Below are 57,671 nucleotides of genomic sequence, written 5' to 3' on the forward strand. Positions count from 1 at the left end.
CACAAGGTTTAGTGTCATTGAGAGATATTTGGATCAACATTCATTACGGGAGATGAACCGCCCATTGCGGACCCGCATGATGGGTGGTGTGGGGGCTGGAGGTTAGAGACCTCCGGCTACCCGATTATACCCACTCTTTCTCCAGCTCCTTGGGATAATCCAATAGAAGATACTGGTCTTTTACCTCTTTTGCCGTCAATGGAACTGTCTTAAGGTCACCACTATCTGTTGGGTAATCAACGACTATTGCGAATGTCTTTTTTTGAGCAATACTAAAAGCCAAAAGTCCTCTAAGTTTATGCTGAGCCAAACCATACACTTTAAAGTATTGCTTATCAGGCAATGATCGATGCACTGCTTCTGCATGTTTTTTGGATATAAATAAAGGTAAGTCTATAGGGCTACCTTTTGGAAAAGCATATAGAGTCCCAGTTGGCTGTCCATTTGGCTCCTTTAACTCAGCGATATACCAAAATGGTTCACCAGTACAGTGATCTTCAGGAATAAAGCTTGTCGTAATATGCCTTGATAGAACGTCGAATATAGTAGGCACATCATCTGCAGTAAGAGTGAGAATTCCATGCCTCTTAGCGACTTTTATTGCTCCAGATTGATAGCCGGTTCTTGAAACAAATACACCAACAATGTCCTCACCAATGTTCTTGATTTTTTGATGAAACTCTAACACTTTCCCCTGATCTACAGGGTTTTTCCAATCTTTACATTCGATAGCAACACGATGTTTCACACCTACATTTTCGAATTCATAAAAAATATCAATTTCATATGACTCATCGGGCGGCACTTGAAAAGTAGTTCTTTTGGAAACCCGTATTTTTTCGCCTCTTAGATTTAGTAGAGTGCTATATACGAAATGAATATAATCCTCAAACTCCGTACCTTTCTTCATTAAATACCTTCTTAAATTCTTGAGTGGATATAACGAGCCTGTAGAATAACTCGTTTTTAATTTATTTTTATTGATGGATTAACCATAGCCGAGTTCCTATTTTGATTCAATTAGTTACTTCGATTTTACGTCAAATATAAAAAGAGGATTTGCTGTTGCTTTAATTGGCTTTTTGCAAGGTATTACAGATGTTTGAGTGGCTTATTTGGAGAGGTTGTAGCTTACCTTTATTAATGCAAAGTGTTTTCACGTATCAATATTAGCCTTCAAGATAATCCTCATTTACTTCTCTTTGTGCAAAAGGTTTAGTGAATTATTCACAAAGAGGCTCAGAGACGCTGGCTTTAGAGTAAAATAAACAAATGCAGCGCTCATAATATAAGCTACTTGCTTAACAGCCGCATCGACAGACGAAGTAAACGAATTTGCTTATTGAATTAGAGTTGATTTTGAATGGACCGTCACTTTATTAAAACGGTCAAAAAAAATACTAGTGCCTATTGATAGAGTTAAGGCTCATATGTGTTATATCACGGCAACACCAAGCTAAATCTTTGATCTTATTCACCACTTAAATCTAAATATTTGACACTAATCGTTTCACTATTATCTTCATTTAGTTCAAATGCAGAATCAGTAAAGTCTAACTCTGAAACTTCTGCATTTGCTCTAATACCATCCATATAATCAATATTTACATAGGCTGAAAACACTTCAGTGTGCTTTTTAACAATATCGTTATGCAGGACAAACATATAGACTTTATCTTCCGGATCTCATGGGGAACGATCGTAATCAGCAATTGAATAGTGAGCTTTTAGGACTACTTCAAAATCAACTTCATACTCAACATGTTCATCTGAGACTGAAATTATATTTTTGTGGTTTATACGAACAGACTCAATATCTATTTGGTAAATTTCATCATCGAACTCATTCGCCTCATCTGAATAAAATTCTGATGAGCTAATTATCTCTCTGGCACTTTCAATTAAATTATCTTCTAGCTGCTCAAGAATACTATCTGCAAATTTTACTGGCTCTTTTAATTCTTCTTCTTTTCTAACAACCAAATCTAATAGGTCATCAACTCTCTTTAAATGAATCAAGTTATCTAAAGTGTCAACATATTTTTCCATATCGCCATCATCACTAATGACATATAAAGTATGCCCCCGATCTTTGCTTACTTTGGCTACCGCTTCAAGTACAAATGCGTCAGGAAATTCAGATTTTTTATTTGCTCCACCAAATGGAGGTTCTGACTTAAAGTACTTATCGAAAACAATTGATGCATCTACATTTTTTATATCTACAATTTCGGCTGAACTCTTATCAAGAAACTCTTCAAATTTTTCCAAAGCAATTTTATTAATATCCTCAGCTTTTACTTTTTCAAAAATGCCGTGGCAAGCAAGCTCCGGAGTATTTCTTAAGAACATAGCGTCTTTTTGTATTTTCTTTATAGCTCTAGCCGATTCTTCTGCTTTTGATAATAAATGAGCTTTTATTTCATTGATCGTAATTTGTGTAATAAGAAGGTGAAGTCTTTCAGATTCAAGAAAGTCACAAAGCTTACCCAGGGCATGCTCATTAAATTGATAGTTTTTACTTTCATATGCTGAAGTATCAACAAATACCAATCTACTTTCTAGTTCAGTGCTCATGAGTTTCCTTAGTGATATAACGCCCGCAGCACGCGCGGCTTTGTAGTGAAGGCGCAGCCGCAACGAAAAAGCCGTCGCCGTGACTGCGATTGTTAAGGGCTACTTACCTGATTTTTCTAGCATACCCCTTTTTGACTACTCTACCGATATAGCTATTTAAGCCTTGCCCAGCTCTTGCTAGCCTATGCATTTCGTTGATGCTGGCTACACCTGCACTTTGATTCGTGTATAGATAGACTGAGCCATCTCCGAACTGAACGGTGATTTCGCCTGCTCCAATTTCGTATGCAACCACATTCGAGTTACCCCCCAAGTTTTTATAACGTTCCATCATTACTTCCTCTTTAGTTGATACTACTTTGATTTGGAGCTAAAGCCCCTTAACATTTTAGTATTTATGCGGCACGCATCTTTCTGCCGATGTCACGCCCATGTATATAATAAATCTATTATTAACAAATAACTTAATGCATTGCCAACTATAATTTTTTATTGGTATTAAAGATATTCAGAAAAGAGAAAAAGCGCTCGTCGCTCATTTTTATATAAGCACATAATTAAAAATGAGCTGTCGTTAAACTTAAATTTTGCTCGCAGTAAAAAACAAGCAAAACTGCCAGTCGTGATGACCCCAGAAGAAGTCAAAATATTAATGGCTCATTTAAATAAACGCTATTATCTTATTGCAGGCCTTATGTATGGTAGTGGTTTAAGAGTAATGGAAGCGGTGCAATTAAGAGTGAAAGATATTGGTTTTGATTAAAAAATGATGCCATTACAATTTTGATGAGGATTCAGCAAAAAGCGCATTGTGAGAACATAGTATTGGTGATTTTTAGATAATTAAAAAGGGAAATTTACAACACCCAATGTTGTTTGAAGTAACTTATAAATTTATAGTGGAAAGTGTACTAAATTCATAATAGTAATGTAAAACAATAATATACGGTAGTAAAATATTAGTAGTGAGGGCGTTCAGAATTCAGTGTTAGTTTACCTTTCAGGCTTGTACTAACCAGCTATTTTGCGCCCTTTAAATTACAACTCTACAGATTTTGGTTAGCAATTTTTCCAGTAAAGCCAGAGACTAAAGCCAATGACTTTTTATTTTGGCTGGCATGCCTATACATACAAGCAGAACGCCCAAAGCCTAACGAAGGCTCCTTCTCTTCATGAGGAAAAAATGCACTAGAGTTATATTCAAATAAAATGCCAGCTACATTGCGACCTGCATTTTTGGTGGATACATGTTCCTGCTCTTTAGCGAAATCCGTAATTGCTCTTTGTATTTCCATATCATATAAATGCACATTACTAGTTGCGGCTACTGTACCTTCAGGCAAAAGTACATCAGTCACGTCCAATGCTATCAAACCATACTTGTTTTTTCGATTCGCACCAATGCGTGTATCAATCTGACTTGATGCTTTTTTAATACGAGAGGCTAATTTCTTTATGGACTTGATACGTTTACACTCTACGTACAACTTATCTTTACCTATATTGACAACAACATCACAGTCATCTGTTAAATCAACTTCATATCCCCCTTGAGAAACCTAGAGGCAATATTCAGTTCAAACGCGAAGTCTCGTGCAGGGTCATCATTTTCCCCCTTTGCATTCTTCTTGATTGCTTCGGCCCGCAAGCTCTTACCTGACATAACATGCTTGATACGATCTTTTAAACCCTCGTGCTTACCATCTTTAAAAGTGTTCCATAAACGGATAATCTGACATGCCTCGGTCGCAGCTTGCATAAAATGATAAAAATCATCAATTAAGTCCTGTTCCGTTGGTACTTTAGCTCCAGGGTTAACAAAAGTTTTTAGCAAACGTTCATAGTCTCCCATTCGAGTACTTTTATACGGAAAACCCAGCTCTTCGGATAGCCATTTACACGATTCTGAAAATTCTATTCGACGATCCTTAAACTCTCCTTCATACATTGCCGTTTTACTTATTTCCAACATTGAAATGCTCATATATCTCCGAACTCAAGTAATTGTTAATGTCGGAATAAACGGCGAGGAATTGTAGACTACGATAAATGACGAAGGAGCGTAAGCCTACAGTTTTTGCATCCACAGTTTTATAAATGCTAAATGCACTTAGGTCGATAGGTGACCAGCAGCGTAGCCGACCCCAGTAGCCCAAGTTGTTTCGAACATTGAACTGAAAAGAATACGAGCACGAGCTTTTAATGTTTTTGCCATAGACACCTCCTTAAATTTGCCTGCCGTGGTTGATAGGACCATTTGGATACTTGCATATCGAATAAGCACAAAAATAAGGGCTACGGAGCCAACAAACGCCCAAGGAATCGAACCTTGGCCTACCTCCCCCATCAGCCTAAGTACACTCTTTTAAGAGCTATTTAAAAACACATATCTAAATAAATTAAGACTTTACTTTATTTTCCATATTCTGCAACCTATTCACTATCCACCTATAGCTGCATGGCTTTAGCTCAACTAAATCAGCCTCACGTCTTTCTGCATTAAGCGTATCAAGCTGTTCAAGAAACTGGTCATACACCTTCTGGTACCTCATCACGGTATGCGTGCGCAGGTATTCGTTTATCACTTCATCAATGAGATCATGGACTTCTTGAGGCAGTTGCTTGGTTCGGTTGCCTTTGGCCTTATGTTTGGGCATCAGTGCGTGTTTATCCCAGCCGCTTTCCACAAAGGCTTTGTTCCAATAGGCTAGCGTGCGCCATGACGGTGGGCCACTGTCGTTTATCTCCGCCGCCTTTTGCGCAATATACGGGGTTAACCATTTCTCGGTATAGGCTGGAACGCTTTGTTCAATTGCGCCTTGCACATACCTATAACGTCGCTGCATTTCTTTTTTTGATGCAACATCTTCCGCAGTTTCTGCTTTAGGCTTTTTAACGGTACTGAGTGGTTTAAAGCTTAGCTTGGTTGGTAGCTCACGCCGCGCAATGGTTCTAAGCTGACCGTTTGAAACCAGTTGTTCAAGTTTTGGCTTTGCAAAATTAAACCGCCCACCGCTTTCAATATCCGTCAACACCACATCACTACCCGCAATGCTTTCAACCGCAAAGTAGGAGCATGAATGCTCCGATAGGCGTTTAACTAAAATCAGGTCGGGGTTTTGCAAGTCCATTATGGTGGCATTTCCTAAAACGACGGTAAAGCACAAGTTCAAATAGCGTATACCCTAATTGAACATCACCAAAACAGGCTAAAAGTGTTCATTTAGGGTGGTTTAAAGCGTTAGTACGCACTATGTTTATTTAGTCTAGATGCTAAATGAACAATTGCCATGAGTAAGATTGGATATGCGCGAGTTTCGACCACAGATCAGTCTTTAGATCTACAAGTAGCCAAACTTGAGGAAACTGGTTGTGACAGGGTGTTTACCGACATGGCATCAGCATCGAATACCAAACGTGATGGGTTTCAAGCCCTACTTGACTACCTTCGTGCCGGTGATACCTTAATCGTGACTCGAGTCGACCGTATCGCTCGTTCCGTACTCGACTTACAAACCTTAGTGTACCACCTAAAATCCAATGAGATTCAGCTACAAGCGCTAGAGCAACCCATCTCAACCGACTCTGCTTCAGGAAAAGCTTTTCTAGATATGCTCGCCGTGTTCGCAGAGTTTGAACTCAATATTAGAAAAGAGCGCCAACTCGAAGGCATCGAAGCCGCTAAAAAAGCGGGTAAATACAAAGGCAGAAAACCAATATCAGACAACACCAAACAAAGCATTTTATCGCTACGCGCAAAAGCTACACCGGTCAGCCAAATAGCAAGCACAGTAAACGTTTCAAGAAACACAGTTTATAAAGTTATCAATCAAGATATTAACAAATGAATTAACTAGGTATAACATACTTAGCTTTGCTATCTGCTTGTGAAAAAGGAATAACAGTGGAAATATTGATACCATTTGCTAAAGATAAAAATGGCTCGCTCGCATTTGTCGATGAAGTAGAAAGCGGTTTAGAATGCAATTGTTTTTGCATCAGCTGCGATATGCCTCTTTCCGCGCACAAGTATAAAACGAACATAAGACGCGATCACTTCAAACATGCACCGAAAGTAAACTCCGAAGATAAGCCATGTGAGATAAGTTATAAACGCGCTATTTTTTGGTTGTGCCGTAATATACTTGCTACCAATTCTAGCATTCACCTCCCTCGATATGTTGGTTTTCCAAACAGTGATAAATCCGATGAAGGTGTGTTGCTCACTGAAGAGAAGGTATACGAATATCAATCTCAAATAACATTAAACCCAGCTATTGAAAGCGCGCAAAACGAAATTGCGATCCTACACACTAATGACTTCGACATCACCCTTGTTTTAACGCTAGAGAGCTCTTCTTACCAATTTAGCTCTACATACAACCAAAAGTCCGCCATTGTAGTTGTCGACGTGAAGGATTTTAGAAAGTACGTTGAAGGCAAAGTAAATGGCTACAGAGAGCAAGTTGAATCTGAATTACTTGAGAAGCAAAGCATCAAGCATTGGCATTACTACCCACAGCAAACACAAAGGTTTACAGAGTTTTATCGTAGTAAAAATCAAAAAATACAACTCGCTAAAAAGGAACAAGCACAACTTAAGTGGGAGGAACAACAGCAACTGGCAGAAGAGATCGAGCCGGTATATGACCCAGTTTATGGATTTCAGCAAAACCCCCGCTATAAAAGAAAACCGACACGTGCTTTTAGGGAAATTATTGATCTAAATCCCGCACCAAAACAATACGAAAAGAGATGGTTTAGATGTGGCTACTGTACGAATATTTGGCAACGCTCAAGTACAGATGTTCCTTACTCTGTTGATGAAACGCCATGCCCATCTTGCGATCACCTTATTATAATTGGTTAAGGCAAACGATATGATTAGCGACAAATCAAAAAACCTTCTTGAAAAAATGAGAATTGACTCTGATGAATACTTTAAAAGCTTACATAAAAAGTTTGGTGATGATTACAGAGTTTTCGCAGACGTTTTAGATAGCTTTGATTGCGAGTCAAAAACAGAGCCAAAATTCGCTTTTAGAGATTTTTGGCAGCAAAAGTACGCATCTTACTCCATAGAATCAGAACTGTGTAATTGGGCTTTTGAGCTTTTTAACAATTTAAAAAGGTTTTATTCCGGAGGCGTATTTGAACTGTTCAAAAGCAAGCAAGCTGAGTGGGGGGCACCCCCCGTCAGAATTAAACGCGAAGACGTACCGACTACGTCAGATATTGAAATGCTTGAAGAAGAAGTAACGATATATCGTGGTTTATCACCAGATGAGTTTGCAAGTAAAAACTTTGCACAGTCTTGGACCATAGATCGACAAATAGCTAAAAAGTTTGCCCACGAAGTATATAAAGATAAGATTCAAGGTATAGTTGTTAAAGGTGTTGTTTCAAGAGACAAAATTATCTATTTTGATGCTTCAGACAAAGAGCAAGAAGTGATCATTGAATATGGAGCGGAGATATTTGCTCAAACAAAAACTATCAAGGCCGTTAGTTGAACCACTAGTAATCTGGTAATGGCCAGATTTCTCCTTTAGTAAAACTTGAGCTACTAATGAGCTTCTCTCTATGAAGTTTATCTAATTCATAAGGCACAGCCGCTAAAAAGCCCTGCTTAAACCTCCTGGCTATATGCCTTTTTAAGTGGTGCTTATGTACAATAGTCGAAGGGCAGTTTATCCATACATTAGGGAGAAATAAGATAGGCAACAGTACAAAGTTTCTGTCAAACTTCACACTTTCGCAGCTAACTTGTAATGTGAGGCTATGGGAGTATATAGCTTCTAGATTAAGCCTCTGATCTTTATATTGTATTGCGAAAGTGCTTAATAAAAATATTGTACAAAAAAGAAAATCTCGGAAGTTACCATCATTTTTATCTATAGAGCCCGACCTGATATTAGCTTGGTCGAAAATAAGTTTAATATCCTCAATAATGATATCGCTTTCCAGACTTTTGAACCTTGGCCTCTCTTCAAAGCTTCTCTCAATTCCTGCCCTATAATCCTCTACTTCAGCCTCAAAAAGTGGCATCACATCAGTGATACTCCTTAAAACAATACCACGATCTTTTTTATCTGGATGAGCTAAAAAGTCACCTATTTCACGAATCACACTGTTTTTCCTCGCATAGTCTCTAGACATCACATAGAAATTCGCAATGTCTTTTTGATCAAATGAACGCTCTAGAAAAGACCGGTAAAACTCTTGTATTTGGTGTTTATAATATTGGTTCATACTTACCATCTTCGACTCTAAAATAGTCACTTATTAAAAGTAATTTCTCTTGCTTGCCAGAATACTAAACTTTCAAGTTTATTTAAAACTTCATCGCAACAGCTTCCTCACCCCGTGAACATACCCACGCTTATAGATTTCATTTCCATCAGCATCTTTGACTTGGCCAGTAGGCATAACTTCCCAGCCTTGTTTATTGAAAAGTTCATCAGAAATTGCCGCTTTAATGGCTTCAACTTCCAGCGGTACCAGTTGTTTGTTTTCAAGTGTGGTGTTGGTTTTATCGCCTTTAGTTCTGTCTATAAACAAGTCAGAGTTGGCTTTTAATGTATTGAGCTGGTCACGGTATTTGTTACGTTCAGCAATTAATGACCCTACTACGGCTCTAATCACTGGGTCGTCGATGGCATCCAAAATATGTTGGTCATTGCTGTTCAATAACTGTTTTTGGCGTACTGAGAGCGGCTTTTTACACGTTGTGCCTGCATAAGCTGCCCAAGCCTCAATTAATTGCTGAAAATGCTTTCCTGTGCGATTACGGATGGTTTGTGTTGATGGGCCGCCTTGCTCTTTTGACAACCGCCCGATCGTTGCCATGGAAAAGTCGAGAGGCGTTATTTTACTTTGTTGCTCAAGCACAGCATTCAATACCGTTAAAGCATTGGCAGTTCTTGTGGTGGCGCTTGCGCATAGCTCTTGCAGCACTAGGGTTGGGTCGACTGGATTAGCCATTTTTCTTTACTCCTAAAGTGGCTGTTGCCATGTTTGCCAATGTTCTGATGCTAATGCCTGTATTACTTTCAATCGCTTGTACACCTTGCTCGAGCAGGCCTGCGTCTTTTAAGTAAGCTTCAGTATCAAGGTAAGTTGAAAGCATTGTCATGGCTTTACTTTTATCTGGTTCTTTCGTGGCATTTAGCATGGCATTGACCATCACATTGCCAAGCTTAAGCTGTGCTTCGTCGTCAAGCTGCATCAAGATTGGTTGGTAGCCCATGCGCATCAGCATAGTGTTTAGTATGTTTGATCTGTGATTAATGGCCGTGGTTTTCTTTAAGTCATCTTTTAAGTCTGCAAATACTTCTGCGTCATCGCAGATTTGGATCAGCTGCCTAAACTCAGATTTCGTGTCTAAAAAGCTAAAGAATGGTGATATGTCTTCTGCCGAGCCAAGCGCAATCACTTTGTCTTTGCGGTCGTGTTCTTCCCGATTTTGCTCGATACTTAGTACCTTACGGATCACCTGAAAACACGCTACTAAGTCTTTGCAGTATTCATCGGCTTCGGTTTTGTGTCGCTCAATACGCCTGTCTATACTGTTTAGCTGGTCGCGCTTGCTAAATGGAGTGCTGTTTACTTCGCAAAAGTATTCTTCATCCAACAAACTCGCTTGCTCGCCCTCAAGCTCCGCAGCAATTTTGGCCGCTTCTGTGGCGTGATAACTTAGGTTATTAAAATGAGCCGTAAGCGATTGAATATAGCGGATGCTGGTAATAAACCAGCGGCAGCGAATACAGTTTTCAATGCCATGGGGTACTGGCGCGTGAAGATCGGCTTGGTTTCGATTCGCTTTTTTTAGTTTATCGCCGCCATTCCAGCACCCAGCAATAGAGGCATGTTCAACCAAGGGCGAGGTGTTGCCTCCTGCTAAACAAATGCCTATCGACTTTTCTTGCCACCCAGCTGGGTTGCGCACTCTCAATGCAGTTTGTAGCGATTCAATGTCTTTAAACGCGGCTTGCAAGCCGATTTCTTCAATGGATTTATTGGCTAGGAATGACTGTAGACTATCGTCTTCTTTGTCGATTATTTTGCCTTCGGCCTCGCGCATTTTCTTGGCCATCATCACAGGCGTGAGCTTGGTGTAGTGCAAAGTCATGATCAAACGACTGTGGCCAACCAACAGCTTTGACAATATCGGTGTGGGTATTTCCCCCTCAATGGCGTAGCAAGTGATCAAAGAAACGCGTAATGCATGCAAAGGAAATAGCGGCCTTCTGGCATTTTTAGGGTCAACAAAATGCACTTTGGCACCATCTCTTAAAGTATGCTCTTTTTTCGCCACATCGTGCTCGAGTTGAGCAAGCAAAGCCACCCAAAGTGCGTTAACATAACCGTCAGTAATTGGCATACAACGTTCGCGCTTACGATACGCAGCAGCATTGCGAAACAAAAAGCAAATATCACCAATTTCACTGCGCTGAATTTTGGTTTTAGTGCTACCAAAGTGCTTGTAATCCAAGTCATAAATTGACGTAGGCTTGTTGATTGGGTTGTACTTTTCTTGCCAGTTTCTTAGCTTTTCTAACCAATACAACACCTCTTCGTGTTGCCACGGGATCATGTATCCCCGAGTTATTTCATCTTTGTTTCTATCAGCGGTTTTATTGGTGTTTATGTACATACCCGTCATCACATCACCAATATCTGGCGTAATAATGCGGTGGAATACCCCTTTTTGCCATGGGCGCTTATCGCTGCCTTCAGCAAAATGATGTTGCTCATTCATTTGCCACTCGCCATTGCTGTAACGCCATGTATCAGCCTCACCCGAGTCCAGCATTCGTACTTGAAAGGTTCGTAAAGGTAGCTGCAATTTAAGATACAAAGCCATGGCACGAACAGGTGACCAAATTAAGTAAATGCTGTCACCCTTTTCTAGGGTTCTTAGTGCACCATCTATTCTTATCTGACGCTGTTTATCTAGCGTGTGTTTTTGCCAAACACAATCGGGGTCTGCTTTGTCTATCACCGATTCATCAACCAAAATCCAGTCTTTTAAAAAGCGAGCGTTGGTGAAGAAGAGCTCACTGTAGTCGATGGCCCACTGCCATTGCTTAAAGTGACCCCGAGGCGCGGGGCATAATATGCTGCGCAGTTGCTTAATATAGGCGTAGGGTAAAGCGTTGTAGACAGTCTCCTGTCTTCTTACAGGGCTTTGTTCTTTATCAAAGGGGTTTTGAAATAGCGGCACAAGATCGCCATTATCATCTGGCTCTGAGTAGTAGGTATCAATTATCCAATCAATAAAGCGGCATACATCGTTGTTTTGCCTAACACGGTAGCCTTCGTTCAGCTCAAACGACATAAGAAATTTGTTGTAGTCTTGATCTGCCAGTGTAAATAGCTCAATGGGATCGGTAATAAATCGCGGTACCAGGTATTCATCTAAAAAGCGAGCGATTGCGGCGCGTGAATGATCAATGCCGTATTGCTTTTGTTCAAGCCAAGTTGAGGCCAGTTCCCGCCAAGTCTCCCAGCCAGAACCGTTTTTCTTGATAAACCAATTGAACTCATAATCCTGTGTTTTCATGGTTTATATCTCCTTAATTTAGGGTACTTACCGCTAAATAGCCCATCTGGGTCAATATCTTCAAAGCCTGATTCCGTCACGTTTTGCCAGCTCACGCTGACGTCTTCTTTAAACTCGGCATAGTGTTGGCCATCAAGGTTTTTTGACGCTCTTTCACATGCCAACGTCACATCTCTAATACTCGGTTGGGTATATACTGCTTGTGATAAAAACGAAGCGTGGTGGAGTGCCTTTTTGATCAGCCTTGGATCAATGCCCGCACTCGACATACGTCTGCCATAAGCATGACGATGGGCATGTGGGGTTCGTCCTTCAGGTTTTGATACAACAAGGTTGATACGAGCCATGGCCGCTTTATAACTTTGGTTAAACGCATTTAGGGTGAGCGATTGACCTTCGTGTGTTTGTGAAAACGATACAAATGCGTAAGGGTGCATTCTTGGCAACGGTAATAGGTAAAGTAAGTATTGCTGCCACAACTTGGCAAATAGCTCACCGTAAAAGGCTGGAAACCAGTGCAGTTGAATGTAGTTTTCGTCATCATCAACCACTTTGGTTTTCCAGCCAACTCGAGCGGTACCCGTCATGCGGTTACGAGGAATTAAGTTATAGTTCTCAGACAAATACGCTGCGCGTGTTTTTTGTCGTTTGCGGCCAGTCCAGTTATTTGGTGCTCTGCCATCTTCGGGGTGGTACAAACGTACTATCACACCACTGGGGTTTTCTGGGTCGTAAAACACATCATCCACCCAAAGGTGTAAAGCATCACTTTCTCGTACACCGGTGCCATGCATCAGCAACACAATAAGCTGATCACGCAGTGCCACGCGCTTATCTCTGGCTTTGCCTAAACCTTCAATAAAAAAGAGTTTAAAGAGCTTTTCTGGAAATGAAATGGCATCACCGTCAACCTTTAGCACATCCTTTTTACCACGTACCTTGCGTACGGTTTTAAGCACACTGGGTAAAGGGTTACTTTTGATATGGCCTAAAAAGTTGTACTGATTGCGTTTGTACCATGCAGCATAGTTAAGGCGTTCTTGATGAGAGCTGGCTTGTTCAAATGGGTTTAAGCTGGTTGTATTTCTGTTATTGGCGAGCCAATCCGTTAAGCCATTTAGCGCAGATAAAAGTTGATTTACATTTGCTGTAGAGCGAGGTAACCAATATAAACCCGATGGATCATTCCCCTTAGGGCTAATGGAACCCAACGATAAACGCATTACAAATGATTGAAATAACTTGCTGGCGTCTGAAAATAATCCTGTATTGGCTTCCATGTACTCGAGCAAAAGCTGGCAAGCAAACGTAATGCGATTCATCCATGGCAAACTTTTAATGTGCGACTGACTTATAATGTAATCAAGTAAGGGATCGAATACACCATATTCGCTAAGCAACACAGGTACTTCAATCAATAAGCCTGAATTATCTGTTTTAACTTGCGCAAGAACTTTGACTAACACGGTACCTAAACCAATTAGTGCTGAGGAGTTTTAGTAGATTAGTATAAGAAGTACTATTGATCTAATGAACTGAGATTTATTTTTTAATTGGATCTAAAAAGGAATTAGTATGTTTTAGTATACTTTTGGAAGCTATTAATAAAACTTATACTTCAAACAACACCAAATGAGGAATTTGGGTGGCAGTCTTACCAGCCACATCTCGGCACACACGTCACAAACTGTGGCTGCTCCCTTCCGGGCCTGACCAGGTTCGCCTGCTAGTGTTGCGAGAGGACCAATAAGACTACCATTGAGGGCCTTGGTTGGCGCGGGAAGGATTATCTCTACTTTTGTGGTGTTATTCAAGGGTAAACACAAAAAGAAAGTGCGATTGCATGTTAAACATACAATCACACTGTTTTTTAAACGATTTTATTGTTTCTCTAACTCTGCTTTTACGCTACGCAGTACTGCTTTTACTTTTTTCATGTTTTCTGGGCCCATACGCAGCAGTTGCTTTTGAGCGGCTGGTAGACGTTCCCATTCTGAGTAAGCATATTGATAAGTTACTGAATCACGTAGCAACGGCATATCCCCTTTTGGCTCTGGAGTATCCAGTAATAGGTCTATCGCTTCTTCAAGTGTTTGATTAAACGCATCACCTTGATAGCCAATTTCTGCATACGCATCATTAATAAGCGGTTTGTACTCATCGTATAAACGCACGATTTGTGCTGCGCTCATGCTGGTGAATATTTTTACATAAGGGGTATAACGCTCATAGCTGTTTGGATCTATGGTAAGAATATCACCTTCGATCACGCTAAAGCTTTCTTCAGGGCGTTCCACCGGTGCATGCTTTGCAACAACTTTACCTTTGGCTAAGTTATCAATAAATACCACACCACGGCGAATAACATCGTCTGTTATTAGTAAGCTCATTGCTTGATCACTTAAGTAATCATCAATGCTGGCTACAACTACGGTGTCACTTTCGTTAAGTGTTGGTAAGGGTGCAACTTCAGGCTCTGGTTCAACCTGTCTTTGCTCTGGACGCGTCACGACTTCTGGCTCAGGTAGCGTTTCAGGCTCTGTAACCTCGGGCTCTGGAGCTTGATATTCTGTCATAACTGGCTCGTCAATTGTTTGCTCAACAATTGGCTGTGGCTGTTCTTTTGGGCTGAGTAAAACATACCCTGCTACGCACGCGATGATAACTAACACCCCGATTGCAAACAGCAAATTATTATTTGATGGACGTTTTTCGGTATCTGGCTGTGGTGATTGATCTGACATACGAACTCCATAAAAAATTTAAATGCACAACACTTAGAGTCAACTAAGTTACTATAATTCATTGCTTAGCGATAATTTTATTCTCAGAGCTAAGGTATCCTTTGATTCTTCTAGCTTAAAGACTTACAGTTAATAAATAAAGTAAAGACGCTCAACGGTTTAATTGCAACTATGAAAATCAAGCAGGTCAATCAAGATAAACCTAAAGTCGCGCTACTATTAACAGGTGGTGGCGCGCGTGCAGCCTATCAAGTTGGGGTGCTTAAAGCCCTAGCGCACAGTATGCCGCGCACAGCTCCCTTACCATTTACTATTATTAATGGCACATCTGCAGGAGCAATTAACTCTGCCGCGTTGGCTTGTTATGCCTCTTGTGCGCACTTAGCGGTACGAAAGCTGGAGTCTGTTTGGAAAAATTTTTCGACTTCAATGGTTTATAAAAGTGACTTTATCAGTGTGTTTGGTCATTTAACCCGTAATATATTAACCAGCTTTCAATCTGAGCATATTAACCATCCCCCCGCTAGTTTATTGAATAATCAACCTTTGCGGGTGTTGCTGAATGAGATTTTAGATTTATCTCGCATTGAGCGTAATTTGCATCGTAATTATTTAGATGCATTGTCAATCACCGCGTCAAGTTATACCACCGGTGATTCTGTGGCATTTTTTCAATCCAATACACAATCGCCGTGGCAGCGCGCTAAACGTGAAGGCCAAGCAACCCGTATTAATGTTGAACACTTAATGGCATCCAGTGCTATTCCTATGGTGTTCCCGAGTGTCAATGTGCATAACCACTACTTTGGCGATGGCTCTGTTCACCAATTGTCACCTCTGAGCCCGAGTGTGCATTTGGGTGCTGAAAAAATATTTATCATTGGTGTTGAGCAACCTAAAGAAGCGCATCCACCAGGCTATTTACCTCATTTTCCGGGGTTATCGTCTATTGCAGGTCACTTGCTCGATAGTGTATTTACCGACACCTTACAATCTGATCTAGAGCGCTTAGAGCGTATCAATCGCACTTTGGGGTTGCTGCCAGCGCGTGACAAACACCAAGAACTAAAACAAATACACAGTTTTGTGGTCAATCCATCTGAAAACTTTAATGCCATTGCCGCGCAATATTATGATGATATGCCGCTGGCAATTAAAGTGTTGCTGCGCATGATCGGGGTTAAGAAACGTTCACAATCGAGTTTAACCAGTTACTTATTGTTCGAAAAACGCTACACCCAGCATTTGATCGATATAGGTTATAAAGATGGTCTTGAGAAATTACCGCAAATACGTGAGTTTTTAGGATTAGGTTAAACGTTTGCTATTCGTTGCCATCGAGTAAATAACGCTCTACTCGCTCTACGCGTCGAGGTTTACCTTGTAGCACCAGAATATCACCGGCCAGTAATACAATGTTCATTGATGGACTCTCAATTTCGCGGTCTTGGCGACGTAATGCCCGTACTGATACGCGGCGTTTTTCAAGCCCTAATTCGCCGATATTTTTTGCGACAGCAAAAGCATGATCAGGCAATGCGATTACGTGCAAATATTCCAATCGCTCGGCGTTACTTTCTTCGCTATCAAATTGATCTCCGGCAAAAAAGCCATGTAAAAATTGATAGCGGTTACGCCGCTCTTTGCTTACTCGCCTAACAATACGCGACATCGGCACGCCCGACATAGACAACACATGCGATACCAGCATTAAGCTCGCTTCGAGTGTTTCTGGCACTACTTCGGTTACACCTAGTTCTTTAAGCGCCTCTAACTGACTGTCATCGCGCATTCGCACTAAAATTTTTACTTGCGGGGCTATTTGTTTGATGGCATCAATAACAATTTGCGCATGCTCAAAGTCAGTAAATGTAATGATCACTAATCGCGCTCGTTCAACCCCTGCTGATTTTAAAATATCTTTTTGTTTTACGTGGCCAAAAATAATCGGCTCACCAGCTGCTTTAGCTTCTTGTACAAGAATCGGATTACTTTCAACAGCGACATATTCGATTGCTTCGGGTTTTAAAAAACGCGCTATCGTTTGTCCAACTCGAGAGAAGCCACAGATCACCACATGGTTTTCATACAAGGTGCTACTGTTGGGTTGCTGCATCCATTCACTGTGGGGAGTTTTTAACAGGCCAAACTGTTTTAATAACCAAGGCGTGCGCTCAATTAAATAAGGGGTCAACCCCATCGACATAACGGCAATGGCAATTAAAAATGAAGCATGATCTGAAGCCAATAACTGATGCTTAGTGGCAAGGGCAATTAATACAAAACCAAACTCCCCCATTTGCCACAGCATAATTCCGGCCGCAACGGCATCTTGTTTGCGCTCGCCCATTAACTGCGCTAAAAAAGTAATTACGCCAATTTTTAGCGCCAACATTAACGCCAATGCCGCGACAATCCAATACCATACACCCAATACAAATAAAACATCGAGCTGCATGCCTACGGTGACAAAAAACAACCCCATTAAAATATCGCGAAATGGCCGAATATCGGCTTCTAATTGGTGCCTATACTGGCTTTCGCCTAGCATCATCCCCGCTAAAAAAGCCCCTAATGCCATTGATAAACCAAATAAATAAGTTAGCCCTGCGGCAAATAAAGCAACCAATAAGGTGGTTAACACAAATAATTCTTCAGTGCGCATCAACGCCACTTCACTAAACACTTTGGGTAGCACCCATTTGCCAATAGCCCAAAGCAATAGGCAAACAAACGCCCCTTTGGTTAGCGCAAAAGCCAATGCCCAGGCAATGCCTTCTGAACCACTGCTTTGTGCAAGTAGCGGCAAGGTAATGAGTAAAGGAACAACGGCAATATCTTGAAATAACAACATACCAATGGCGAGTTGACCGCGCCGCTGTTTAAGCTCGCCAGATTCTTTTAATAATTTAACCACCACCGCTGTGGATGACAGCGCCATTAGCGTGGCAATAGTAAAACTACTTAATACAGATAAACCCATGAGCAATAAAATCAGCATAAACACAACTGTAGTGATCACCACTTGCAGCGTGCCTAAACCAAATACAATATTACGCATTGCCATTAAACGAGCAAAAGAAAACTCAAGCCCTAGGCTAAACAATAAAAAAACGATGCCCAGCTCGGCAACAAAATGCATTTCATAACTTTGCGCCATCCAGCCAATACCATGGCTTCCGGCTAAAACGCCCGTAGCAAGGTAGGCAAGGATTGGCGGTAAGCCAATGCGTTTAAAAAGCCATACCAGCACCACAGCAGCCAGTAATAAGCCAAATATTTGGGCCAACATACTTTGCAAACACACCTCCCCTTTATTTCGTGAAAAACCACCAAAATTTTAGCTACTTCAAGATTAACTATAGCAACTATCTGTTTTTCAGCCAGTTTGGAATAGTGGCACAAAAATCGCTTAGTAAAAGCAACAACACACTCCTAGGGGGAGAAAACCGTGGAAAATGTCCATATTTTGACGCAACGGATCTCAGCACGTGGCGAGTTTCTGCCGTTTTCGGCAGAGCATTACCGTAATAATGAGCCTACTGCTATTCATCGCTTGCTTGAAAAATTGCAAACGACCTTGAATTTAGAAGAGCTGCTCGCTATTTACGCTGCGCATGCAAAACAAATAATTAATTTTTCGGGGCTGCAGTTTCAGTCATCCCTTGGTGTGGCTCAAATTACTGATAGCGATAACAGTAAACCGCCTTACTCATTTGATTTAGAAATAAATAATGAACATTTAGGTCAGCTTATCTATTTTTGTCAGTATCCGCTAACAGGCAATATTGAGCAAAAGTTAATTGGCTTACACAACGCATTGGTCTATCCGTTACGCAATGCGTTAATGTATAGTCGGGTACTTAAACTCGCGACTAAAGACACCTTAACAGGGCTTAATAACCGCAGTCAGTTTAATGATATTTTGGCGCAAAAATTAGAGCGTTGCCGCCGCCAAAACCGGCAATTTAGTTTAATGTTGTTAGATTTAGATAACTTTAAACAAGTTAATGACAACTATGGTCATAAAATTGGCGATGATGTACTACAAGAATTTGCCAATGTATTGTGTAGCAGTATTCGTGGTACTGATTCGGTGTTTCGTTTTGGTGGCGATGAGTTTGCGGTGTTAATTGATGATCCTGAATTTACCACTAACAAAGTGATAGCTCAGCGAGTCATGCGCTTAGTGGCTGAATCAAATTTGATGAAGCAATACCAAGTAACCACCAGCATAGGTTATACACTCGCAAGTAGCCAAGACTGTGAAAACAACATTTTTGCCCGTGCCGATAAAGGCCTGTACAAAGCAAAAGCCGCTGGTAGAAATTGCGCAAGAGCTTATTGATATTTTAATGCCTAGCATCCCCCCACTAGGCGTTATTTACAATTTAGTTAGCGGGCTAGTAATTTATAGCCGAGTAACGCTAAGCAAAAGCCAAAAAAGAAGCCACTAATTAGATACAACAAAGCAGCCATGGTGGCTAATGGCATGACAATAACCATTAATAATGGAATACTTACTCCAATAATAAAAAATACCCCGCCTTTACCTAACCAATAAGCAATCAATATTGCCGAGCAAAGAAATCCACCCGCACTGGCATAGGCAAGTGTTGAGAGCGGTAATTCAAACAAAAATGTCGCAGCTATCGCGATAAGTGTTGTGCTCACAAGTCCTAATGGTGCTTTGTTTACAAGCGATAAGCCAACATGGGGCTGTGGCTTGCTCATGTCTTTATGTTCCAAAATATACCTTCTTGTTGATAGTGTTCAGCACTTATAAAATGCCCAACAACATAAACTAATTGTTCATTATAAAAAATTAGCGGTACATTAGCACGCAGCCAAGGTGCTACTTTAGCGTCTTTAAACCAATGTTTGAGCGTATTATGGCCCGGTTTTTTAAGTGGTTTAATACGTGCTTGTGGGCGGTTAAAATGCACCGTGACCTGTTCATTAGGCAGTGGTTTTCTTATCCCTTCACCCGTTAATTGAACCAAACTGCGTCCATCAGACAGTAACAGCTCTGCATCGGTTACTAATTGGCTTTGTGGCACTTCGGTATCACGCACAAAATATAAAAACTGTTGATGACGACGCACTTGTCCGTGCGCTAACTGAATAAGTAACTGGGCATCAGCTTGTGCGGTTAGACCTTGGTTGAGTATTTGTAAGGTTTGCTGTTGCGATGGCATCAAGGCTGTAAATTGCTCAAGCCAACAACGCAACACATTGGCTTGGCGCGCTGCACTGTAGTTTGCAAGCGCTAAACAACTTAAACCTTGCTGGCTATTTTGGCATCGTTGTAAATCTAATTGCGTGTATTCGTCGAGCAGGTCTTGTTGCTGTTGTAATAACCCCACACTGCGCACGGCACTTTTTTCAAACCCTTTAAAACGCGCACTCAATAGTGGCATAATTTGCTGGCGAATAAAATTGCGGTCAAAGCGTTCATCACAATTTGAGTCGTCAGTAATATGTTCTAAGTTAAAATCTGCTGCGAATTGCTCAATATTTTGACGAGTAACATTTAGCAGTGGCCTTAAACATTCTCGACCAGAGCTAAGCATACGCGTTTGCCGCATTGCAGTTAAGCCTTGCAAACCAGAGCCGCGCTTTAGGCGCAGTAAAAACGTTTCGAGTTGATCATTTAAGTGTTGCCCGAGCAAAATAATACTGCCACTTGGACTGAGTTGATCAAGTGCTTGGTAACGAGCGTCACGTGCTTGCTGTTCTAAACTAGTGCGGGTTTTGCGGTCAATTTTTACCTGTGCAGCATAAAATGTAATAGCAAGCTCATTACATAGCTGTTCACAAAATGCCTGCCACTCATTAGCGTGCAGGCTTAAACCATGATGCACGTAGACAGCGGTTAATTGCAACTGTGGCATCTCAGCTTTAAGCGCATTCATAACATGCATTAATACCACCGAATCAACACCACCTGAAAGCGCTATTGTAAAAGCACATTGATGCTCTGCTACATAAGGTGTGATGATGTTTTTTACTTGCTGATATAAAGACGTTGCATGCATGAATTAAAATCGCTAAATAGGTGGTTGATTAGCTTAAGCCGAATAGCTCCTAGCTCCTAGCTCCTAGCTCCTAGCTCCTAGCTCCTAGCTCCTAGCTCTCAAGCATTTTAAAACAAAAAAGCCGCAAAAGCGGCTTTTTTTCATCAATGAGCTATTAACAATAACCAAATGACATTAAACGTTTGTAGCGTTGATCAAGCATTTCATCAAGTGATAGTGCCTGTAAATCAGCTAAGTCACGCTTAAGTTGATTTTTAAGGTTACGCGCCATACCGTCGTAGTTACGGTGTGCGCCGCCTAATGGCTCTTCAACTAAGCTGTTGATCAAATCAAGCTCTTTAACACGCTCGGCGGTTACGCCCATTGCTTCTGCAGCTAGAGGCGCTTTGTCGGCGCTCTTCCACAAAATTGATGCACACCCTTCTGGTGAAATCACCGAGTAAGTGCTGTACTGCAACATGTTAACGCGATCACCTACGCCAATGGCAAGTGCGCCACCTGAGCCACCTTCACCAATAACCGTACAAATGGTTGGCACTTTTAATGCGGCCATTACTTTAAGGTTACGTGCGATTGCTTCAGATTGACCGCGCTCTTCAGCGCCAACACCTGGGTATGCACCCGGCGTGTCGATAAAGGTCATGATTGGCATTTTAAAACGCTCAGCCATTTCCATTAAGCGTAATGCTTTACGGTAACCTTCAGGCTTTGGCATACCAAAGTTGCGTTTGATTTTTTCAGCGGTATCGCGGCCTTTTTGTTGACCAATAACCATCACTGGTTGGCCCTCAAAACGTGCAACACCGCCTAAAATTGCCGGATCATTTGCAAAAGTACGGTCGCCAGCAAACTCATCAAATTCCGTGAAAATACGCTCGATATAATCTCGAGTATAAGGACGCAACGGATGACGGGCTAACTGAGAAACCTGCCAAGCACCTAACTTAGAGAATATTTCCTCTTTCATTTTGGCACTTTTCTCTTTTAATCGGCTGACTTCCTCTTCTAATTCAAGGTCTAAATCGCCAGCGCGGCTTATATTTTGTAACTCTTCAATTTTTGCTTCTAATTCTGCGATTGGAAGCTCAAAATCAAGATAATTGAGGCTCATGCTCTAAACTACCTAATTAGTTAAATTCTAGTTCTACATCTTGCGCCGCCATTAACGATAACTTATGAATTAAGTCATCACTAGGCGTAACACACCATTCTGTCCCGAGAGTTAACTGTGCCAGCGCATCTGGACGCTGGTAGTAAACCTTAATCGGACAAGTACCAAACTTATAAGGTTCGAGTACTTTTTGTAAATTATCGAAGAAGTTCGCTTCGATTTGCACCATATTCAGCGTCATTTTAATCGCTTTAATCCGTTTTTCTCGCGCTTGCGCGATGGTGCAGATGTCTCTGGCGGTCATTGTAATACCACCGGAGAAGTTATCAAAGCTGACCTGTCCAGATATTACCAAGATATTGTTGATTTGCAGCATATCTTGGTACATTTCAAACTGTTCTGGGAATAAGCGTACATCAATACGGGCACTCTTGTCATCTAAAGTTACCAGTCCCCAACGATTTCCTTTTTTATTGATTAGTGTACGTGCTGCTATTACAAGGCCTGCGGCGGTAGATTGCACGTCCCGATTTGTTGGTTGTAAATCCACTAATCGGCCACTGGTGTAATATCTCAGCTCTTTTCGATACTGATTTATCGGATGCCCCGTTAGGTATAAACCTAAGGTTTCTTTTTCACCATCAAGCCATTGATTATCAGTCAGTGGTGTGGCTTTTATAAAGGCTTGTTCAACTTCATCAGGCTCTGTAGCAAGTAGACCAAATAAATCGCTTTGCCCTAGCGACTCTGCTTTTTTATGTTGATCTGCCGCACGCATAGCATCTTGTAAGCTTGCTAATAACGTAGCTCGAGCTGGCTGTGTTTTTTCAGGACCGAGTTGATCAAGTGCCCCTGCATAAATCAGTTTTTCGGTTACGCGCTTATTGATACGCTTTAAATCTACCCGCGCACAAAAATCAAACAGGTCTTTAAATGGCCCACCATTGCTGCGCGCTTCTAAAATTGCGTCTACCGGTGCTTCACCGACCCCTTTGATCGCGCCAATACCGTAAACAATTTCACCTTTAAGGTTTACAGTAAATTTATACGCACCGGCGTTTACGTCTGGCGGTAATAATGTGAGTTTCATATTCTCACATTCATCCACTAGGGTAACGATTTTTTCGGTGTTATCCATATCCGCAGACATCACCGCCGCCATAAATTCAGCAGGGTAATGGGTTTTCATCCACAACGTTTGATACGACACTAACGCATAGGCTGCTGAGTGAGATTTGTTAAAACCGTAACCTGCGAACTTCTCTACCAAGTCAAAGATTTTAATCGCTAGTTCGCCGTCAATACCGTTATTTCGCGCACCTTCTTCAAAGGTTGAACGCTGCTTGGCCATCTCTTCTGGTTTTTTCTTACCCATTGCACGACGAAGCATGTCGGCGCCACCTAGGGTGTAACCTGCTAATACCTGTGCAATCTGCATTACTTGTTCTTGATACAAGATAATGCCGTAAGTCGGCTCCAAAATCGGCTTTAAGCTTTCATGTTGGTACTGCGCATCGGGGTAAGAGATTTCTTCGCGACCCAGTTTTCGGTCGATAAAGTTATCTACCATGCCCGATTGCAAAGGTCCTGGTCGGAACAAGGCAACCAAGGCTATCATATCTTCAAAGCAGTCGGGCTTTAAGCGCCTTACTAAGTCTTTCATACCACGGGATTCGAGCTGGAATACTGCGGTAGTTTCGGCTCTTAGCAGTAGGTCGATACTTTTTTGGTCGTCCAGTGCAATGGTGTTGATGTCTATCGGCTCTTTTCCCTCTCGGGCTAAGCGCTCGTTAGTCATATCAACGGCCCACTGTAAGATGGTCAAGGTCCGCAGACCTAAGAAGTCAAACTTAACTAAACCTGCTGTTTCAACGTCATTTTTATCAAACTGGGTAACCGGAAACTTACCTTCATCGTCACAATACAGCGCAGCAAAATCAGTAATGGTAGTCGGTGAAATAACCACACCACCGGCATGTTTACCAGCATTACGCGTACACCCTTCGAGGATGCGACACATATCGATTAAATCTTTAACCTCTGAGTCGCCATCGTAGGCTTCTTGCAGACGTGGCTCTACATCAAACGCTTTTGCTAGCGTCATGCCAGGGTCGCCCGGGATCAATTTTGAAATACGGTCAACAAATCCATAAGGGTGACCAAGCACCCGGCCAACATCGCGTATTACCGCCTTCGCCGCCATAGTACCAAAGGTGATGATCTGTGATACCGCATCTCGGCCATAGAGCGCCGATACGTGATCAATTACTTCATCACGTCTATCCATACAGAAATCGACGTCGAAATCCGGCATTGATACCCGCTCAGGGTTCAAAAATCGCTCGAAAAGTAAATCAAATTCAAGCGGGTCGAGATCGGTAATTTTCAGCGCATAAGCCACGAGTGAACCTGCACCTGAACCACGCCCTGGCCCTACAGGAATATTATTATCCTTACTCCACTGGATGAACTCCATTACGATCAAGAAGTAACCGGGGAAACCCATTTGGTTGATTACATCGAGCTCGATTTGTAAACGCTCATCGTATTCAACGCGTTTTTCTGCACGGTCTGCTTCATCGGGGAATAAAAACTGTAGCCGCTCTTCTAGGCCATCTTTTGAAACTTTAACTAAGAAGTCTTCAATTTTTAATGAGCCTGTTGGGTAATCAGGTAAAAAGTACGTCCCTAACTGCACCGTCACATTACAACGCTTGGCGATTTCCACACTGTTTTGCAGCGCTTCTGGGATATCGCTGAATAGCTCAGCCATTTGCTCTGGGGTTTTTAAGTATTGTTCTTCAGAGAAACGTTTTGGCCTGCGCTTGTCATCGAGCGTATAGCCGTCAAAAATTGCTACGCGGATTTCGTGTGCTTCAAAATTTTCTGGTTTAAGAAAGACCACTTCATTGGTGGCAACCACCGGTAGCTGTTCAACCGTTGCAAGTTCAACAGCTAAGTGTAAATAGTCTTCTTCTTGCGTACGTTTAGTTCGGATCAGTTCAATGTAGTAGTTATCACTAAAATGCTGTTTGTAAAAACTGACCACCGACTCAACGGTGGCAGGATTCCCCTTTAATAGCGCTTTACCTAAGTCACCGTCTTTTGCACCAGAGAGTAAAATTAGCCCCTCTTTGTGCTCAATAAGCCAATCTCGGTCAATCACTGGGCGATGAAATAAGTGCCCACGCTGATACGCTTTTGAAATCAACAGAGTAAGGTTTTTATAGCCGACGTTGTCTTTGGCTAAAATAACTAACCGACACGGCGCTTCAGGAAACTCAGGGCTGTGCAGCCAAAAATCAGCACCAACAATGGGTTTAATACCGGCATTATGCGCTGAATCATAAAAACGCACTAAGCCACATAAATTCATTTGATCGGTAATTGCCAATGCAGGCAATTGCAGCTCTTGCGCTTTAGCTACTATGGGTTTAGTTTTCGCTAAACCATCGACCATTGAAAAGTCAGAATGAACCCGCAGGTGGACAAAATCTGGCGCTGCCATTACTGCTCCTGCATCGCCAGCACACGTTGTACTGGTTTAAAACTTTTGCGATGCTCATTAATAGCACCATATTGCTCAAGTGCCGCAAAATGCGCCTTGGTTGGGTAACCTTTATGTCCAGCAAACCCATACTGTGGGTAGCGTTTATCCAGTTCAATCATTTCATCGTCACGGGCTACTTTAGCTAATATTGAGGCTGCTGAAATTTCAGCGACTAAGCTATCGCCTTTTACGACTGCTTGCGCTGGCATAGTAAGTACTGGGAGGCGATTACCATCGACAAATACAAATTCCGGCGTGGTGCTTAACCCATCAACCGCGCGAGTCATAGCTAGCATAGTCGCGTGTAAAATATTTAATTCGTCTATTTCTGTCGGGCTACAACGACCTATTGACCAACACAGGGCTTTTTCTTTAATTTCGATTGCTAGTGCTTGGCGTTTTTTATCGGTCAATTTTTTTGAATCAGCAAGACCTGCAATTGGCTTTGCAGGATCCAGTATCACCGCAGCAGTCACTACATCACCCACTAATGGGCCACGGCCGACTTCGTCAACACCTGCGATAAGCGCGAGGTTAGGTCGTTCAATTTGCATTTATAATCTCCGCAACAGCCGCTGCTGCTTGCTCACTGGCGTTTAAGCGTATTTGTTGATGGATAGCTAAAAAGCGAGCTTTTAATTCTTTATTATCACTATTTAGCATCGGTTCAAGAGCATTCGTAAGGTTTTCAACACTGCAATCATGTTGCATAAACTCAGGCACTAACTCTTCGTCTGCTAATAAGTTTGGCAGTGAAAAGTATTTAATATTAAAAGTGAATAAGCTTTTAAATATCCAGTAACTGAGGGCTTTTATTTTATACCCGACCACCATCGGCTTTTTATACAGCATGCCTTCAAGGGTCGCAGTACCTGAAGCAATTAAAATAACATCTGCCGCTTGCATAGCAAGATTTGATTGACCATCTAACAATTGAATATTCAGTTGTGGCGCTGTCGCTGCCAAAATAGCTGAAAACTGCGCTTTACGTTGCTCGTTAACGAGCGGCACCACTATTTTTAAATCAGGGTTTTTAGCTTGTAAGCCTGCTGCCGTTTTAAGGTAAGTTTCACTGAGTAATCCTACTTCTGAGCCACGGCTACCCGGTAATAGTGCCAGTACTTTATCATCTTGCTGTAGACCTAGCTGCACGCGCGCGGCACTGTCATCATGCTCAAGTGCAATATCATCAGCGAGTGTGTGACCGACAAATGTACACGGCACATTATGTTTATCATAAAAGGCTTTTTCGAACGGTAATAACGCCAATACCATATTGGTGGCGGCACTAATTTTATGGATACGCTTTTCGCGCCATGCCCATACTGAAGGACTCACATACTGAATCGTTTTGATCCCGGCATCTTTGAGCGGTTTTTCAACCCGTAAATTAAAATCAGGGGCATCAATGCCTATGTAAACATCTGGTGGGTTATCAATAAAATGTTGCACTAGTTGCTTGCGGATCTTTAATAATCGCGGTAATCGCCCTAATACTTCAACTAACCCCATTACGGCAAGTTCTTCCATATCGAACAAACTGTTACAGCCTTGCGCCTGCATTTTTGGCCCTGCGATACCTTCAAAAATGGCATCCGGGTAGCGTTTTTTTAACGCTTTTATTAGGCCTTCGCCTAAAATATCACCGGAGAGCTCTCCAACTACAATGGCAATACGCAGAGGTTGTTTATCTTTATTCATGGGTGTTTTTTATTCGCAAGTCAACAAGACAGTCATACGCCTTAGTCTAGCGTGTTTTTTAATGCGATTAAATGACACAACTTGAATAAATTATAGAAACATTGTCCAATGTACCTTTACTGATACAATTAAAACTATTCGTCTGTTTTTCAAACATAAATTGGCAAATATTTAAACTCTGTGTTTCACTTACTAAAGCTAACTCTACGCGTCGCAATAAACACAAAAGAGACAGAAGATTTACCCATTTTGTGATTGACAAAAATTAAGCAAAAGTTAATACTGCATAAACTTTCAATAATTACTGAAAGTTTATTAAATAACTTTTGCTTACTTTATTTGTTTTGTGACTCGCCCGCACATACAAGGAGCTATAAAAAATGATAGATGAAACCTTTGTGGATCTATCGCGATTACAGTTTGCTGTCACCGCCCTGTTTCACTTTTTATTTGTACCACTGACCCTAGGAATGACCTGGATCTTAGTGATCATGGAGTCGGTCTATGTGATGACCGGTCGAGAGATCTACCGAGACATGACCAAGTTTTGGGGTAAATTATTTGGGATCAACTTTGCCATTGGAGTCGCGACAGGCCTGACCATGGAATTCGAATTTGGTACTAACTGGTCTTATTACTCTCATTATGTGGGCGATGTATTTGGCGCCCCCCTTGCGATTGAAGGGCTAATGGCGTTCTTCTTAGAATCCACCTTTGTCGGTATGTTCTTTTTAGGCTGGCAACGTCTCAGTAAACGCCAGCATCTTGGCGCTACCTTTTTAATGGCGATTGGTACCAACATGTCGGCACTGTGGATTTTAGTCGCCAATGGTTGGATGCAAAATCCAGTAGGTGCGGAGTTTAACTACCAAACAATGCGGATGGAAATGACTAGTTTTGCAGAGCTGGTATTTAACCCGGTTGCGCAGGTTAAGTTTATTCATACCGTATCTGCCGGTTATGTTGCTGCGTCTATGTTTGTTTTGGGTATAAGTAGCTGGTACATCTTAAAAGGGCGCGATCTTGCCTTTGCTAAACGTTCATTCTCTGTTGCCTCTGGTTTTGGTTTAGCGTCAATCCTGTGCGTTATTTTACTTGGTGATGAATCTGGTTATGAAGTAGGCGAAGTACAAAAAGTAAAACTGGCAACCATAGAAGCTGAGTGGCATACCGAAGAAGCCCCAGCCGCGTTTACGTTGGTAGGTATTCCTGATTCTGATGAACAAGTGACTCACGCTGCAGTTAAAATTCCTTATGCGCTGGGCTTAATCGCTACTCGTTCGTTAGATGAGCAAGTTACTGGCATCAATGATTTAGAAGACCAACACGAAGTGCGTATTCGCAACGGTATGATTGCTTATAAATACCTTGAAAAGCTACGCGGTGGTGATGACACACCTGAAAATATTGCTAAATTTAATGATCTTAAAGACGACTTGGGATACGGCCTATTACTAAAACGTTATACGCCAAATGTGGTTGATGCGACTGAAGCGCAAATTCAACAAGCGGTGAAAGATTCATTCCCTAAAGTTGGCCCGATGTTTTGGTCATTTAGAATCATGGTTGGCTGCGGAATGATTATGTTAATCGTCTTCATCCTGGCATTTTATTACAATGCACACCGTGTTATTGAACAAAAGCGCTGGTTATTATGGGCCGCAGTGTTCAGCATTCCTCTGCCATGGATAGCTATAGAGTTTGGCTGGATAGTAGCAGAATATGGCCGTCAGCCTTGGGCTATCTCAGAAATACTGCCGACCTTTTTGGCCACCTCGTCACTGACTGTCAATGATATATTGATCAGCTTAACTGGCTTTATCGTATTTTATACTGGTCTTGCTATCGTTGAAGGCTGGTTGATGCTGCGCTTTGTGAAGCTAGGCCCAAGCTCATTGCACACTGGTAAGTATCACTTTGAGCACGATGAACATATAAATCACGACCAAATAACTGACGAGCAAGGAGCAAAATCATGATTTTCGATTATGAAACGTTAAAGCTACTTTGGTGGGTGATCATCGGTGTACTACTGATTGGTTTTGCAATCACCGATGGCATGGACATGGGTGTGGCTATGCTTATCAAACTGGTGGGGAAAACCGATAGCGAGCGCCGTGTGGTGATCAATACGGTAGGCCCACATTGGGATGGTAACCAAGTATGGTTTATCACCGCTGGGGGCGCTTTATTTGCAGCCTGGCCGATGGTGTATGCAGCGGCATTCTCGGGTTTTTACTTTGCCATGATGTTGGTGTTATTTGCGCTATTTTTTAGACCATTAGGTTTTGATTATCGCAGTAAAATCGATTCACTGCGCTGGCGTAACAATTGGGACTGGGGCTTATTTGCTGGCAGTGCCATTCCTGCACTGGTATTTGGGGTCGCGTTTGGTAACCTGTTTTTAGGCGTACCGTTTAGCATTGATGAATACCTTAGAACCACTTATCAGGGATCTTTTTTTGCATTATTAAATCCATTCGCCTTATTAGCCGGATTGATCAGCATCTCTATGTTGCTTGCCCATGGCGGCATGTGGTTGCAACTGCGTACTGATAGCGATGTAGCTCGTCGCTCGGCGCAATATGGCCGTTATGCGCTCCTGGTATTTATTGTGTTATTTGCCCTTGCTGGTATTTGGGTTGCCAATCTTGATGGTTATCAAATTGTTTCTATGGGCGATAAACAAGGCTTTGCTAATCCACTTGATAAAACAGTTACCACGGCAACTGGTGCTTGGTTAAATAATTACCAAGCTATCCCATTAAGTATTGCATTCCCTGTCATTGCTTTTGTTATGGCCGCCGCGGCGTGGTTATTATCAAAAGCAAACAAGCCAGCTTTAGCGCTCATTTGTACTAGCTTGATGCTTGCTGGCGTCATTTTAACTGCGGGCATGTCACTGTTCCCGTTCATTATGCCATCAAGTAACTTCCCTGATATTAGCTTAACAATTTGGGATGCCGTATCGAGTCATATGACCTTGAATGTGATGTTTGTTGCGGTTGTTATTTTTGTCCCTATTATTTTATTCTACACCACGTGGTGTTATGTAAAAATGTGGCGCAAAGTAACCGTGAAAGAAATTGAAAATAATAGCCATGGCAGTTACTAAGGAGATTTAACTATGTGGTATTTTGCTTGGATACTCGGTGTTTTATTAGCCTGTACATTAGGTGTGATCAACGTTATGTGGTACGAATTTGGTCAAAACAAAGACAGTATCGCTGACGACGAACAAGAATTACACGATAGGCTTAATCGCCAAAATGACGACTAACCCCCGACCAAATCGCGCGCAACAAACGACGTTGCGCGCGTTCTTAAAAACTCATTCTGAACACGCTGGTAGCCTATTAAAAATAAGCATTGCACTAGGCACTTTTAATACCCTATTGATGATTGCCAGCGCTTATTTGGTGGCCCGCTCGATTCATTTAGTGATGTTTCAACAGGCGGATTTAACAACCATCACCCCTTTACTTTGGCCATTAGCAGCACTGATCTTAGGCCGTGCTGTCTTGCTTGGATTTTCACAGCGGCTCAGCGCCAAGGCTGCACTTAAAATCAAAACCGCAATGCGCCATACCTTACTTGAAAAACTCACATTACTTGGGCCAAGCTATATTGAGCAACACGGCCATGGCGCAACCTTAAATACCTTACATAACGGTGTTGAAGCGTTACACGATTATTACGCCAATTACCTCCCTAGTGTGGCGTACAGCGCATTGATCCCTTTCGCTATCTTGATGGTGATTTTCCCCACGGACTGGAAAGCGGGTTTGATCTTTTTATTTACCGCACCGCTTATTCCGTTCTTTATGATTTTAGTTGGCCACCAAGCTGAGCAACTTAATCAACAACGCTGGCAGCAACTGGCTGTGCTGGGTAATTACTTTTTTGATCGCCTACAAGGGCTTACGCAGCTTAAATTATTTAATGCTACAAAACGTGAACTAAAACAAATCGCGAAAATCTCCGATGATTTTCGCCATGCAACGTTAAGTGTATTAAAAATTGCATTTTTGTCGTCCTTTGCGCTGGAATTTTTAGCCACGATAAGCGTTGCCCTAGTAGCTGTGATCATCGGTTTCCGGCTATTTTTTGGTACCTTAGACTTTGCGACTGGTTTTGTCGTGCTATTACTGGCTCCTGAGTTTTATTTACCGCTGCGGCAATTGGGTAGTCATTACCATGCCAAGTTAGAGGGGATAAGTGCTGCGGCTGATATGCTAAAAATATTGAATGAGCCAATTCCCGGTAGCGATAATGAATCGTCAACTCGGCACAACGAGTATTCTCCATTAACCCTTGAGCGTATTGAACAACTGCGGATCGACAATTTAAACTTTCATTATCCAGACAGCAATGAAGGCGTTAACAATATTAACCTCACTTTTGCTGGCACCGGCTTATATGCCATCGTTGGTCAAAGTGGCGCTGGTAAAAGTACCTTACTGGATTGCTTATTAGGGTTTCACCCACAAGTGATCGCAGCCATCACAGTTAATCAACAGCAGCTCACCCAATCTAATATTAGCCAGTGGCAGCAACATATTGCTTGGATCCCACAACAGCCAACATTGTTGTTCACCACTATCAAGGCCAATTTATTACTGGCAAAACCAGATGCCACAGCCGCACAATTAGCAGCCGCAGCCAAGCAAGCTGGCGCTCTTGAGTTTATAAATGCATTACCAGAGGGCTTTGATACTCACATTGGTGAGCAAGGCGAAGGGCTCTCTGGCGGGCAAAAGCAACGCATTGCTTTAGCGCGGGCATTTTTAAAACAAGCGCCCATTTTAGTGCTTGATGAACCCACCGCACACCTTGATAGCCAAACTGAGCAACTAGTGCAAACAGCGATTAATCAATATGCGCAGGATCACCTTGTTGTGGTGATCGCCCATCGCTTAAATACTATCGAGCACGCCAAACAAATACTGGTAATGAAAGATGGCAGTGTGATTGAACAAGGCGACTTTAAAAGCTTGCTCAATCAGCATGGCGCACTGTTTGATTTAGTTAATGCAAGGAGCACACAAAATGGCTGACTTTATGCGCTTACTTAAATTATGTAAGCCACACCTAGGCGCGATGTTACTAGGTGCTTTCTTGGCAACTCTGACCGTACTGGCAAACGTTGCACTACTGGCTATTTCGGGTTGGTTTTTAGCCGCCATGGCGGCAGCTGGGTTAGCCGGCGTACATATGAACTACTTTACACCAGCCGGCACTATTAGATTTTTGGCAATCGTAAGAACCGCCTCTCGTTACGGCGAGCGATTGGTAACCCACAACGCCACTTTTTTACTGTTAAGTGAAATTCGTGTCAGTGTTTTTAACACGCTAAGCAAACTAAGTAATGTTGATTTAGCGATGAGCCGCAGCGCCGATCTATTCAACCGAATGCAAAATGATGTAGAAGCACTCGATAAGTTTTATCTGAACGTGTTACTACCTATGATTGTTGCGCTTGTAAGCGTGCCAATTGTGCTGATATTTATGAGTGTATATAACGCTAATGTGGCACTGCTGTGCTTTATTGCACTGCTGCTTGTGGGCGTGCTACTACCTGTAATGTTAAGTAAACAACTACAACAAACCGCTGCACTTGAAGCAAAATATTCAGCCAGCTTGCGCGCTGAGTTATCTGACACTCTAAGCGGACTCAGAGAGCTTGCTATTTATCAAGCCACTGAGCAACAGGTTGAACAGTGTCGTACAGCCAGTGAGCGCTATAATCAGCAATTATTTACTCGCCACAATGCCGAGGCAACCAGTAATGGTTTATCACTACTGGTAGTGCAATTGAGCATGCTGGGCGCCATCGTGATAGTTGCGCCACTGGTTTATAACGGCACTATGGTGAATGTTGAATTAGCCATGCTCAGTTTGTTTGTACTTGCCAGCTTTGAAACCGTGTTAACACTGCCCAATGCCTTTATTCAATTGCCAGTGGCACTGAGCGCAGCAAAACGTATTTTTGATTTAGAGGATAAACTGCCCTCTACGACTAACAGCACTAATGAATTAATGACAGTGCAACCTTTAGGACTTGAGTTTAAACAGCTAAGCTACTGTTATCATCCGGGTAGCTATGCACTAAATGATATCAACCTAACAATCTTAGCACTGCAAAAAGTGGCTGTTGTCGGCCAAAGTGGCAGCGGTAAAAGCACCTTGGTTAATTTACTCAGTGGTTTATGGCCGCAGCAAAGCGGAACAATAAACCTAACCTCACCTGATAAAACCATTGCGATTGACACTATTAGCCAGCAAAACCGTTGCGAACTTATTAATATTGTTGCCCAACAGCACCATATTTTCGATGGCACAATTGCTGATAATTTACGTTATGCCGCCCCAGCAGCAAGCAAAGAACAAATGCTTGCTGCTTGCCAACAAGCACAACTTGCTGATTGGATAAAGGACTTAAAGCAAGGCTTAAATACTCGCTTAGGTACAGGTGGTAGAAGCTTATCGCGAGGACAATCAAGGCGATTAGCGTTAGCGCAAGCACTCCTTCGTGCGCCAGCTATTTTGGTATTAGATGAGCCGACCGAGGGACTGGACAATCAATCTAAACATCAAGTTATGGATGCGATATTAACCAGTATGCAGCATTGTACTGTGATCAGCATAACTCATGATCCGGCCTTACTTGCTAATATGGATAACGTAATTTGGTTAGATCAAGGGCAAGTAAAAGCAGTTGCAACGCATCAGCAACTATTAGCAGAGCACCGTGATTACGTAAACTTGATCACACGGTTTTAATCAATCACTTCAATAGTTACGTTAATAACTCCAGCGCTAGGCTCTGCGAGTTGCTCAAACGCATGCTTAGTTAAATCGATGATGCGGCCGCGAACAAAAGGGCCGCGATCATTGACTCTAACGACTACTGAGCGGTTATTTGCAGTATTTGTGACTCTCACCTTAGTGTTGAATGGCAACCGTTGATGTGCGGCCGTCATGGCTTGTTGGTCAAACTTTTCACCACTTGCGGTCAGTCGGCCATGGTATTTATCGGCATAAAAACTGGCCTTACCCTGCTCTGTGATGCCTGTATTTGCATCAGAATAACTTGCAGGCGAGCTACTACAGCCTGCTAAAATAGCCAAAGATAAGCTAATTAAAAGTGGTTTAATCAAAATTCAACGCTCCTTTAGTACGCATAAAGGTAGCAAGTATCAACTGAGCTGCAACTGAATTAACTGCTACAAAACAAAAAAGCCACCGATTATTGTTCATAATCGGTGGCTTTTTTAATAGAGCACATTATTAACGAATAATACCGCGCTCAGAATTTTTAACGAAATCAATCATCATTTGTACCGCTGGGTACTTAGCAGCATCTTCACTCAAGGTCGCAAGTGCGTCTTCTACACCTAAGCTCTTACGGTAAAGTGTTTTGTAAGCACGGCGCGTTGCCATCACTTCATCGCTTTCAAAACCACGGCGCTTCATACCTTCGGTGTTGATTGCAACTGGGCCCGCAGGCGTACCAATGGTTGTTACAAATGGTGGTACATCTTTGTTGACGCCAGAATACATACCAACAAAAGCATGTGCCCCCACTTTACAAAATTGATGAATACCTGAGTTTCCTGCAAGAATAACCCAATCGCCAATATGTACATGCCCTGCTACAGACGCATTATTAGCAAAAATAACGTTATCGCCAATCACCGCATCATGCGCTACGTGAGTGTATGCCATAAACAAGTTGTTGCTACCAATCTTAGTAACACCTTGATCTTGAATAGTACCACGATGAATAGTGGCACATTCACGAATGACATTGTTATCACCAATGATTAGTGTTGTTGGCTCATTATTGTATTTTTTGTCTTGGCACGCTTCGCCTACAGACGCAAATTGAAATATATGATTGCCAGAACCAATTGTTGATGGTCCTTTGACCACCACATGAGATTCAATAATGCAGTTATCGCCAATCACTACATCGTTGCCAATGTAGCTATACGGCCCAACTGAGACATTATCGCCTAACTTTGCACCTGGTTCGATTATAGCTGTAGGATGGATCACAATTAAAGCTCTCTTCTCGCACACATAATTTCGGCACTACATACTACTTTGCCGTCGACTTTTGCTTCAGCAGCAAACTTCCAGATATTACGGCGCTCTTTTAAAAACTGTACATGTAAATGCATAGTATCGCCAGGAGTAACTGGTTGTTTAAAACGCGCATTATCTATCGCTGCAAATAAATATAGCTCATTTTCACTGCGATTTTCGACTGTTTTAAAACCTAATAAACCGGTTGCCTGCGCCATGGCTTCTAAAATTAATACACCTGGAAAAATAGGCTGGTTTGGAAAGTGGCCAGTAAAGATAGGTTCGTTAAAAGTTACGTTCTTAATCGCATGCAATGATTCACCTGGGGTGTAATCAAGTACACGGTCAACCAGTAGCATCGGGTAACGATGCGGAAGTAAACTTAAAATTTCTTGTATATCTAGGCTATTTAATTCGTTTGCCAAAATAGCATCCTTATCAATTATCAACGTTTAATGACTTAGTCAGAGTCTCTAGCGCTTTAAGGCGGACTTTCATCTCTGGCAAATTACGTAAATGAGCAATGTTACGACGCCACTCTTTATTGGAAGAATGTGGCAACCCAGAAGAGTAAACACCCGGTTCTGAAATCGCTTTAGTTACCATGCTCATACCCGTAAGTATAACACCATCACAGATATCTATGTGACCATTTATGCCGACAAGCCCTGCAATTTGGCAGTTTTTACCAATAGTGGTACTACCAGCTATCACGGTACACCCGGCAATTGCTGTGCCTGAACCAATTTCTACATTGTGAGCTATTTGACATTGATTATCGATAATCACGTTACTATGAATAATAGTGTCGTCAAGCGCACCACGGTCAACCGCAGTACCGGCTCCAATCTCTACTTTATCACCAATAATAACACGACCGAGCTGAGGGATTTTTATCCATTGCCCTTTGTCGTTAGCATAACCAAAACCGTCACTGCCAATGATTGCTGATGATTGGAATAAACAATCACTGCCAATCTCTATGTCGTGATAAATACTGACATTTGCCCATAATTTTGTGCCACTGCCAATTTTAGTGTTTTCACCAATAAAGCAATTTGCACCAATTTGCACGTTATCGCCAATCACAGCACCGGCTTCAATTACAGCATTCGCAGCAATCGCAGCAGTATTGGCTACTGTAGCTTGCGGGTGAATAACTGCACTTGGGTGAACCCCGGCTAATGCCGAGCGTGGTGTAGTATCCAGTAACTGCGCTAATTTTGCGTAACAAACATAGGGGTTTGCAACAATCAGCTTATTACCTTGGTAATACGGTGCATCAGCGGCTGATAAGATCACGGCACTGGCCTGAGTATCTGCTAATTGTGAGCGATATTTCTTATTCGCTAAAAATGCAATATGCCCAGAGCGGGCATTTGCAAGTGTAGCTATTTTTGAGATTTCTATAGCGCCATCACCATCAAGTTCGGCGCTTAGAAGTTCCGCAATCTGCGAAAGCGTATAATTATGCATATATCAGTTCTATTGCTTACTTACTTTATCAACAACTTTGCTTGATAAATCAACAACTGTTTTCGGGTTAAAGTAGATAGTCGTATCTTTAACTTTAACTTCATCGTATTTACCATCTTTAGCAATATCTTCGATTGCTTTGATGATAATACCTTGTACTTTAGCAAGCTCTTGGTTTTGACGTACTTTAATTTCTTGCTCTAAAGGACGACCTTTTTCAGCAAGATTTTTTTGCATGCCTTCTACTTTTTCACGTAACGCATCTTTTTGCGCTTGGCTCATAGTTGTAGCTTCACGTTTAAACTTTTCTGCTTCAAAGCGAATATCGCCTTGTAGTTTTTCTAGCTCTTGGCGACGCTCTGCAAACTCAGCTTGTAACGTTTGCTCAACCTTTGCCATTTGTGGAATTTGTTTGTAGATTTCTTGCATATCTACAATACCAACTTTATGTGCAAAAGCACTTACAGAAGTACCCATCATAAGTGTTGCTAAAATGGCGATTGCCGATGATTTAAATGATTTTTTCACAAAAAACTCCTTTAGAATGTATTACTAATGTTAAAGCTGATGGTCTTCGTATCGTCATCTTCTTCTTGTTGCAATGGATACGCAAAACTGATCAGCATAGGACCCATAGGTGAGATCCACTGCAATGATAAACCGGTTGAAACCCTAAAGCGCATCGGATCTGAATAATCCTCAAGCTTAGCGCGTTCATCCGGCCCTAAATTTTGATAACGGTCAACGTTAAATTCGGTGTCCCATACGTTTGCAGCATCAACAAAGAAGCTAGTACGTACAGAGCTGGTGTTATCTTCATCTAAGAATGGTGTTGGTACGATTAATTCCATACCCGCAACAGCCTTAGCATTACCACCAATACGCCCTTGTGGTGTTAGTACATCAAACTCAGGCGCGCCGCCTATACTGCCAGTCAAGGTACCATCTGGCAATGGGGTACCAGGAATTAATTGTGGCGTACGAGAAATAGCACGCGGCAATATGGTATTACGGTCAAAACCACGTAGTTCCATTTCCGTTATACGGAAATATTCTTGGAATGGCAGAGTTTGGTCATAACCATTGGTTGTACCATAACCATTACCATAGCCAAGTGCGGCACGTGTTGAGAACACCCAACGATGGTTATCGCTGATCGGCCAGTAAAAACGTGAGTCATAATTTAGTTTGAAATAAGTTAAATCTGAATTAGGCGTTGTACCGGTTAAATTAAGTGTTTGACGAGAACCTGCCGTTGGGAATAAACCACGGTTTACAGTCACTCGAGACCAACCTACACTCAGCTCGTACTTAGTAAAGTCAAAGCCAGCATCTGGGTTATTTGGATCTAAGAAGGTCTCACGCATTACACGCGTTTGCTCGTATTCTGCAATTTCAGACAACTCTTCTTGTATCCAACGCACACCAAAGTTAATACGGTTTACCGCATCAATTGGGAAGCCGATGTTAGTACCAATACCATAGCTCTTCGATTTATAATCGATAAGGCTGAATTTACTTGCATCGTAGTTACTGTAAAAGATGCTACTGCCCTGCGATACACCATCTGGGGTAAAGTAAGGGTCAGTATACGATAAGCTCACTCGCTCAGAACCACGTGACGTATTGATGTTAAAACCAATCTGGTTACCAGTACCTAAGAAGTTAGACTCAGTCACACCAATATTAAATTGCAGACCTAAGTATGAACCATAAGCAAGACCTGCATTAAAGCTACCTGCTGATTGCTCTTTTACGGTAAAGTCGACGTCTACTTGGTCATCAACACCCGGCACTGGCACGACATTAAATTCAACGCTTTCCATATAAGGAAGACGCTGAATTTGTAATTTTGAACGTTCTAGGTTTTGGTTTGAAAGCCACGCACCTTCCAACTGCGTCATTTCTCGACGTAGTACTTCATCCGCGGTATTTTGGTTACCACCGACAATGATACGACGAACATAAACGCGCTGCCCCGGATTCACTGATAGGGTTAACTGAACTTCTTTATTTTCGTCGTCTATTTCAGGAATAGTACGCACTTCTGCGTTGGCATAACCAAAACGTGCTAAATAGCTTTTGATAAACTCTTCTGACGAAGTCACCACTGAGCCATTGTAAAGCTCACCGGCACGCAGTGGAATAACACTTTTGATTAATTCTTCACGGCCAAGTAAATCACCAATGAAGTCAAAACCTTTAACTTTGTATTTAACGCCTTCGGTGATATTCGCGGTAACATAAACCGATTCACGCTCTGGGCTCACTGATACTTGTGTTGAATCGATATTAAAACGTAAATAACCACGGTCTAAATAGAAACTACGGATTTTTTCAAGGTCGCCTTCAATGGTTTGTTTCTGGTAGCGATCGCTGCCCATAAACTGCCACCACGGTAAATCTTGTTGTGATTCGGCAAGCGCAAGTAAATCTTCGTTGCTGAACAATTCATTACCAACTAAGTTTATTTGGCGAATTGATGCAGCGTCACCTTCATCAAACTCAAGCTTGAGCTTAACGCGGTTACGCGGCAATTTAGTGATGCTGACATCAATCTTAGCGTTATATTTACCAATACTGTGGAAAAACTCAATTAAGCCTTTCTCAATGTTATCAACCACTGTTTTATCAAGCGGTTCACCTTGGCGAATATCTTGTTGATCAAGCGACTGAGTTAGCTGCTCATCTTTGATGTCTTTATTGCCTTCAAACTCAATAATACTGATTGTTGGACGCTCTGTTACTCTGAAAATAACATTGTTGCCATCACGTAGCGCCTTGATGTTGTCAAAGTGGCCTGAGTTATACAAAGACTTAATCGTTTTTGAAATTGTGTAGTCATCAACACTGTCACCCACATTAATCGGGATATGTGTTAATGCCGCTCCCAACGCTACGCGCTGTAAGCCTTCAACTTTTAAATCGTCAACAATAAAGGAGTTTTGGCCTAGGGCTGCAAAGCTAGCGCCTAATAAACTTGTTACTGCCAAATGTTTTTTTATAGCCATTTTATTATCTTTATCCTTTACAACGGTATTACCGCTCAACACCTTAAAACTATACTTTAACGGTGTTTTACAATCGTGTTTTTAATTCGAGACTGTCGCAATTACTTATAATCGCGATACATCATTGAACAAAGCGAAACATGTAAGAAAAATGAGTAACAAGGCACCCACTTTAAAACCAAATTCTTGTGTCTTTTCAGAGACCGGCTTTCTACGAAAAAGTTCAATTATGTAATACATTAAGTGCCCACCATCAAGTACTGGTAACGGCAATAAATTAAATACGCCTAAGTTTACACTGATCAATGCTAAGAAGCTTAAAAATGCCACTAAGCCATAGCTTACGCTCGTTCCCGCACCGACAGCTATACCAACCGGACCACTTAAATTTTTCACTGATACTTGACCAGTAATTAAGTTGCCAATCATATCAAAACTTAGACTGATCAAGCGCCATGTTTCACTTACGCCCAGCACCATACTATCGAGTGGGCCATAATGTCTAGTTTCAATGTAACCATCTGGCCACTTTTCAACCACAGGCGCGACACCTAAAAAGCCTTGTAACTGACCGTCGTTATTACGCTGCCCTTGTGGCGTGACGTTTATACGTTCTATAGTATCTTGCCTTTTTACACTAAATTGTAATGATTTGTTAGCGGATTGCTGAATAACATTAACTAATTGAGTCCAATCGGTCATTGTTTCGCCATTTACTGCGATAATTTCATCCCCCGCCTGTAAATTAGCTGCGGCAGCGGCAGAATTAGCAGAAACAGTTGCAACCGTTAACGTCGCCTGCGGACGAAATGGGACAATGCCCAATGAGGCTAATGGCGGCACATCTTGCTGGTCTAACTTCCAACCATCAATATCGAGTGTTTTCAGCTGCTCTTGAAATTGTTCATCGCGCACAGTAACAGTCACGCTTTTTTCACCTAAACTTGCCATTAATGCAAACGTAGCATCTTGCCAAGTAGCAATATTATCGTCGCCAATTTTGACAATATGTTGACTTGGCATAAGGCCAGCTTGCTCTGCTCGGCTACCTTCTGTGATCGTACCAACAACCGGTTTAACTGATTGCACACCCACCATGTACATCACAGCTAAAGCAAAAATAGCAAAGATGAAATTTGCCATAGGCCCTGCGGCAACAATCGCGATCCGCGCTTGTACTGATTTAGCGTTAAATGATAAATGGCGTTGCTCAGCTGTCACGTCATCAACGCGCTCATCAAGCATTTTTACATAGCCACCCAGTGGGATTGCAGCAATAACGTATTCAGTGTCGTACTTATCATGCCATTTTATCAGTGGCTTACCAAAACCAATTGAGAACCGTAACACTTTGACACCCGCTTTACGGGCAACCCAAAAATGCCCGTATTCATGTACTGTAACCAAAATACCCAGTGCTAAAATAAAAGAGCCTAAATTCCACAGAAAATCGAACATATTAGCGATTCACCTTTGCAATAAGTTGTGTTGCTTGAAGTCGAGCTAAACGATCACACTCAAGGATTTCATCCAGTGTGTGTACGTTGACATCGATTGTATTGTCAAGAGTTTGTGCATTAATGTGGTAAATATCGGTAAAGCCGATTTGCCCTTGTAAAAATGCATTTACAGCAACTTCATTTGCCGCATTGACGGTGGTAGTTGCCCCCTGCCCAGCTTCGCAAGCTGCGATAGCCAGTTGCAGATTAGGGTAACGAGCAAAATCAGGTTTGGTAAAGGTAAAATCAGCAAGGGCTGAAAAATCAAGCGGTGTTACTCCGGCATCAATACGAGCAGGGTAAGCCAAAGCGTGGGCGATCGGAGTACGCATATCAGGGTTGCCCATTTGCGCTAATACCGAGCCATCTTGGTACTGTACCATTGAGTGAATAATGCTTTGCGGGTGGATCACCACTTCAATATCTTTAGCAGCGCAGTTAAATAGCCATTTGGCTTCAATAAACTCTAAGCCTTTATTCATCATAGTGGCCGAATCAACCGAAATTTTTTGCCCCATTGACCAATTAGGATGCGCCACGGCTTGTGCCACAGTCACATCTTTTAAGGTCTCGATATCACGAGTTAAAAATGGCCCGCCAGAGCCAGTCAATAAAATTTTACTGACGCCGTGTTCATGCAGCTTTGCATCGCCTTTGGAGCCTTGCAGTGCAGTTGGTAGACACTGAAATATAGCATTATGTTCGCTATCAATGGGCAATAAAGTGGCTTTATGTTGCTTAACTTTATCGATAAACAACTGCCCTGACATAACCAGGGACTCTTTATTGGCTAATAATACTTTTTTTCCGGCTTCTACTGCACTTAATGTAGGTATTAGCCCTGCAGCACCGACAATCGCAGACATCACCGCATCAACATCTGGGTGTGCAGCTAGTTCACTCATCGCGGCAACGCCGCTGCGCACTATTGTTTTACAACCGCTACTCGCTAGTAACTGGCTTAATTGGCTGGCAGCGTGATCATCGGCCATCACAGCATAGCGTGGTTGATGGCTAATACATAATTGCGCCATTAATTCGCTATTACTACCCGCTGCAAGCGCAAATACTGCAAACTGTTGTTGATTGCGCGCGACAACATCTAAAGTGCTTAAACCAATTGAGCCTGTTGCACCTAAGATCACTAGTTGTTGTTTACAACTCATAGACTAAGAGTCCATGCGTAACATAATACAAAAATGGGCGCGGCCGCAGTTAAGCTGTCGAGGCGATCTAATATACCGCCATGGCCAGGTAAACATGAGCCACTGTCTTTTAAGCCAGCTTCGCGCTTAAACATACTTTCAAGTAAGTCACCAATAGCAGAAAACAAGGCAATAAACATGGTCATAATAGCGTAAATTGGCCATACAGACATATCAACATCGGTGAAATGGCAAAAAGCTAATACAAAAATCACGGCTGCGACAACGCCGCCAGCAAGACCTTCAATGGTTTTATTTGGGCTTACTTTGGGCATTAATTTATGTTTGCCAAAGTTTTTACCGGTAAAGTACGCGCCAATGTCAGCACTCCATACAATGCCTAGCACCACTAAAATTAACATCGAGCCGAAGTGTGTTGATTGCTCATAGTTGGCACTGCGCAGTGTATTTAGCGCAAGCCATAAAGGCACTAAGGTTAGGATCCCCGCAATAGCGCGCATGACTATGCCTTCATTCCATGCTTTCGCCATCGCTGGATAACGCCACACTAGATAAGTGGCTACAAGCCACCAAGAAAATGACAGTGTGAAGATATAATTTGCATCACCGACTAGCTGTCCATCAGTCCACAATTCATCTATTGGCCAGTGCCAATTAAGCAGTACCAGTAGCAAGCCAATAAATACCACAAACGAAAAACGTTTAACTTTATCGCACAGCCCCATGAATGCAGACCATTCCCACGCGCCTAATAAAACAATTGCGCCAGCAATGTAACTAAACAGTGTAAGTGGAGTATAAAAAACCAATACCAATGCCAAAGGTGCCAGCACTAAAGAGGTTAAAATTCGTTGTTTTAGCAAAGTGTTACCCTTTTAATTAGGTTTCGGCGAGTAATTGTTTTATTTGTTCGCCAGTACAACCAAATCGTCGCTCTCTGGCAACGTAACAAGCGATAGCGTCAGCAAAAGCTGCTTCGTTGAAGTCAGGCCAAAGCGTATCGGTAAAATAAAGTTCAGCATAAGCAGCTTGCCATAATAAAAAGTTGCTTATACGTAAATCCCCACCTGTGCGTATTAGCAAATCAGGTTCTGCTTGATCATGCATGCTCATATGTGCAGCTATATCTTGCTCGGTAATATCGTCTGGGTTTAACTCCCCAGCAGCGACTTGTTTAGCTATTTGCTTAGCAGCATTGGTCATATCCCATCGACCACCATAATTAGCAGCCACATTGAGTTGCAAACCGGTATTATTAGCCGTTAATTCATGCGCGGCATCCACCTTACTGCGCAAAGCCTCTGAAAAACGAGATAAGTCACCAATAATAGTTAATTTTACATTGTTTTTGTGGAGCTTTTTTACTTCCTTGCTTAATACATACAAAAACAATTCCATCAAGGTACTTACTTCATCTTCTGGGCGATGCCAATTTTCACTACTAAACGCAAACAGAGTCAATGACTCAATCTTCAATTTAGTACAAAACTGTACAGAATGACGAACTGCATCCACGCCTTTTTTATGACCGTATACGCGCGGCCTATTTTTGGCTTGTGCCCAACGACCATTGCCATCCATGATTATAGCGACATGCTTGGGTAAACATTGCTGGGAAATTTTATCAGCGTTAAGAACCATAAATATCGAGTATTCCATAAAAAAACGCCGCCTAGTATACCCCAGACGGCGTTTCAAAACTAATAAATTTCTAAACCCTAGTTCAGCTTATTTAGCTGCTTAGATTTCCATCAACTCGGCTTCTTTCGCCGCTAGTTGCGTATCCATCTCTTTAATGAACTTATCGGTAAGCTTCTGAATTTCATCATCAGATTGACGCGCTTCATCTTCAGAAATCTCTTTATCTTTCAATAAGCTTTTCACATCGCCATTGGCATCACGACGAATATTACGGATTGCAACACGACCGCTTTCAACTTCGCCACGAACGATTTTAATTAAATTTTTACGGCGTTCCTCTGTTAGCGGAGGAAGTGGTACGCGGATCACCGAACCTGCTGACATTGGGTTTAAACCTAAGTCAGAAGCCATGATCGCTTTTTCAACTGCTTGTGCAAGCGACTTATCAAATACACTTAATGCTAGAGTACGTGAATCTTCAATTGTTACATTAGCAACTTGGTTTAATGGCGTTGGTGCGCCGTAGTATGGCACCATAATGCCATCCAAGATTGCCGGATGAGCACGGCCAGTACGGATTTTAGATAATTGACTGCTAAGTGCCGTTACACTTTTCTGCATACGTTCTGCAGCATCTTTTTGAATATCGTTTATCACGGTTCAATCCTAATCTAGTTAATAACTTCATCTGAGGCTTGTGAAGAAATAAGCGTGCCTTCTTCTTCGCCCATAATTACACGCTTTAATGCGCCTGATTTATTCATGTTAAATACGCTCAATGGCATATTATGATCGCGCGCCAATGTGAATGCCGCAAGATCCATTACTTTTAATTCTTTTTCAATGATTTCATTGTAGCTCAAGTGACGATAAAGTGTCGCGTCTGGGTTTTTCACCGGATCATCACTATAAACACCATCAACTTTTGTTGCTTTGATCACTGTGTCTGCTTCAATTTCAATACCACGTAAACACGCTGCTGAATCGGTTGTAAAGAATGGGTTACCAGTGCCCGCTGCAAAAATAACCACACGGCCAGTTTTTAGTAAACTAATTGCTTCAGCCCAGTTGTAAGCATCACACACACCGTTTAGTGGGATAGCCGACATCAAACGGCAATTTACAAATGCACGATGCAGTGCATCACGCATTGCCAGGCCGTTCATTACCGTTGCTAGCATGCCCATGTGATCGCCCACTACGCGATTCATGCCCGCTTCGGCTAATGAGCCGCCACGTAAGAAGTTACCGCCACCGATAACTAAACCCACTTCTACGTCGAGTTCTACAAGCTCTTTAATTTCTTGCGCCATACGGTCTAGTACTTTTGGATCGATGCCGAAGCCTTCGTCTCCCATTAGTGCTTCACCGCTTAATTTGAGAAGAACGCGTCTAAAAATAGGTTTACGATTGATAGTCATATAATTGGGCCAACTTTATAAAAAAAGGATAAAAAATAACCGCGCTTATGATTTTCACATAAAGAGCGCGGTTATTTTAAAGAATTTTCAGCGATGACGCAAAAGCAAATAACAGATTAATTTCATCTAACTCACTTTTTCGTCAAAGGAAATCGATTTTATTGACCTTTAGCGGCAGCAATCTGCGCAGCTACTTCAGCAGCAAAATCTTCAGTTTTCTTCTCGATACCTTCACCAACTTCTACACGTACGAAGCCAGTAACTGTTGCGTTTTTCTCTTTAAGAATTTCGCCAACAGATTTTTTAGGTTCCATGATGAAAGCTTGACCAGTAAGAGAAACCTCACCAGTAAATTTCTTCATACGACCAACAACCATTTTCTCAGCGATTTCAGCAGGCTTGCCTTCATTCATCGCGATATCGATTTGTACTTGCTTTTCTTTTTCAACAACATCAGCAGGTACATCAGCAGGTGTTAGGTATTCTGGGTTTGAAGCAGCAACGTGCATTGCGATGTGCTTAAGTGTTTCTTCATCAGCAACACCCGCAACAACAACACCAATACGCTCACCGTGACGGTACTCAACTAGCGTTTCGCCAGCGATGTACTGTAGACGACGTACATTGATGTTTTCGCCAATTTTAGTTACTAGCTCAACACGATCATCTTCGAACTTAGCTTGTAAGTCTTCGATAGCAATCGTTTCAGCGATAGCAGCGTCAGCAACTTTGTTAGCAAATGCTAAGAAGCTTGCATCTTTCGCTACGAAGTCAGTTTGACAGTTAACTTCTACTAGTACTGCAACACCCGCGTTTTGCTTGATGATGATAGTACCTTCAGCAGCAATGTTACCTGCTTTTTTAGCCGCTTTAGCAGCGCCACTTTTACGCATGTTTTCAATCGCTAACTCGATGTCACCATCAGTCTCAGTTAACGCTTTTTTACAATCCATCATGCCAGCGCCAGTGCGCTCGCGTAATTCTTTAACTAGGGCAGTAGTTACAGCCATTAGTAAATCCTCAAATCTGAATACAGGTTTTAGATAAGCGGGTTACCCGCTCTACAAGAATAGCAAGTCTTCACCTAAATTTAGGTGAAGACTTGATGACAGCTAATTACTCAGCTTCTACGAAGTCGTCTTTCTCAGCTTGAGCAACGATATTGCTCTCACGACCTTCAGTGATAGCTGCTGCAACTGCGCCAGTGTAAAGCTGGATAGCACGGATCGCATCATCGTTACCAGGTACGATGAAATCAACACCGTCTGGGTTAGAGTTAGTATCAACGATCGCAACAACTGGAATACCTAGATTGTTAGCTTCACGGATAGCGATGTGCTCGTGGTCTGCATCGATAACGAAAAGTGCGTCAGGAAGACCACCCATGTTTTTGATACCACCAAGGCTCTTCTCAAGCTTTTCCATTTCGCGGTTAAGCATTAACGTTTCTTTCTTAGTTAACTTCTCGAAAGTACCGTCTTGGCTTTGGATTTCAAGGTCTTTAAGACGCTTGATTGATTGACGAACTGTTTTCCAGTTAGTCAACATACCACCTAACCAACGGTGATTTACGTAATACTGATCACTTGCGATAGCTGCATCTTTAACTGCTTCGCTTGCTGCACGCTTAGTACCAACGAAAAGAACTTTACCTTTGTTAGACGCTGCACCAGTTAAAAACTTAAGTGCGTTGTTGAACATTGGTACTGTTTGCTCAAGGTTGATGATATGTACACGGTTACGTGCACCGAAGATGAAAGGCTTCATCTTAGGGTTCCAGTAACGTGCTTGGTGACCGAAGTGAACACCAGCTTGAAGCATATCGCGCATTGAAACGTTTGCCATTTTGTATTTCCTCTGTTTAGTTTAGGGTTAGGCCTCCACATACCCCATAGCACCAACACCGCAGTTAAATGAAACTGAAATGCACCCAAGTGTATGTGACGATACGTGTGTGTGTTAAAATAAAATTGTGTTTGCCTTAAATACAAAAAATCATTTAAGAATTTATTTGTAAAAAGACGGCGCGCTTTATACCATATTAAAAATAAATATTCAACGTTGCGTGCAAAAATTGTGCGGCGATAAATGTAATGAAACTCGATAATGGAGCCTCCATGAGCGCTGTGATCAAGACCCCTGAAGAAATAGAGAAAATGCGTGTTGCCGGGCGCTTAGCGGCGGAAGTACTGGAAATGATAGAGCCACACGTAGTCCCTGGTGTTACCACTGATGAGCTCAATACAATTTGTCATAATTATATTGTAGATGTGCAAAAAGCGGTTCCTGCACCCTTAAATTATCATGGCTTTCCAAAATCAATTTGTACTTCAGTAAATCATGTAATTTGCCACGGTATTCCAAACGACAAAGCATTAAAAGATGGTGACAGTGTCAACATTGATATCACAGTGATCAAAGATGGTTATCACGGCGACACCTCAAAAATGTTCCATGTTGGTACCCCAAACATCCAAGGTAAGCGCCTTGCTGAAGTAACCCAAGAAAGTCTTTACTTAGCAATTAAAATGGTAAAACCTGGTGTGCGTTTAGGAGACATCGGCGAAGCAATTCAAAAATACGCTGAGAGCTTTAACTACTCTATCGTTCGTGAATATTGCGGCCATGGTATTGGCAGTGAATTTCATGAAGAGCCGCAGGTAATGCATTACGGCCGTGCTGGCACTGGTGAAACATTAAAAGCAGGCATGTGTTTAACGATTGAACCTATGGTTAACGCAGGCAAACGTCAATGTAAACTATTAAAAGATGACTGGACGGTGGTAACTAAAGACCGTAGTTTATCCGCACAGTGGGAACACACTCTGCTCGTAACTGAAAATGGTGTTGAAATTTTAACGCTGCGATCAGATGATACGATAGACAGGATCATTGAACACTAAATACTGACTCGCCCTAACTAGGGTGAGGTAGTATGCTAAGGAGCCAGCCCACGTGGCATTACCAAATAAAGTTAAGAAGTTGCTCAGCGATGCTGAGCAACTCACCGATTATCGCGATTGTTCTAGTTATTTTTATAAATGGTTACAAAACGAGTTTTCAAAACAACCCGTCGGTAATTTGATTAATGCTCGGGCTGAGTTTATTGACCGCCTACTGATCAAACTGTTTCATGCTTATGATTTAGCGCATGAACCTGATTTAGCCTTGATTGCTGTAGGCGGATATGGCCGCGGCGAACTGCACCCTTATTCTGATATCGATTTTTTATTATTAGTGACTGAGCAACCATCAGAAGCAATCTGTGAAAAAATTGGCCAGTTTGTTACTATGCTGTGGGATCTCAATTTAGAGATAGGCCATAGTGTGCGAACCATTGAGCAAGCGATTGAGCAAAAACGTGAAGACGTCACCTTTGCCACCAGCTTACTCGAAAGCCGGTTACTGTTTGGTAATCATATCGAATACGAAAAACTCAAAGCCCATATCCTCGACACGCCAATTTGGCAGTCCGATGAATTCTTTTTAGCAAAAGTAAACGAGCAACAATTACGCCATAAAAAATGCCATGGCACGGCGTATAATCTCGAACCCAATATTAAAGAAAACCCGGGTGGTCTGCGCGATTTGCAAACCATTATTTGGGTCGCTAAAAAGCATTTTAGAGCCGAAACCTTACAAGAATTGATAAGTCACGGGTACCTTACACACGAAGAATACCAAGAGCTATTAGAGTGTTTAGAAAACCTCTGGAATATTCGTTTTGCGCTGCATTTAGCTGCGGGTCGCTCGGAAAACCGTTTACTGTTTGATCACCAACCACTGGCCGCCGATTTACTCGGTTTTGGTAGCGATGGTAAAGCCTCTGTCGAACGAATGATGAAACGGTTATTTAGGATCATGAGCCGCGTGCGTGAGCTCAATCAAATGCTATTGTCGTACTTTGAGCAAAGTATTTTGCCTGAAAGTAACGAGCAAGCCGTGATTGAACTTGACCGTAATTTCGAACGCGTTGGCCATCAGATTAGAGTAAAAAACCCGTCAGTGTTTTTCCGCCGTGACCAACTGTTTGTATTATTTGAACACATTGCCGACAACCCTGAAATCACCCATATTTACCCAAGTACGATTCGCACCATTCGCCAAGTACGCCGACGCCTGTTAGGTGATTTACAAGATTATGCCGCCTGCCGTGAAGCATTCCTGCGGCTAGTAAAACATCCTAACGGCATGGGCCGCGCATTTACACTGATGCACAAACACGGCATGTTAGCAGCGTATTTACCGCAGTGGCGTAATATTTTTGGGCAAATGCAGTTTGACTTATTTCACGCCTATACCGTGGATGAGCACACCCATAAGTTGATCAACAATATTTACCAGTATTTTGGTAAAGACAACGTCGCAGAGTTTCCTATCTGTTGTGAAATTGTCACCCGCATGGACAAACCCGAGCTACTGTACTTAGCGGGTATTTTCCACGATATAGCCAAAGGCCGTGGTGGCGATCACTCCGAACTTGGTGCTGTTGATGCTATTGCCTTTGCCAAGTTACATCGTTTTTCAACTTCCGATGGCAAATTAATTGCTTGGCTGGTTAGTAATCATTTGCTTATGTCTGTAACTGCACAGCGAAAAGATATTAATGACCCAGATGTAATTAAAGACTTTGCTACCCGAGTTAAAACCGAGCGACAACTTGATTACCTGTATTGCTTAACGGTAGCAGATATTCGCGCTACCAATGATAATTTGTGGAATGATTGGAAAAACACCCTATTGCGTGAGCTGTATTTACATACTCAACGCGCATTACGGCTAGGCCTTGAAAACCCAATGGATCAACGCGATCAAATTCGCGATAAAAAGCATCAAGCCAAACAACGCCTCATCAACAATGGCTATGATGAAAATCAGATTGATTTAATTTGGAGCCGCTTTAAAGCAAATTACTTTACTGCTTTTAGTGAGCAACAGTTATCATGGCATACTGAACACTTACTAAACTGTGACGATTTAAGCCAACCCAGTGTTGCGGTATCAAATACCGCCATGCACGGCGGTACGCAGATATTTGTCTACAGCCCCTACTCCGGTGGTTTATTTGCCCGTTTGGTAAGTGTGATTGGCTCTAAAAAAGCACAAATCCAACACGCGCAAGTGCTCACTACTCGCGACGGCTATGTGCTGTTTAGTTTTGTAGTACTTGAAGTCAGTGGCGATCCGATTGCCAGTGCTCAAGCACAATCAATCAAACGGGGCCTTGATCAAGCCCTGGCCGATCCGAAAAAGAAAATTCGCTTTAAAAAGAATCGCTCACAGCGCTTTAAAGACTTTAATATTAAGCCAAAAATTATTCTGCGCCCGCACCCGCGTAAAGATCGCAGCTTAATCGAAATTCAAGCGGTGGATATTCCTGGTTTATTAACCAAAATAGCCGAAGTGTTTCAAGCCCATTTATTACATATACACGCCGCACGGATCACCACAGTGGGTGAACGTGCAGAAGATTTCTTCGTGGTCTCAAATAACGAATACCAAGCGCTTACCGACGAAGAGCAAGCAAAAATTCACCAAGCATTGCGTAAAAAACTCAACGCAGAAACCGAATAAGAGGACCTTATGTCAGATTTAAAAAACATCATTGAAAACGCCTGGGATAATCGCGATAGCATTAGCCCAAGCACAGTATCAAGCGACGTAAAGCAAGCAATTATCGATGTACTTGAGCTACTTGATAGTGGTGCTGCGCGAGTTGCAGAAAAAATCAGTGGTGAATGGGTAGTCCATCAGTGGCTAAAAAAAGCGGTTTTACTGTCGTTTCGTATTCGTGACAATCAACCAATGAACGACGGCGTAAACCAATTTTACGACAAAGTACCGCTTAAATTTAGCGATTATACGCCGGAGCAATTTCAACAAGGCGGCATGCGTGTAGTACCAAACGCGGTTGCCCGTAAAGGCAGCTTCGTCGGTAAAAACGTGGTATTAATGCCTTCTTATGTAAACATTGGCGCATACGTTGATGATGGCACTATGGTTGATACCTGGGCCACTGTAGGCTCATGTGCACAAATTGGTAAGAACGTCCATTTATCAGGTGGTGTTGGCATAGGCGGCGTTTTAGAGCCATTACAAGCCAATCCTACTATCATTGAAGACAACTGTTTCATTGGTGCTCGCTCTGAAATCGTAGAAGGCGTGATCGTAGAAGAAGGCGCAGTAATTTCAATGGGTGTTTACATCAGCCAAAGTACTCGTATTTACGATCGCGAAACTGGCGAAACTCACTACGGCCGCGTACCAGCAGGCGCAGTAGTAGTCCCTGGTGCACTACCATCAAAAGACGGTACTCATAGTCTGTACGCTGCAATTATCGTGAAAAAAGTAGATCAGCAAACCCGCGAAAAAGTAGGGATTAATGCATTATTGAGATCGATTGACGAATAATACAAAGCAGTAAGCTGATTTGCGTTAACAGTGAAGAAATGAAAGCCCTAACGCTGTGCAGCGTTAGGGCTTTTTTATCCAGCTTAATAACAATTGCTGCTTACTTTTAATCATATTAATTAAATTGCATTTCCGGAATATCACCAGCGACAATTAATTTACCAGCCGTTTTAGTTATTATCTCCTCTGTCGAAATCCCCGGTGCGCGCTCTAATAAATAAAACGCGCCGTCTTTAATTTCAAGTAGCGCAAGATCGGTGATCACTTTGTTGATACAGCCCACTCCTGTGAGCGGTAAACTACATTCGCTGAGTAATTTAGATTCACCCTGTTTATTAGCATGAGTCATGGTACAGATAATATTTTTTGCACCAGCGACTAAATCCATGGCCCCCCCCATACCTTTCACTAACTTATTGGGGATCATCCAGCTAGCTATATTGCCATGTTGGTCAACTTCAAAAGCCCCCAGTACAGTTAAATCTACGTGACCACCCCGGATCATGGCAAAACTCTCTGCAGAACTAAAAATGGCAGCGCCTTTAGCCGCGGTAACCGTTTCTTTACCCGCATTGATCATATCAGCATCAACCTTACTTGCCGTTGGGTATGGCCCCATACCTAACAAGCCATTTTCTGATTGCAGCATTACTTCTATGTCACTAGGCACATAGTTGGCCACTAAGGTTGGAATGCCAATCCCTAAGTTCACGTAATAACCATCTTGCAGTTCCATCGCTACGCGTTTCGCGATTTGTTCTCGTGATAATGCCATCTGCGAGCTCCTTATTTATTGTTATCTCGGGTGGTGACTTTCTCTATGCGTTTTTCAAACTCGCCTTTAATCACTCGGTCAATATAAATACCAGGGGTGTGAATTTGGCTTGGCTCAAGCTCACCAGGCTCAACAATTTCTTCAACCTCTAAAACGGTAATTTTACCGGCAGTTGCAGCCATGGGATTAAAGTTCATCGCAGTATGACGATATATACAGTTGCCATAGCGATCCGCCTTATACGCTTTAATAATGGCAAAATCACCAGTAATGCTGGGCTCTAATAAGTAATCGCGGCCATTGATATGGCGGGTTTCTTTGCCCTCAGCCACCACAGTACCTACGCCGGTGGCCGTATAAAAAGCAGGGATCCCCGCACCACCGGCACGCATTTTTTCAGCTAATGTACCTTGTGGAGTCAGTTCAACGTCTAATTCGCCGCTAAGTAACTGTTGCTCAAAAAGCGCATTTTCACCCACATATGAGGCAATCATTTTGCTAATTTGCTTATCTTCAAGCAACACGCCAAGACCAAACCCATCAATGCCGCAGTTATTCGAGACTACGGTTAAATCACGTGTGCCTTGACGCTTTATTTGCGCGATCAACCCCTCAGGAATACCGCATAGTCCAAAACCACCCGCGATCACTGTCATACCATCAGTAAGACCTGCCATTGCTTCACTATAACTTGTCACTACTTTATCAAAACCAGCCATAATCCCTCCTATTGAGCAGTCCAGCCACCATCAATGGCAATAGCTTGTGCAGTAATATTGCGCGCCTCATCGGCCATTAAAAAACAAATGGTATGCAGTATTTCATCTAAACCTATAAAGGCTTTTTTTGGCATGGGTGCAAGCATGATGGTGTCTATAACTTGCTGTTGTGAAATGCTATGCTGTTTCGCCTGTGCAGCAATCTGCTGCTCAACCAACGGGGTTTTCACATAGGCAGGGCACACTGTATTAATGGTAATATTGCTGTCGCCAGTTTCTAATGCCACCGTTTTGGCAAAGCCTATTAAACCGTGCTTCGCCGCAACATAGGCTGACTTATATTTAGACGCAACCATAGCGTGAATAGAGCCTATATTAATGATACGACCGAAATTTTGCTCGCGCATACGTGGCAACACCGCTTTGCTCATCATCGCCGGTCCCACCAACATAACCTGCTGTAAAAGTTGCCATGTATCTGCTGGAAACTCTTCTAGCTTTGCCACATGCTGAATACCCGCATTATTAATAAGTACATCTATCGGTTGATTAAGCATGGTAAAAAAGCGTGTAATAGCTTGGCTATCAGCCACGTTCAATGCATAACCCTCAGCACTGCCGCCCTGTGCAACTATGTGTGCCGCAGCCTGCTGCGCTGCTTGCTCATTTAGATCTGTCACAATAATGTTGTGCCCTGCGATGGCAAGCTGCTCTGCTACGTAAAGGCCTATACCACTGGCAGCTCCAGTAATTAATACTGTTTTACTCATGGTTATCGTCCTCTAAAAATTCGCGGATCAATTGTGCTTTTGGTGAGATTGAAAAAATCCCATCTAAATGCCCCCAGCCTCCTGAAATTTCAGAGATCGCAACATCCTTATCCAACTCTTGCATTGCTTCATACACATTGCGCATATTTTCAGGGCGTAGTAATAGGTCATTGCTCGCAGGTAATAATAAGGTTTTAGCGGTTATTTTTTTTAATGCTTCATTCACATCACCCTGCATACCGGCACTAAATAACTGTGACGCTCTAACTAAATAAAGGACATGATTAGCATCTTGCGTTTTCGCTCGCGCTAATGCCCTAGCTGCTAATGTTTGGCTTAGCTTAGGTAAAGTGCGAATATCTTTAAGTGCCCCTTGGTCGCGCACGGTAAAATCAGGAAAACTGGCGTTATAAATAATTGGGTGCATGGCATCTTGAGTAATGTTCAACATCGTTGCGGCTAAACCGTCGAGAGGAGGCTGTTTGTCGTAATAGTCACCTTGCTGCCAATTTTTATCTAAACGTATCGGTAGCGCCCATTTTTCAAGTGCTGCGACTGTCCATGCATCCATAGTGGCAGCACCAATCACATGTATTAGTCGCTCTACTTGAGCTGGATAACGTACCGCCCACTCAAGCGCTTGGAATGAGCCCATTGATGCGCCCATCACTGCGTGTAATTTTTTAACTCCTAAACTATCTAACAAACGTTTTTGTACATTAACAAAATCAGTAATGGTCACCACAGGGAAATCGAGCCCATAAGGTTTGCCCGTCGCTGGGTTAATCGATGCCGGTCCTGTGGTGATAACATGGGGATCATGCCAGTTGGCATTGACTAGCGTATCTGAGCTAATGACAAAATATTTATTAGTATCAATCGCTTTGCCTGGACCAATCAGCGTATCCCAATAGCCAGGTAAAGCATCATCAGCACTATATTTACCAGCGGCATGAGACGTCCCAGAAAAGTAATGAGTGATTAAAATTACATTATCTTTTTCTTCATTAAGGGTGCCATAGCTTTCCCAGCCAATATCAACTTGAGCAATCGTTTTACCTGACACAGTTATAAAATTTTCAGTGCTGAAATGTTGCTTTTCTACCAACATAGTCGCGACTTTTTCGTTTGCCAAAGCTGCCGTACTATAAACAAAAAACAACATCAGTATTATTAGTTTAGTTTTCATTGCTGTTCCTTAAAAAATGATAAACAAGCCCAGCGCCAGTGCGACGCCAATTATCGGAATAACGACTGTTAACGCAGCCAATGGCCAGTACGCACGCTGGTGAGTTTCTTTACAAATCGCCCGTATAGTCGTGACCACATAACCATTATGCGGCAAGCTATCCAGCGCCCCTGAACTAATGGCCACCACCCGATGTAATTGCTCAGGGTTAACACCCATATCTAAGTATTGCGGCGCAACTAATGGCAACGCAATCGCTTGGCCACCTGATGCTGAGCCAGTTAAACCCGCAATAACACTCACGGCAACAGCTGCACCAACCAGTTCATTGCCGGGCATATGAGTCATCGCATCAACGGCGGCAATAAATGCTGGTGATACTTTTGCCACTGCGCCAAAACCCACCACGGCGGCAGTATTACCAATGGCAACTAAAGCACCTGTAGTACCCACATTGATAGCATTGGCCATATTATGGAAATACTTATAGTTAATAACCACAATACTTAATACACCACCAAGCAATGCGACTATTAATGCGGTTTGCTGTAATACATCATGCAAAGTAAAAGACAGCAACAACACCACTAATAATGGAATGATGCCAGTAATTGGGTGTGGTCGCTCCCGTTCAATAATTACCGGATCATCATCACGGGCTGCAAAGCACTCACCATTTGCTTGCGCTTTTTTGATCATCTTGTTGAGCCAGAAGTAACCAGCAGTTGCCATAAAAATTGCAACCACTAAGCTCACTTCCCATGCAGCATACGGAGAAGTGGCTAAATATTTAACCGGGATCCAATTTTGAATTTCAGGTGAGCCCGCAGAGGTCATCGTAAACGTCACCGACCCAAACGCCAAAGTAGCTGGAATAAAGCGCCGTGGTAAATTAGCGTCTTTAAACAAACTTAATGCCATTGGATAAACTGAAAACGCGACAATAAACACACTTACCCCGCCGTAGGTTAATACAGCACAAGCAATCACCACAGCCAGCACGGCCTGTTTCATGCCTAATTTACCTACAATATAGCTTGCCACGCTATCAGCAGCGCCGGTGTCTTCCATAAACTTACCGAACAGAGAGCCCAGTAAAAACATAAAAAACCACGCACTTAAAAAGCCCGCAAAGCCATCCATATAAGCATTAATAAAGTTACTATCAGCAGTGACTGGAAATATCGCCATATCACTACTTAATGCCACTAAAAGTGCACATACAGGCGCAGCAATAAATAAATTTACGCCACGCAACGTTAAAATAATCAGCAGTATTAAACCGCCTAACAGCCCTATCATGCTCAGCATAGACATTCCTATAATTATTGTTATTACCCAAGATGAGGTGACATCGCAGTAATTGCTTTTAGTCTTACTGTAAACCACCAAAAAAGACATAACACTAAGGTACTACACATTATAAATTTGGCTTAAACCCCTTATAAGTCAAGGAATTAATTGCGTATAGCACTATGGTACTAATTCCTTTTTTGCAACTATCTTCTACATTGAATGCAGGTGACATGAGCAAACCATTAACGATAACAATAAACAGGAACACACCATGATCAAGCTCAATCAAAACATCACACCGGTCACACTCGCTGTTTCATTAGCCTTATTAAGTGCTAATAGTATTGCCGCTGAGCAAACGACTACTGCAAAAAAAGGCGAACTTGAGCGCATTGAAGTGACTGCGCGAAAAACGGTTGAAAACTTGCAAGAAGTGCCCGTTGCCGTAACGTCAATTGGCGCGCAGCAACTTGCCGAAAATGGCATCAGCGTGATGACCGAAGTGCAGCAGTTTTCACCTAACACCACGTTGCAAGCGAGCCGTGGAACTAACTCTACCATTACCGCCTTTATTCGTGGCGTTGGCCAACAAGACCCGCTATGGGGTTATGAACCTGGCGTGGGCATTTATATTGATGATGTCTACTTAGCACGACCACAAGGCGCTGTTTTAGATTTACTGGATGTACAACAAATTGAGGTATTACGGGGACCACAAGGTACACTCTACGGTAAAAACACCATTGGTGGAGCCATTAAATATGTCACTAAAGAAATGACTGGCGATGCCACTTTAAACGTGCAAGGCACAGTCGGAAGTTACAATCAAAAAGATTTGAAGATCACCGGACAACTGCCGCTGATTGATGAAAAGCTTTATGTTGGTTTTGGCTTTGCTACTTTGAACCGCGATGGTTTTG

General features: G+C 42.3%; 53 protein-coding genes and 1 other RNA gene (1 of these 54 running past the window's edge). 15 read left to right on the forward strand and 39 right to left on the reverse strand.

Translation table 11 applies throughout. The annotated features are described in order from the left end of the window. Nucleotides 1-124 precede the first annotated feature (124 nt). The 4 genes from A7968_RS15885 to A7968_RS15895 form a co-directional block, all read right to left on the reverse strand. A complete protein-coding gene (locus A7968_RS15885) occupies nt 125-910 on the reverse strand; it encodes a restriction endonuclease (RefSeq protein ID WP_064667560.1) in 786 nt (261 codons plus the stop codon). 560 nt (nt 911-1,470) lie between these two features. Further along, a complete protein-coding gene (locus A7968_RS23010; protein WP_084448225.1) occupies nt 1,471-1,665 on the reverse strand; it encodes a hypothetical protein in 195 nt (64 codons plus the stop codon). 21 nt (nt 1,666-1,686) lie between these two features. Beyond that, a complete protein-coding gene (locus tag A7968_RS15890) occupies nt 1,687-2,577 on the reverse strand; it encodes a PIN domain-containing protein (protein WP_084448226.1) in 891 nt (296 codons plus the stop codon). Between the two features lie 103 nt (nt 2,578-2,680). Beyond that, on the reverse strand, nt 2,681-2,911 hold the full coding sequence (locus A7968_RS15895; protein ID WP_208855846.1) for a hypothetical protein: 231 nt from the start codon (nt 2,909-2,911) through the stop codon (nt 2,681-2,683). Between the two features lie 291 nt (nt 2,912-3,202). On the opposite strand from A7968_RS15895, the gene A7968_RS23640 reads away from it, so the two are divergent. Then, entirely contained in the window at nt 3,203-3,340 is a 138-nt protein-coding gene (locus A7968_RS23640) for a tyrosine-type recombinase/integrase (protein ID WP_227008933.1), read from the forward strand. 283 nt (nt 3,341-3,623) lie between these two features. Here A7968_RS23640 and A7968_RS15900 read toward each other — a convergent pair whose 3' ends face one another. From A7968_RS15900 to A7968_RS15915, 3 genes are all read right to left on the reverse strand, one after another. Then, the gene (locus tag A7968_RS15900) at nt 3,624-3,935 is read right to left on the reverse strand and encodes a hypothetical protein (RefSeq protein WP_157586772.1); all 312 of its coding nucleotides are present in this window, start codon (nt 3,933-3,935) and stop codon (nt 3,624-3,626) included. Nucleotides 3,936-4,105: 170 nt separating this feature from the next. After that, the gene (locus A7968_RS15905) at nt 4,106-4,561 is read right to left on the reverse strand and encodes a hypothetical protein (RefSeq protein WP_157586774.1); all 456 of its coding nucleotides are present in this window, start codon (nt 4,559-4,561) and stop codon (nt 4,106-4,108) included. A 415-nt stretch (nt 4,562-4,976) separates the two neighbouring features. After that, on the reverse strand, nt 4,977-5,708 hold the full coding sequence (locus A7968_RS15915; protein WP_064667565.1) for a hypothetical protein: 732 nt from the start codon (nt 5,706-5,708) through the stop codon (nt 4,977-4,979). Between the two features lie 159 nt (nt 5,709-5,867). Here A7968_RS15915 and A7968_RS15920 point away from each other — a divergent pair, with 159 nt between their 5' ends. Genes A7968_RS15920 through A7968_RS15930 form a run of 3 tightly spaced genes read left to right on the forward strand, consistent with a single transcriptional unit; the run spans nt 5,868 to nt 8,090 of the window. Continuing rightward, entirely contained in the window at nt 5,868-6,425 is a 558-nt protein-coding gene (locus A7968_RS15920; protein ID WP_064667566.1) for a recombinase family protein, read from the forward strand. A 56-nt stretch (nt 6,426-6,481) separates the two neighbouring features. After that, entirely contained in the window at nt 6,482-7,447 is a 966-nt protein-coding gene (locus tag A7968_RS15925; protein WP_064667567.1) for a hypothetical protein, read from the forward strand. Nucleotides 7,448-7,457: 10 nt separating this feature from the next. Beyond that, complete coding sequence (locus A7968_RS15930; protein WP_064667568.1) at nt 7,458-8,090, forward strand: hypothetical protein; 633 nt, start codon at nt 7,458-7,460, stop codon at nt 8,088-8,090. Nucleotides 8,091-8,094: 4 nt separating this feature from the next. On the opposite strand, the gene A7968_RS15935 is transcribed toward A7968_RS15930, so the two are convergent. The 6 genes from A7968_RS15935 to A7968_RS15960 all read right to left on the reverse strand — a co-directional run bounded on the left by A7968_RS15935 (nt 8,095) and on the right by A7968_RS15960 (nt 14,886). Further along, complete coding sequence (locus A7968_RS15935; RefSeq protein WP_157586776.1) at nt 8,095-8,829, reverse strand: hypothetical protein; 735 nt, start codon at nt 8,827-8,829, stop codon at nt 8,095-8,097. Between the two features lie 90 nt (nt 8,830-8,919). Beyond that, the gene (gene gmtX / locus A7968_RS15940; protein ID WP_064667570.1) at nt 8,920-9,561 is read right to left on the reverse strand and encodes a gamma-mobile-trio protein GmtX; all 642 of its coding nucleotides are present in this window, start codon (nt 9,559-9,561) and stop codon (nt 8,920-8,922) included. Beyond that, nucleotides 9,554-12,142 (reverse strand): gamma-mobile-trio integrase GmtZ, encoded by a 2,589-nt coding sequence (gmtZ, locus tag A7968_RS15945; protein WP_064667571.1) that lies wholly within the window; start codon nt 12,140-12,142, stop codon nt 9,554-9,556. Before gmtZ ends, gmtX begins: the two co-directional genes overlap by 8 nt. Further along, nucleotides 12,139-13,608, reverse strand: a complete 1,470-nt coding sequence (gene gmtY / locus A7968_RS15950) for a gamma-mobile-trio recombinase GmtY (protein ID WP_064667572.1) — start codon at nt 13,606-13,608, stop codon at nt 12,139-12,141. Before gmtY ends, gmtZ begins: the two co-directional genes overlap by 4 nt. A gap of 186 nt (nt 13,609-13,794) precedes the next feature. Continuing rightward, nucleotides 13,795-13,891: signal recognition particle sRNA small type (gene ffs, locus A7968_RS15955), an RNA gene on the reverse strand. 131 nt (nt 13,892-14,022) lie between these two features. Beyond that, nucleotides 14,023-14,886, reverse strand: a complete 864-nt coding sequence (locus A7968_RS15960) for a DUF3014 domain-containing protein (RefSeq protein WP_064667573.1) — start codon at nt 14,884-14,886, stop codon at nt 14,023-14,025. A gap of 171 nt (nt 14,887-15,057) precedes the next feature. Here A7968_RS15960 and A7968_RS15965 point away from each other — a divergent pair, with 171 nt between their 5' ends. Next, nucleotides 15,058-16,203, forward strand: a complete 1,146-nt coding sequence (locus tag A7968_RS15965; protein ID WP_064667574.1) for a patatin-like phospholipase family protein — start codon at nt 15,058-15,060, stop codon at nt 16,201-16,203. 7 nt (nt 16,204-16,210) lie between these two features. Here the strand turns inward: A7968_RS15965 and A7968_RS15970 are convergent, their stop codons facing one another. After that, the gene (locus A7968_RS15970; RefSeq protein WP_064667575.1) at nt 16,211-18,187 is read right to left on the reverse strand and encodes a monovalent cation:proton antiporter family protein; all 1,977 of its coding nucleotides are present in this window, start codon (nt 18,185-18,187) and stop codon (nt 16,211-16,213) included. Nucleotides 18,188-18,337: 150 nt separating this feature from the next. Here A7968_RS15970 and A7968_RS15975 point away from each other — a divergent pair, with 150 nt between their 5' ends. Continuing rightward, complete coding sequence (locus A7968_RS15975; protein WP_064667576.1) at nt 18,338-19,234, forward strand: GGDEF domain-containing protein; 897 nt, start codon at nt 18,338-18,340, stop codon at nt 19,232-19,234. 47 nt (nt 19,235-19,281) lie between these two features. On the opposite strand, the gene A7968_RS15980 is transcribed toward A7968_RS15975, so the two are convergent. From A7968_RS15980 to lpxB, 6 genes are all read right to left on the reverse strand, one after another. Continuing rightward, nucleotides 19,282-19,620: a hypothetical protein gene (locus A7968_RS15980; RefSeq protein ID WP_064667577.1), complete on the reverse strand. Its 339-nt coding sequence runs from the start codon at nt 19,618-19,620 to the stop codon at nt 19,282-19,284. Further along, nucleotides 19,617-20,924: a tRNA lysidine(34) synthetase TilS gene (gene tilS / locus A7968_RS15985; protein WP_064667578.1), complete on the reverse strand. Its 1,308-nt coding sequence runs from the start codon at nt 20,922-20,924 to the stop codon at nt 19,617-19,619. The genes A7968_RS15980 and tilS overlap by 4 nt, the downstream gene beginning before the upstream one ends. 154 nt (nt 20,925-21,078) lie before the next feature. Then, nucleotides 21,079-22,035: an acetyl-CoA carboxylase carboxyl transferase subunit alpha gene (accA, locus tag A7968_RS15990; RefSeq protein ID WP_064667579.1), complete on the reverse strand. Its 957-nt coding sequence runs from the start codon at nt 22,033-22,035 to the stop codon at nt 21,079-21,081. Between the two features lie 16 nt (nt 22,036-22,051). Then, nucleotides 22,052-25,543, reverse strand: coding sequence for a DNA polymerase III subunit alpha (gene dnaE, locus A7968_RS15995; RefSeq protein WP_064667580.1), 3,492 nt, complete (start codon nt 25,541-25,543; stop codon nt 22,052-22,054). Further along, on the reverse strand, nt 25,543-26,139 hold the full coding sequence (rnhB, locus tag A7968_RS16000) for a ribonuclease HII (RefSeq protein WP_064667581.1): 597 nt from the start codon (nt 26,137-26,139) through the stop codon (nt 25,543-25,545). The genes dnaE and rnhB overlap by 1 nt, the downstream gene beginning before the upstream one ends. After that, nucleotides 26,129-27,286 (reverse strand): lipid-A-disaccharide synthase, encoded by a 1,158-nt coding sequence (gene lpxB / locus A7968_RS16005; protein WP_064667582.1) that lies wholly within the window; start codon nt 27,284-27,286, stop codon nt 26,129-26,131. Before lpxB ends, rnhB begins: the two co-directional genes overlap by 11 nt. 380 nt (nt 27,287-27,666) lie before the next feature. Here lpxB and A7968_RS16010 point away from each other — a divergent pair, with 380 nt between their 5' ends. From A7968_RS16010 to cydC, 5 genes are read left to right on the forward strand one after another with little or no spacing between them, the layout of a single operon-like run. Then, the gene (locus A7968_RS16010; protein ID WP_064667583.1) at nt 27,667-29,265 is read left to right on the forward strand and encodes a cytochrome ubiquinol oxidase subunit I; all 1,599 of its coding nucleotides are present in this window, start codon (nt 27,667-27,669) and stop codon (nt 29,263-29,265) included. Continuing rightward, nucleotides 29,262-30,401: a cytochrome d ubiquinol oxidase subunit II gene (gene cydB / locus A7968_RS16015; RefSeq protein WP_064667584.1), complete on the forward strand. Its 1,140-nt coding sequence runs from the start codon at nt 29,262-29,264 to the stop codon at nt 30,399-30,401. The genes A7968_RS16010 and cydB overlap by 4 nt, the downstream gene beginning before the upstream one ends. Nucleotides 30,402-30,413: 12 nt before the next feature. Beyond that, a complete protein-coding gene (gene cydX, locus A7968_RS16020; protein ID WP_064667585.1) occupies nt 30,414-30,566 on the forward strand; it encodes a cytochrome bd-I oxidase subunit CydX in 153 nt (50 codons plus the stop codon). Further along, entirely contained in the window at nt 30,556-32,343 is a 1,788-nt protein-coding gene (gene cydD, locus A7968_RS16025; protein ID WP_064667586.1) for a thiol reductant ABC exporter subunit CydD, read from the forward strand. The genes cydX and cydD overlap by 11 nt, the downstream gene beginning before the upstream one ends. Beyond that, the gene (gene cydC, locus A7968_RS16030; RefSeq protein ID WP_064667587.1) at nt 32,336-34,069 is read left to right on the forward strand and encodes a thiol reductant ABC exporter subunit CydC; all 1,734 of its coding nucleotides are present in this window, start codon (nt 32,336-32,338) and stop codon (nt 34,067-34,069) included. Before cydD ends, cydC begins: the two co-directional genes overlap by 8 nt. Here cydC and A7968_RS16035 read toward each other — a convergent pair. The 14 genes from A7968_RS16035 to rpsB all read right to left on the reverse strand — a co-directional run bounded on the left by A7968_RS16035 (nt 34,066) and on the right by rpsB (nt 47,436). Then, on the reverse strand, nt 34,066-34,449 hold the full coding sequence (locus tag A7968_RS16035) for a septal ring lytic transglycosylase RlpA family protein (protein ID WP_064667588.1): 384 nt from the start codon (nt 34,447-34,449) through the stop codon (nt 34,066-34,068). The two genes, cydC and A7968_RS16035, sit on opposite strands and share 4 nt — an antisense overlap. Nucleotides 34,450-34,576: 127 nt before the next feature. Continuing rightward, a complete protein-coding gene (lpxA, locus tag A7968_RS16040; protein ID WP_064667589.1) occupies nt 34,577-35,347 on the reverse strand; it encodes an acyl-ACP--UDP-N-acetylglucosamine O-acyltransferase in 771 nt (256 codons plus the stop codon). Nucleotides 35,348-35,349: 2 nt separating this feature from the next. After that, a complete protein-coding gene (gene fabZ, locus A7968_RS16045) occupies nt 35,350-35,802 on the reverse strand; it encodes a 3-hydroxyacyl-ACP dehydratase FabZ (protein ID WP_016707632.1) in 453 nt (150 codons plus the stop codon). A gap of 13 nt (nt 35,803-35,815) precedes the next feature. Then, nucleotides 35,816-36,853: a UDP-3-O-(3-hydroxymyristoyl)glucosamine N-acyltransferase gene (gene lpxD / locus A7968_RS16050; protein ID WP_064667590.1), complete on the reverse strand. Its 1,038-nt coding sequence runs from the start codon at nt 36,851-36,853 to the stop codon at nt 35,816-35,818. Between the two features lie 9 nt (nt 36,854-36,862). Continuing rightward, entirely contained in the window at nt 36,863-37,381 is a 519-nt protein-coding gene (locus tag A7968_RS16055) for an OmpH/Skp family outer membrane protein (RefSeq protein ID WP_064667591.1), read from the reverse strand. Nucleotides 37,382-37,392: 11 nt separating this feature from the next. Then, nucleotides 37,393-39,864 carry an outer membrane protein assembly factor BamA gene (gene bamA, locus A7968_RS16060; protein WP_064667592.1) on the reverse strand — a complete coding sequence of 824 codons (2,472 nt, stop codon included), beginning with the start codon at nt 39,862-39,864 and terminating at the stop codon, nt 37,393-37,395. A 105-nt stretch (nt 39,865-39,969) separates the two neighbouring features. Then, nucleotides 39,970-41,322 (reverse strand): sigma E protease regulator RseP, encoded by a 1,353-nt coding sequence (gene rseP, locus A7968_RS16065; protein ID WP_064667593.1) that lies wholly within the window; start codon nt 41,320-41,322, stop codon nt 39,970-39,972. A gap of 1 nt (nt 41,323) precedes the next feature. Continuing rightward, nucleotides 41,324-42,529 carry a 1-deoxy-D-xylulose-5-phosphate reductoisomerase gene (gene ispC, locus A7968_RS16070; protein WP_064667594.1) on the reverse strand — a complete coding sequence of 402 codons (1,206 nt, stop codon included), beginning with the start codon at nt 42,527-42,529 and terminating at the stop codon, nt 41,324-41,326. Next, on the reverse strand, nt 42,526-43,392 hold the full coding sequence (locus A7968_RS16075) for a phosphatidate cytidylyltransferase (protein WP_064667595.1): 867 nt from the start codon (nt 43,390-43,392) through the stop codon (nt 42,526-42,528). Before A7968_RS16075 ends, ispC begins: the two co-directional genes overlap by 4 nt. Before the next feature lie 16 nt (nt 43,393-43,408). Beyond that, a complete protein-coding gene (uppS, locus tag A7968_RS16080) occupies nt 43,409-44,188 on the reverse strand; it encodes an undecaprenyl pyrophosphate synthase (protein WP_064667596.1) in 780 nt (259 codons plus the stop codon). Between the two features lie 81 nt (nt 44,189-44,269). Further along, nucleotides 44,270-44,791: a ribosome recycling factor gene (gene frr, locus A7968_RS16085; RefSeq protein ID WP_211183689.1), complete on the reverse strand. Its 522-nt coding sequence runs from the start codon at nt 44,789-44,791 to the stop codon at nt 44,270-44,272. Nucleotides 44,792-44,841: 50 nt separating this feature from the next. Next, nucleotides 44,842-45,591: a UMP kinase gene (pyrH, locus tag A7968_RS16090; protein ID WP_064667598.1), complete on the reverse strand. Its 750-nt coding sequence runs from the start codon at nt 45,589-45,591 to the stop codon at nt 44,842-44,844. 158 nt (nt 45,592-45,749) lie between these two features. Then, nucleotides 45,750-46,601, reverse strand: coding sequence for a translation elongation factor Ts (gene tsf, locus A7968_RS16095; RefSeq protein WP_016707642.1), 852 nt, complete (start codon nt 46,599-46,601; stop codon nt 45,750-45,752). A 106-nt stretch (nt 46,602-46,707) separates the two neighbouring features. After that, entirely contained in the window at nt 46,708-47,436 is a 729-nt protein-coding gene (rpsB, locus tag A7968_RS16100) for a 30S ribosomal protein S2 (RefSeq protein WP_064667599.1), read from the reverse strand. 272 nt (nt 47,437-47,708) lie between these two features. Between rpsB and map the strand changes: the two genes are divergently transcribed. The 3 genes from map to dapD are packed head-to-tail and all read left to right on the forward strand — an operon-like array spanning nt 47,709 to nt 52,002. Next, complete coding sequence (gene map / locus A7968_RS16105) at nt 47,709-48,494, forward strand: type I methionyl aminopeptidase (RefSeq protein WP_064667600.1); 786 nt, start codon at nt 47,709-47,711, stop codon at nt 48,492-48,494. Between the two features lie 52 nt (nt 48,495-48,546). Beyond that, nucleotides 48,547-51,165 carry a [protein-PII] uridylyltransferase gene (glnD, locus tag A7968_RS16110; protein WP_064667601.1) on the forward strand — a complete coding sequence of 873 codons (2,619 nt, stop codon included), beginning with the start codon at nt 48,547-48,549 and terminating at the stop codon, nt 51,163-51,165. 9 nt (nt 51,166-51,174) lie between these two features. After that, nucleotides 51,175-52,002, forward strand: a complete 828-nt coding sequence (dapD, locus tag A7968_RS16115) for a 2,3,4,5-tetrahydropyridine-2,6-dicarboxylate N-succinyltransferase (RefSeq protein ID WP_064667602.1) — start codon at nt 51,175-51,177, stop codon at nt 52,000-52,002. Nucleotides 52,003-52,117: 115 nt separating this feature from the next. Here dapD and A7968_RS16120 read toward each other — a convergent pair whose 3' ends face one another. From A7968_RS16120 to A7968_RS16140, 5 genes are read right to left on the reverse strand one after another with little or no spacing between them, the layout of a single operon-like run. Next, nucleotides 52,118-52,777 (reverse strand): 3-oxoacid CoA-transferase subunit B, encoded by a 660-nt coding sequence (locus A7968_RS16120; protein ID WP_064667603.1) that lies wholly within the window; start codon nt 52,775-52,777, stop codon nt 52,118-52,120. A gap of 11 nt (nt 52,778-52,788) precedes the next feature. Beyond that, complete coding sequence (locus tag A7968_RS16125) at nt 52,789-53,496, reverse strand: CoA transferase subunit A (protein WP_064667604.1); 708 nt, start codon at nt 53,494-53,496, stop codon at nt 52,789-52,791. Between the two features lie 8 nt (nt 53,497-53,504). Then, complete coding sequence (locus A7968_RS16130; protein ID WP_064667605.1) at nt 53,505-54,266, reverse strand: 3-hydroxybutyrate dehydrogenase; 762 nt, start codon at nt 54,264-54,266, stop codon at nt 53,505-53,507. Continuing rightward, nucleotides 54,259-55,455 carry an E22 family MetX-like putative esterase gene (locus A7968_RS16135; RefSeq protein ID WP_064667606.1) on the reverse strand — a complete coding sequence of 399 codons (1,197 nt, stop codon included), beginning with the start codon at nt 55,453-55,455 and terminating at the stop codon, nt 54,259-54,261. Before A7968_RS16135 ends, A7968_RS16130 begins: the two co-directional genes overlap by 8 nt. Before the next feature lie 9 nt (nt 55,456-55,464). Then, complete coding sequence (locus A7968_RS16140) at nt 55,465-56,766, reverse strand: GntP family permease (protein ID WP_064667607.1); 1,302 nt, start codon at nt 56,764-56,766, stop codon at nt 55,465-55,467. Between the two features lie 256 nt (nt 56,767-57,022). Between A7968_RS16140 and A7968_RS16145 the strand changes: the two genes are divergently transcribed. Further along, nucleotides 57,023-57,671, forward strand: partial view of a TonB-dependent receptor gene (locus A7968_RS16145; protein ID WP_064667608.1) — the beginning only. 1,640 nt of this gene lie beyond the right edge of the window; the window shows 649 of its 2,289 coding nt (coding positions 1-649); it begins with the start codon at nt 57,023-57,025; its stop codon lies beyond the right edge, outside the window.

The organism is Pseudoalteromonas prydzensis (genome assembly GCF_001661495.1).
GTDB classification, from domain to species: domain Bacteria; phylum Pseudomonadota; class Gammaproteobacteria; order Enterobacterales; family Alteromonadaceae; genus Pseudoalteromonas; species Pseudoalteromonas prydzensis.

Excerpts from the sequence above, each read along its gene's own strand:
- A7968_RS15885 (WP_064667560.1), bottom strand. The coding sequence starts at position 910 with ATGAAGAAAGGTACGGAGTTTGAGGATTATATTCATTTCGTATATAGC.
- A7968_RS23010 (WP_084448225.1), bottom strand. The coding sequence starts at position 1,665 with ATGTTTGTCCTGCATAACGATATTGTTAAAAAGCACACTGAAGTGTTT.
- A7968_RS15890 (WP_084448226.1), bottom strand. The coding sequence starts at position 2,577 with ATGAGCACTGAACTAGAAAGTAGATTGGTATTTGTTGATACTTCAGCA.
- A7968_RS15895 (WP_208855846.1), bottom strand. The coding sequence starts at position 2,911 with ATGATGGAACGTTATAAAAACTTGGGGGGTAACTCGAATGTGGTTGCA.
- A7968_RS23640 (WP_227008933.1), top strand. The coding sequence starts at position 3,203 with ATGACCCCAGAAGAAGTCAAAATATTAATGGCTCATTTAAATAAACGC.
- A7968_RS15905 (WP_157586774.1), bottom strand. The coding sequence starts at position 4,561 with ATGAGCATTTCAATGTTGGAAATAAGTAAAACGGCAATGTATGAAGGA.
- A7968_RS15915 (WP_064667565.1), bottom strand. The coding sequence starts at position 5,708 with ATGGACTTGCAAAACCCCGACCTGATTTTAGTTAAACGCCTATCGGAG.
- A7968_RS15920 (WP_064667566.1), top strand. The coding sequence starts at position 5,868 with ATGAGTAAGATTGGATATGCGCGAGTTTCGACCACAGATCAGTCTTTA.
- A7968_RS15930 (WP_064667568.1), top strand. The coding sequence starts at position 7,458 with ATGATTAGCGACAAATCAAAAAACCTTCTTGAAAAAATGAGAATTGAC.
- A7968_RS15935 (WP_157586776.1), bottom strand. The coding sequence starts at position 8,829 with ATGAACCAATATTATAAACACCAAATACAAGAGTTTTACCGGTCTTTT.
- gmtX (WP_064667570.1), bottom strand. The coding sequence starts at position 9,561 with ATGGCTAATCCAGTCGACCCAACCCTAGTGCTGCAAGAGCTATGCGCA.
- gmtZ (WP_064667571.1), bottom strand. The coding sequence starts at position 12,142 with ATGAAAACACAGGATTATGAGTTCAATTGGTTTATCAAGAAAAACGGT.
- A7968_RS15960 (WP_064667573.1), bottom strand. The coding sequence starts at position 14,886 with ATGTCAGATCAATCACCACAGCCAGATACCGAAAAACGTCCATCAAAT.
- A7968_RS15965 (WP_064667574.1), top strand. The coding sequence starts at position 15,058 with ATGAAAATCAAGCAGGTCAATCAAGATAAACCTAAAGTCGCGCTACTA.
- A7968_RS15980 (WP_064667577.1), bottom strand. The coding sequence starts at position 19,620 with ATGAGCAAGCCACAGCCCCATGTTGGCTTATCGCTTGTAAACAAAGCA.
- tilS (WP_064667578.1), bottom strand. The coding sequence starts at position 20,924 with ATGCATGCAACGTCTTTATATCAGCAAGTAAAAAACATCATCACACCT.
- accA (WP_064667579.1), bottom strand. The coding sequence starts at position 22,035 with ATGAGCCTCAATTATCTTGATTTTGAGCTTCCAATCGCAGAATTAGAA.
- dnaE (WP_064667580.1), bottom strand. The coding sequence starts at position 25,543 with ATGGCAGCGCCAGATTTTGTCCACCTGCGGGTTCATTCTGACTTTTCA.
- rnhB (WP_064667581.1), bottom strand. The coding sequence starts at position 26,139 with ATGCAAATTGAACGACCTAACCTCGCGCTTATCGCAGGTGTTGACGAA.
- lpxB (WP_064667582.1), bottom strand. The coding sequence starts at position 27,286 with ATGAATAAAGATAAACAACCTCTGCGTATTGCCATTGTAGTTGGAGAG.
- A7968_RS16010 (WP_064667583.1), top strand. The coding sequence starts at position 27,667 with ATGATAGATGAAACCTTTGTGGATCTATCGCGATTACAGTTTGCTGTC.
- cydB (WP_064667584.1), top strand. The coding sequence starts at position 29,262 with ATGATTTTCGATTATGAAACGTTAAAGCTACTTTGGTGGGTGATCATC.
- cydX (WP_064667585.1), top strand. The coding sequence starts at position 30,414 with ATGTGGTATTTTGCTTGGATACTCGGTGTTTTATTAGCCTGTACATTA.
- cydD (WP_064667586.1), top strand. The coding sequence starts at position 30,556 with ATGACGACTAACCCCCGACCAAATCGCGCGCAACAAACGACGTTGCGC.
- cydC (WP_064667587.1), top strand. The coding sequence starts at position 32,336 with ATGGCTGACTTTATGCGCTTACTTAAATTATGTAAGCCACACCTAGGC.
- lpxD (WP_064667590.1), bottom strand. The coding sequence starts at position 36,853 with ATGCATAATTATACGCTTTCGCAGATTGCGGAACTTCTAAGCGCCGAA.
- bamA (WP_064667592.1), bottom strand. The coding sequence starts at position 39,864 with ATGGCTATAAAAAAACATTTGGCAGTAACAAGTTTATTAGGCGCTAGC.
- rseP (WP_064667593.1), bottom strand. The coding sequence starts at position 41,322 with ATGTTCGATTTTCTGTGGAATTTAGGCTCTTTTATTTTAGCACTGGGT.
- ispC (WP_064667594.1), bottom strand. The coding sequence starts at position 42,529 with ATGAGTTGTAAACAACAACTAGTGATCTTAGGTGCAACAGGCTCAATT.
- uppS (WP_064667596.1), bottom strand. The coding sequence starts at position 44,188 with ATGGAATACTCGATATTTATGGTTCTTAACGCTGATAAAATTTCCCAG.
- frr (WP_211183689.1), bottom strand. The coding sequence starts at position 44,791 with ATGCAGAAAAGTGTAACGGCACTTAGCAGTCAATTATCTAAAATCCGT.
- pyrH (WP_064667598.1), bottom strand. The coding sequence starts at position 45,591 with ATGACTATCAATCGTAAACCTATTTTTAGACGCGTTCTTCTCAAATTA.
- tsf (WP_016707642.1), bottom strand. The coding sequence starts at position 46,601 with ATGGCTGTAACTACTGCCCTAGTTAAAGAATTACGCGAGCGCACTGGC.
- rpsB (WP_064667599.1), bottom strand. The coding sequence starts at position 47,436 with ATGGCAAACGTTTCAATGCGCGATATGCTTCAAGCTGGTGTTCACTTC.
- map (WP_064667600.1), top strand. The coding sequence starts at position 47,709 with ATGAGCGCTGTGATCAAGACCCCTGAAGAAATAGAGAAAATGCGTGTT.
- dapD (WP_064667602.1), top strand. The coding sequence starts at position 51,175 with ATGTCAGATTTAAAAAACATCATTGAAAACGCCTGGGATAATCGCGAT.
- A7968_RS16120 (WP_064667603.1), bottom strand. The coding sequence starts at position 52,777 with ATGGCATTATCACGAGAACAAATCGCGAAACGCGTAGCGATGGAACTG.
- A7968_RS16125 (WP_064667604.1), bottom strand. The coding sequence starts at position 53,496 with ATGGCTGGTTTTGATAAAGTAGTGACAAGTTATAGTGAAGCAATGGCA.
- A7968_RS16130 (WP_064667605.1), bottom strand. The coding sequence starts at position 54,266 with ATGAGTAAAACAGTATTAATTACTGGAGCTGCCAGTGGTATAGGCCTT.
- A7968_RS16135 (WP_064667606.1), bottom strand. The coding sequence starts at position 55,455 with ATGAAAACTAAACTAATAATACTGATGTTGTTTTTTGTTTATAGTACG.
- A7968_RS16140 (WP_064667607.1), bottom strand. The coding sequence starts at position 56,766 with ATGCTGAGCATGATAGGGCTGTTAGGCGGTTTAATACTGCTGATTATT.